This is a genomic window from Rahnella sp. 1L-D-7-B-C2 (genome assembly GCF_057290995.1).
Map to the genome: position 1 here is coordinate 288,229 of NZ_JBXAVQ010000005.1, position 55,943 is coordinate 344,171.

Genomic DNA, 55,943 nt, shown 5'->3' on the forward strand with positions numbered 1-55,943 from the left:
TCCGGTTTTTCACTCTCCATCTGGCGAAGGAGTTGAATGTTATCGTTGTTCAGGATCTGGCCAAGAGCAATCAGTGATGAGAACCATACTTTAGGTTCGTCTGCAGTGGGCGCATATTGACCTTTTGCAATTGCCAGTACCCGCTCGCGAAACATGTTTTCCGGCATAATACCGATAAGAGCTTTCATGCTTACCTCAATGGTTTGTCGTCTTTAATTTTGTCACTTCAGCGATAATTTTCTCAATCGACCGAAAAAAATCTTCTATGAGTTGTGCAGCATCAACAAATTCATAGGGAGTCCCTTTATCACTCATTGTTTGATGGAAATGATCCCATTCTCTGATCCTTCCACGATACATACCTTGCTTAGCGGCTGGCACCGCATGGGCATTGTCCATTCCAAAGATTCGCTGATTGTGATGGTCATGAAAAGTGAGTGAATAGCGGATCCCATGGGGGCGATATATGCTGCTTTCTACCTGATAAGCCACGATTTCATACCAGTAGCCACTTTCATAAACATACTTTGTTCCGTGTAAACTCAGCAGAGTTTCTAAATCATGATCCATATGCCACCTCTTCCTTATGAGCAGAGCATAAGCCTCACCTGCTCGTATTTCAAGCATTCAGGTATAACAATGGTGAGTCCATGCCCAACGTTTTAAACTTCTGCTCAGGCGTAGTCGGATTCATTTGATTGACAGTCAAAAGGTATAAAAAAAGGGCCACAACATTTTCCGTTGTAGCCCTGATTGATATCGATGGTTGGGCAACTAGCCGACCAATTTGGGGATAATACCTGACTCAGGCAGTACGGTTGCGGCAACGCAGCCAGTAGCCAACTCCCAGAATCACGAACCACAGCGGTGTGACCATCAGCGCCTGACGGGTGTCATCCTGCAGGGTCAGCAGCACCAGCACGCAGGCGAAGAACGCCATGCAGACCCAGCACATCAGCTTGCCCAGCGGCATTTTGTAGATTGACGCTTCGTGCAGCTGAGGGCGTTTACGACGATAGACCAGATACGAGCAGAGGATGATGGTCCAGACGAACATAAACAAGATTGCGGATACGGTGGTGACCAGCGTGAAGACCGTCATCACGTTCGGGATCAGGTAAATCAGCACCACACCGCCCAGCAGGCAGATGCAGGAGAAGGTCAGACCGTTCGACGGCACCGCGCGTGATGAGAGTTTGCCGAACGCTTTCGGCGCATTGCCTTCCTGCGCCAGGCCAAACAACATGCGGCTGGTGGAGAAGACGCCGCTGTTGGCAGAAGACGCGGCGGAGGTCAGCACTACAAAGTTAATGATACTCGCCGCAGCCGGCAGACCCGCCAGAACGAACAGTTCAACAAACGGGCTTTTATCCGCCACGACGTGGCTCCAAGGCGTCACTGACATGATCATGATTAACGAGAAAACGTAAAACATGATGATGCGCAGCGGAATGGCATTGATGGCGCGCGGCAGGGATTTCTGCGGATCTTTGGTTTCGGCGGCGGTAGTCCCAACCAGTTCGATACCCACGAACGCAAACACCGCGATCTGGAAGCCGGCGAAGAAGCCACTAATGCCTTTGGGGAAGAATCCGCCGTCATTCCACAGATTGCTGAAGGAAGCAACGGTGCCGGTTGGCGTCTGGAAGTGGGTCAGTACCATCACCAGCCCGGCGATGATCAGCCCGACGATGGCGACGATTTTGATCATCGCGAACCAGAATTCCATCTCACCAAACATTTTTACCGTGGCGAGATTCAGGCTAAGTAACAGTAAAACGCACAGCAAAGAGGCGATCCACTGCGAGAGTCCGGGGAACCAGAACTGCGCATAAGCGGTAATGGCCACAACGTCGGCAATGCCGGTGACGACCCAGCAGAACCAGTAGGTCCAGCCGGTAAAATAGCCCGCCCACGGGCCGAGCAGGTCGGCGGCGAAGTCGCTGAAGGATTTGTATTCGAGGTTGGACAGCAGTAATTCGCCCATCGCACGCATCACGAAAAACAGCATAAAGCCGATGATCATGTACACGAAGATGATAGAAGGACCCGCCAGGCTGATGGTTTTGCCGGATCCCATGAACAGACCCGTGCCGATGGCACCACCAATAGCAATCAACTGGATGTGCCGGTTGGAGAGATTGCGCCGCAGACCTTCGGCGTTCTCTTCCTCCGGCTGTGTGAGGATTTTTGACTCGTCTTGCATGTTGTATAGATTCCTGTTTTTTGCTTTTGCGTATGAACTCCGCCATATCGCATTCATTTCAACAAATTAAGATTTGAAACGCGTTTTTTGACCGCCACGGGGAACGACAGCGACGGTCTGTCGATGTAATAGTAATGTTAAGTGCGTATTTATTATAACTGGCATGAAAAATGCCAACCGGGAAAATGTATCGTAATTTTTACATCGGGGATAATTGCGTGTTAATTAATCAGGTGAGCATTATTGCACAAAGAATAATACCGCTTTTGCTTGTGATGAGCTTCACAATTCTCATTTCGAATAACGACAAAAAAAGTAGGGATAAGCGTTTGACATCACCGGCCAACAGGCGAATAATCCGTTCCGTTGGGTCGTTAGCTCAGTTGGTAGAGCCGTTGACTCTTAATCAATTGGTCGCTGGTTCGAACCCAGCACGACCCACCAACATTCAATAAATCAAAGCAATAATCTCTTTCCTCCGTGATTTTGTTCTGCCTCTCCCGGCCTTTTCTTGACAGCAATATTTGATTTCAACCTCAGTCAAAATAATGACGATTTTCTGACGAAAATAACGTCGGAGAACCTGTATATATTCCAGCCACAGAGTAGGATTATTTTAGATATCGCAATTACTTGCAGAAAGGAAATAGATGAAAGCGGAGAGTTGGGCCTCACAGACTGAGGCCGTAACAGGGGGAACGGGTTCGAAAATCAATACATAATGGTCGTATTCGGTTTATTGCCGTTTTTTAATTGTTTTTGTACCCGCATACACAGGCTAAAAATCAACAGATGGACGTGGGTAATAAAAGCGCGCTCTTCGGTAAACTGACTGCTGCGAAAGACCACCATTTCCGAACGATTCTGTTTGGCAACCAGCAGCTCAATGCCTTTCTCGCGAAACTCGTCTTCATAGGTCTTTACGATCCCGGCGGGGGCGATAAGTGTGTAGCTGTACATAGATGCTTCCTGAATCTGGTTGAACGTCTCATCGGATAAATCTTAATAAGAGTATCAAATACCAGCGGACGGTGATTAGCAATTCGGGTGGCTGATTTTCATACTAACGTCACAGATTTGTCCCGCTTTTACCTTCTCCCTTTCGGTCGCGCGCAACTCTCGCCGGTTTTTTGTTGCCCGCGCCGCGCACGCTGCTATCATTCGTGCATAAACTCAGGGAGATAACGATGAAAAAAACACTGGTGGCCTTGGCTGCTCTGCTTTTAGCCGGGTGCGCAAGCAATCCTTATGAACCGACCCTTCAGGTCAAATCCTCTTTCGCTAACGCCAGCACTAAAGCGCCGGAAGGGCAGACACACATCAGGTTGCATCGTATCGATCAATGGTCAACGGTGCCGTTTGAGAAAACTTGTCCGCTGATTGTGATTCTGGACGGTCAGACCGTGGCTTCCCTGCATTTTAATCAGTACGTTGATTTAAATGTGCCTAACGGCCAGCGCAAGATTGATGTCCGCATTGCCTGTGCGCTGACCAAAACTACAGGTTCCATCACCATAGATGCTAAAGGGCAGAGTATCAGTCTCGAAACCGACCGCAACATGTTTGGCACCTATCATATTCGTCCCAAAACCGGCGAATAACCGGCATAAAAAAATCCGCTTCGGCGGATTTTTTGTTTTTGCTTCTGAAATAGGGAATTAAATATAAGGCTTTGACCATTCCAGAATCTGATCGTGTTGCAACGGACGCGAGAAGTAGAAGCCCTGAACTGAATCACACTGCAACTCCTCCAGACACCGCAGCGTGTCATTATCCTCTACGCCTTCCGCGACGACGTGATAGCTGAGCGCATGCGCCATATCAATCATCGATTTCACAATCACTTTGCTCTTATTGTCCCTGCTGATGCCCTGAATCAGCGACTGGTCAAGTTTGAGGATATCGGCGGGGATCTTTTGCAGGTAATTCAGATTACTGTAACCGGAACCAAAATCATCCAGCGCGATACTGATCCCCATATGACGCAGGGCATCCAGAGACGCCACCGCGTGAGGGTTATTCATCAGCGTCTGAGTTTCCAGGCATTCAATCTCCAGCATCGACGGTGATACCTGATGCAGAATAAGTGCCGTATGAATACGCTGCACCAGATCCTGCTCAACCAGATTATTGGCAGTCAAATTGATAGACACCTGAATCTGTGCGCCGCGCTTTTGCCATTCTGCTATCTGCATCACCGCCTGTGTGATAACCCAGTTGGTCAGCGGAGTTATCAGCGGCGTTTTTTCCGCCAGAGGAATAAATTCAGACGGTGAAATGATGCCCAGCGTCGGATGCTGCCAGCGGATCAGCGCTTCGACGCCGTGGAATTTTTTATCGGCCAGACGAATTTTTGGCTGATAAAGAAGATGGAAATCCTCACAGGACGCCACCGTAGCCATTAAATCGTTAAGCAGATTAAAGGCGCGCAGCTGGATGACATCTGACTCCTGCTGATACGGCATCACTAGCCGGTTGTGGCTGATGGCTTCGTGCAGGGAAGACATGCCCTGGCGCATAATGGTTTCGGCGCACTCCGACGAAGAGGAAAATACGGTGTAACCGGCGTGCAGACGGACGTTAATCGGGATATCACTCGTAATGCTTTGCGAAATTTTGGTGGCGGCGATTTCTAACTGATTAAAAATCGCTTCCTGATCGTCGAGCGGTTTGATAATGGCGAAACGCCCGAGCATCAGGCTATAGACCTTGTCGTTGCCATTGAGCTCAGTGCGTAAAAAAGATCCCACATCTTTCAGAATATTTTCGACTTTGGGAATGCCGATCGCGCGGCCAATATCGTAGGCATAAAGTGTATCGAGCGTGTCGATCAGAATCAGCAAATACGGCGTGTGGTCTGGCGCTTTGATAAGCATGCCGATGTCTTCCATCAGGCGCTGGCGGTTCGGCAGTCGCGTGACGATATCGACAAACCCGACCGAGCTGCGTGACTCAATGATGTCGATGACGATAGCGGCGAGATCTGACAGCATCTCTATTTCCTGCACGGAAAAGTCACGTGGCTGGTGGTCGATCAGACACAAACTGCCTATAGCAAAGCCTTCACGGGTAATCAGCGGCGCACCGGCATAAAAACGCATCCCTTCATCAGCGGTCACCAGCGGATTTTTGCAAAAACGTGGATCCTGTCCTGCATCGGGGACGATCATTACAGAGGAAGAACGAATGGTGTGGTCGCAAAAGGCGATATCGCGCGCCGTCTGGCTTATCGCCGTATTGGTCTTTGATTTGAACCATTGGCGATGTTCATCGACCAGTGTAATTAAACACACCGGAATATCAAAAATCTGCTGGGTAAGGCGGGTAATTAAATCAAGCACTTCGTCCGGATTGCTGTCAGCAATTTTTAATTTTTGCAGCGCCGAAAGCCGTTTTTTTTCGTTTAGATTCAGAACCCTTTTCATTCTGTACGACCTCTGATCGCCAACCTGGACGCGTTTAGTTATGCACTATAACGTGACTATGATTCATTTATCATTTTCTTTTTGTCCGTTTTGCGAGGGTTAGTGTCAGTTAGCAAGGCGCAGATAGTTATCGTTTGCGTACTATGTTTTTTACAAGACAACGGTATTTACAAGGCAACGGTATTTCGCAACGCAAAGCCTGCAACGACGAATTCTAAGGAGAACCCCATGTTAATCGACCCATCGCAAAAATATCGTCCCTTCCCGCCGGTGAATTTACCCGACCGCCAGTGGCCTGGAAATGTACTGGCAAAGGCACCGCAGTGGTGTTCCAGTGACCTGCGCGATGGTAATCAGGCGCTGGCTGAGCCCATGGACAACACCCGTAAGCGTCAGTTTTTTGATTTACTGATCCGCTGTGGTTTTAAGCAGATTGAGGTTGCGTTTCCCTCGGCGTCGCAAACTGATTTTGATTTTGTTCGCGGTCTGATTGATGACAAGTTAATCCCGGATGACGTGGTGATTCAGGTGCTGACGCCGTCGCGCCCGGACTTAATCGCGCGCACTTTTGAAGCGCTCAAAAATGTACCACGCGCCATCGTGCATTTATATAACGCTACTGCGCCGGTATTTCGTGAAGTCGTGTTTAATCAGGACAAAGATGCCACGCGGGATCTGGCGGTTCGCGGCGCGCAGCAGATCCGTCAGCTTTGCGAACAATATTCGCAGACCCAGTGGACGTTTGAGTATTCCCCGGAAACCTTCTGTTTTACTGAACTGGAATTTGCGCTGGAGGTGTGTGAAGCGGTCGCCGAAGTCTGGCAGCCAGGCAATGCGCGGCCGATGATCATTAATTTGCCAGCCACCGTGGAAGTCAGCACACCGAATATTTATGCCGATCAGATTGAATGGTTCTGTCGTCATTTCAGCCGCCGCAAACAGGTTTCCATCAGCGTACATCCGCATAATGACCGCGGAACAGGCGTGGCCTGCGCCGAATTGGCGATGCTGGCGGGTGCCGATCGGGTGGAGGGCTGTCTGTTTGGTAACGGCGAGCGTACCGGTAACGTGGATATCGTGACGCTGGCGCTGAACCTTTACACTCAGGGTGTTTCCCCGGAACTGGATTTCAGTAATCTGCAGGCCATCGTCGAAGCGGTTGAAGAATGTAACCAGTTACCAGTACATCCGCGTCATCCGTACGCAGGAGAACTGGTGTTTACCGCGTTTTCTGGCTCGCATCAGGATGCCATTAAAAAAGGTTTCGCGGCACAAAAAACCGCAGACAATGACCTCTGGCGCGTGCCGTATCTGCCGCTGGATCCCGCCGATGTGGGGTGCAGCTACGAAGCCGTGATCCGGGTGAACAGCCAGTCGGGAAAAAGCGGTGCCGCATGGTTGCTCGAACAGAATCACGGGCTGAAACTGCCGCGCGGTTTGCAGATCGATTTCAGCAAAGCCGTGCAGCGCGACACCGATTCTCACGGCAAAGAAATGAGCACCAGCGACATCTGGCGACTGTTCCGTCAGCGTTACGGACTGACTGATCAACCCGTGGTGAAATTGCTAAGTTATGATATCCGCAGCGACGAGCAGAATGTCTGCCATTTCAACGCGCGTATCCGCTATCGTAATGAAGAACAGCATATTACCGGCAGCGGTAATGGTTTGTTGTCCGGCGCGGTAGATGCGTTGCGCCGCAGTTACGATGTTCAGCTGGAAATCGGCGATTATCACGAACACACGCTGGGACATCAAAGCCACAGCCGGGCAGTCGCGTACGTGAGTTGTCAGGGGAAACTGGGTGAAACGTGCTACGGCGTGGGTATCGACAGTGATGTTTCAAGCGCCTCGTTGCAGGCGTTGTTTAATGCGGCGAGCGGGATTCTGACTGACTAAAATATTCACTTGGCGAGACGCCCAGCGATCGGCGGAACATCGCACTGAAGGCACTCGGGCTGTCGTAGCCGAGTGCCAGCGCCACATCAATCACTGAATTTCCTGCCGCCAGTTGCTGCAAAGCGTCGAGCAATTTTGCCTGACGCACCCAGTCACTGAAACGCAGTCCGGTCTCACGCTGAAAGCGACGGGAAAGTGTCCGGCTGCTCATATTCAGCCGCGCAGCGACTTCCTCAAGTTCCCACGAAGCGCTCAAATCACGGCAAATCTGATGGCTAAGCATCAGAAGTTCGGGCTCTTTGGGTTCGGGTAAATACAATGGTAACGTCGGTAACAGACGCAGTTCATCGAGCAGTAATTCCATAATGCGTTCGTCACGGCCACCCGGCAAATAACCGGCGGGGATCGTCAGCGAAACCAAAATGAGTTCTCGCAGCAGCGGGGAAATTTGTACCACCTGACATTGTGCAGGTAAATCCGCACGTGCCAGTGGATCGACAAATAAGGTGCGTGCCTTAACGCCGCCGATAAAGCGCAGGCTGTGTTCGACATGGGCAGGTAACCAGATGCCGCGCCCCGGCGGAACCATCCAGGTGCCGAGCGCGGTATGAACTTCAACAACGCCACACAGAGTGTGGATCAGTTGTGAACAGCTGTGGCTGTGAGCAGGTTCGCTGTCACCGTGCTGATAATCAATCGCCAGAGGAGCAATGGCCTGATCAGGTGCGAGAAAGGTAGAGTGCATAAATCAGTGTTGCGGATGATTTTTAGCATCTTCGACGGCTTGTTTAGCGTCTTCAGCCGCCTTTTGAACTTCTTCTTCAGTCAGTTGTTCGGAGACTTCAAGCAGTTCTGCCAGCCCGTCGCTGACGTGCACGTCATCTGCTTTACTTTTATTTTCTTTATTATTTTTGCTCATTACGGTTGTCCTGATGAAATATGAAGAGGGGGGTAATTATAGCAGAAATCGTGCGGTTACGCGGGTAAGGGGGGGGAGTCCGTCGGGCGACAGACTCCCAAAAACATTACTGACGGTAGGCGAATTTAATTTGCTGCAGGGAGTTTCTGAAGATGGCTGCCTGCTGTTCATCTTCCATCTGTGCGGCATATTTTTCCATGTTCAACATAACCTTACCTGCATCCGCCTGACCGATCGCTTTCAGGATCAGAGTCAGGGTGGCTTTCAGGCAGGCAACTTCTGTCGCCAGGGTTTCAACGTTCGCTTCAGTGGTAAAATCGCAGTTACTCATTATTTCTCCTCAGGCAGGCTGCCAGGCAGCGCTCCCGACTTTATACAGTAAAAAGAAGGGGGTATATCAGCGGGCTCACCCGAAACGTCAGGGTGCAAAGTGACAGCATTTTAGCATAGTCGGCAGCTTTTAGTGCAGTGGCGCACGGGATGCTTTCGAAAAGCATTCAATAGAACGGGCAAAATGAGGAGAGAAATCCGATGAGTTAACACATTTGAAAGTAAGTAAAGAATACTAAACATATTAGGGGATCAGAAATTTCACGTGTTCCGCCTGAGTTTATTCTTATAAGTACCGCGACAATTCGTGCTATTGCAAATAATCATTGGGTATATCATAGATATATGAAAGTCGTGATTCGCTGCTTTAATCACCTTTCTTTAAAACGTGTTATTTTGAGGGGAGCAGCCCCGGCATAGTTATTTTTTACAACAGAAAAGATGTAGCTTGATACAGACCTTATTGTTTGATTCAAAATGCTTTTTTTTTGTATTATTAATACAGGTGATGGCAGTTATCATTTACATTCAGCAAACTAGTTTTTTGCAGACATTTCTTGGTCAAGATGGCCGAATAGAGTAAAATGCGCGAGCGATATAAATAACCTGAATTCCTGATTTAAAAACACTGCCCTCGTGCGGTAGTGAGGTAAGTTCGTTGATGTTGGCTTTTTATTGCCACCTTCTCTTCTATAAGCTGTCTGCGCACGATATTAATGTTTAACGTGTATGATTGCGTTAAGACAAGCCCGAAGACCCTGACGGTGCGTCGCCCTTATTTTTTGGAGAATTCTCTTTGATTAGCGTTCTTCTTGTTGATGACCACGAATTAGTGCGCGCAGGGATCCGACGCATTCTCGAAGATATCAAAGGCATCAAAGTCGTTGGTGAGGCTCAGTGCGGCGAAGACGCCGTGAAGTGGTGCCGTACCAATGATGTTGATATTGTCCTGATGGATATGAATATGCCGGGTATTGGCGGGCTGGAAGCGACGAAGAAAATCGTGCGTTTCTCGCCGGATATCAAGATTATCATGTTAACTATCTATACTGAAAACCCGCTGCCGGCAAAAGTGATGCAGGCGGGGGCTTCCGGTTATCTGAGCAAAGGTGCTGCACCACAGGAAGTGGTTAACGCCATCCGTTTGGTTGACTCGGGCCAGCGCTATATTGCGTCTGACATCGCTCAGCAAATGGCACTGAGCCAGATTGAGCCCCAGTCTGAAACGCCTTTTGACTCCTTATCTGAGCGTGAATTACAAATCATGCTGATGATTACCAAAGGGCAAAAAGTGAATGAAATTTCAGAACAACTGAACTTGAGCCCGAAGACCGTTAACAGTTATCGTTACAGAATGTTTAGTAAATTAAATATCAGTGGCGATGTCGAGTTAACTCATCTGGCAATCCGTCACGGTTTGTTCAACGCGGAGACTTTATCAGGCAGTGAATGATGAGCGTTTCGACCCTAAAGCCTTTCTGAAAACGGTCACCAGCCAGCCGGGCGTCTACAGGATGTATGACGCCAGCGGCACCGTAATCTATGTAGGTAAAGCTAAAGACCTTAAAAAGCGTCTTGCCAGCTATTTTCGCGTTCAGGTTTCCAGCCGTAAAACGGAAACGTTGGTCAAAAATATCGCGCAAATCGACGTCACCGTGACCCATACGGAAACCGAAGCGCTCCTCCTCGAACATAACTACATCAAGCTGTATCAGCCGCGTTATAACGTGCTGTTGCGTGATGATAAATCCTATCCGCTGATTTTCCTCAGTGCCGATAATCATCCGCGTATTACCGTGCATCGCGGCGCCAAGCACGCTAAAGGCGAATATTTCGGGCCGTTTCCCAACTCCTATGCCGTGCGTGAAACGCTGGCACTGTTGCAGAAACTTTTCCCGATCCGCCAGTGCGAGAACAGCGTTTACAGCAATCGCTCGCGCCCTTGCCTGCAATATCAGATTGGGCGTTGTCTCGGTCCCTGCGTGAAAGGGTTAGTCAGTGAACAGGATTATAAAGATCAGGTGGATTACGTGCGTCTTTTCCTTGAAGGGAAGGATCAGCAAGTGGTCACGCAGCTGGTAAACCGTATGGAAGAGGCCAGCAAGGATTTACGTTTTGAAGATGCCGGACGCATTCGAGATCAAATCCAGGCTGTTCGCCGTGTCACTGAACGTCAGTTCGTGTCGGGTAACAGCGAAGATCTCGACGTTATCGGTGTCGCATTCGAATCAGGCATGGCGTGCCTGCACGTTCTCTTTATTCGTCAGGGCAAAGTGTTGGGCAGCCGCAGCTACTATCCGAAGGTGCCGGGCGGTACCGATCTTGGCGAAGTGGTACAGACTTTTGTCGGGCAGTTCTATTTACAGGGTAGTCAGATGCGCACCCTGCCTGGCGAAATCCTCCTGGACTTCAGCCTGCCGGAAAAAGATCTGCTGGCTGATTCTCTGAGTGAGATTGCCGGGCGCAAAGTGCTGATTCAGAGTAAGCCGCGTGGTGACCGTGCTCGCTACCTGAAGCTGGCGCGTACCAATGCCTCTACGGCCCTGACCACGAAACTGGCGCAGCAGTCGACTATTCATCAGCGTCTGGCAGAGCTGGCAAAAACCCTTAATCTTGCGGAAATTAACCGCATGGAATGTTTCGACATCAGCCATACTATGGGCGAGCAAACGGTCGCTTCCTGTGTGGTCTTCGACAATAACGGGCCGGTACGTTCTGAATATCGCCGCTATAACATTACCGGTATCACGCCGGGGGATGATTATGCGGCCATGAAACAGGTATTGACGCGTCGATACAGTAAATCACTGGATGAGAAAAAAATTCCTGACGTGATTTTTATCGATGGCGGGAAAGGGCAGCTCGGCATGGCGCTGGATGTGTTTCATTCACTGGATGTGACATGGGATAAATCTAAACCTTTGCTGATCGGTATTGCGAAAGGTGCCGATCGTAAAGCAGGGCTTGAAACGTTATTCTTTGTGCCAGAAGGTGAGGGGATTGCCTTGCCGTCAGATTCACCGGCATTGCACGTTATCCAGCATATTCGTGATGATTCGCATAATCATGCGATCACCGGGCACCGTCAGCGGCGCGCCAAGGTGCGCACAACCAGCGCACTCGAAGAGATTGAAGGCGTCGGGCCGAAACGACGTCAGGTATTACTGAAATATATGGGAGGCATCCAGCCATTACTGAATGCCAGCGTCGAGGAAATTGCACAGGTACCGGGTATTTCGACCGCATTAGCAGAAAAGATTCATAATGCGTTGAAACACTAAAGCCGTTGTAGCAACATACTCATAATATCCAAACTGGACAAACAGTTACCTTCGCTATGCAATTTAATATACCGACGTGCCTTACCCTGTTCCGCGTTGCACTGATCCCTTTCTTCGTGCTCGCCTTTTATCTGCCTTATCCATGGGCATCGATGGCTTGTGCGCTCATTTTCGTTTTTGCGGCAATGACTGACTGGCTGGATGGCTACTTAGCCCGTCGCCTGAAGCAAACGACGCGGTTCGGTGCGTTCCTTGATCCTGTGGCCGATAAGGTGATGGTGGCGATTGCCCTGGTGCTGGTCGCGGAGTACTTCCACTCCTGGTGGATAACATTACCGGCTGCCACTATGATCGCTCGTGAAATTATTATTTCTGCCCTGCGCGAGTGGATGGCTGAAATTGGTAAGCGAAGCAGCGTTGCCGTTTCCTGGATTGGTAAGGTCAAGACCACCGCGCAGATGTTATCTCTGGTCGCCTTATTGTGGCGTCCTGATAACATTGTTGTGGGTGTCGGTGTGGTAGCTCTTTACATCGCGGCAGTGCTGACTTTCTGGTCAATGTTCCAGTATTTGAACGCTGCACGCCACGATTTGCTGGAACCCTGATCAAACTGACGTAAAAAACGTCAAACGAGCGAAGGATCCAGATAATTTTATTGACTCATTCTCTCAGGTCAGTAGAATGCAACGCATCGGAAGGCAGACAGCAATGCGCCAGAAGATAGTTAAAAAAATCAGTACGTTCTGATTAAAGCGGGAATAGCTCAGTTGGTAGAGCACGACCTTGCCAAGGTCGGGGTCGCGAGTTCGAGTCTCGTTTCCCGCTCCAAATTTTCTTGAATTGATTTCTTAATCGGTTTAAGTGCAAGACAAGTAGTAAGATTTAAGGCGCGTTAACAAAGCGGTTATGTAGCGGATTGCAAATCCGCCTAGTCCGGTTCGACTCCGGAACGCGCCTCCAATTTTCCCGGAGCCCGGGTGGTGGAATCGGTAGACACAAGGGATTTAAAATCCCTCGGCCTTAGGCTGTACGAGTTCAAGTCTCGTCCCGGGTACCATGGGAAAATTAGCAGAATAATCAAAAGCAATAGTGTAGTAATGTCGTTATAGCCACCTTCGGGTGGTTTTTTTATGTCTGGAATTTGCTGCTTCCCCCCTTTCGAATCTTCTTGCCTCTTCAGTTGTGATGAAATTTTCCCAATTATCCATGACTTTTAATTAAATCATTTAGCTGGCTTTGTATAAGACTGTAAATCCATAAAATTTTCGTATATTATCCTCCTAAGAATAGTCTTAAAGAAGCGATATACCGGCAATCCTAAGGAAGCCAAATGCACAATACCATACAGCTTTCTCATTTATGGTAAGTGCTGAAGTCTCACGGGCTGGGCTGGATATTATGTGGGTGAATATAACGCCAGTACGAAATTGAAATGGAACATTCCAATGAGTAGCATGAATACCTTACCAAATGAACCAAGGGCACATCTCCCCGTTCTTGATAGTACCTTTGTAAAGCACGATGAAATTGATTTGTTTGAACTCTTATCTGTCATTTATAAAGCTAAGAAATTCATAATCTTAGTTACTCTCGCTTTTATCATCGCAGGAATTGGTGTCGGGGCTGTTTTACCTCAAAAATGGACTAGCAGCGCTGTAATTATTGCACCTGCGGCTTCTGAATTTATAGGGCTGGATGATCTCTTGGATCAGTTAAAGATTGCCGGTATCGATACGGGGGTTGATTCTACTTATCTGCTGGCGACTTACATGCGGTACTTTGATTCCCGCATTTTACGGGACAATTATTTGCAGCATTCCAGTTACTTTAAGATGCTGATGGCTAAGAATCCCGATGACGAGTCGCGCAAAAGACAACTTCTGGATTCCATCACCTCGAATAACATTACCACGTCCAGTAATGCTGATGATAAAGGACTCAGTTCCAAAGCGTATAATTACTTCCGACTAAATTTTTCAGCAGCAAAGCCTGAAGAAGCAAGAAATCTGCTTCAGGGATACATGGACTATGTTGAAAAATCTGTTCAGGGGTACGTTACATTTAAGATTAAGCGAGCAGTGACGCTGAAACTCCAAAACGAGCAGCAGCTTTACGATGTGGAAATTCAAAAAATCCAAAATGATCGCGATGTTCGTATCAACAAGATCAAATATGCTCTTTCAATTGCTCAAGCCGCAGGCGTGAAAAAGCCTGTCTACTCAAATGGCGCAACCATACTTGACGATCCTGACTATTCAATTTCGCTGGGTGCGGATGCACTCGCCGAAAAACTTAAAGTCGAAGAATCTATTAAAGACCCTCTCGACATAAGTACTGATTTACGCAACCGAAAGATGAATATCGATCTGTTACGCAATGTGAAATTGAATGATGTTGAGTTTAGGCCCTTTAAATATCTGCAAATGCCAGAAGTCCCATCCAAGAAAGATGAACCAAAGAAACTCATTATCCTGGTAATTTCGGGTATGTTGGGCATGATGGGGGCGATAGCTATGGTGCTGTTGCACCACATGTCAATCAATCGTCGCGAAAAACTTTCTCTCTGACATCGCAAAACGTTCACTTTGCATATAATAAAGGCCACCTCGAAGAGTGGCCTTTGTGCTTTAACAGCAACGCCAAATCATATCAGCAATGCAAAACGTACCTTTGCGGTAATTACCGGTCTGGTATGTGCTGATGTTCAGTGAAAGTGGCGGATAGAGTGCAGATTAAAACAGCCCCGAAGGGCGTTTTTAGGGCTAAATCTCGCCCGATGAATCTGTATTACTCAGTGCCCGGATCGATAAAGGCAGGTGGTAGTTCGGTTGGCTGGTGAAAAACGCCTGAAGGGCGACGCGTTTCTTCCGGTCTATCGAAATCTCTTCCATGGTTTTGCGGAAGATACTGTAACGGCCACAAGAAGTGCAGGTCACAGTAACAATTTTCGCCGACATATTTACCGACGTCTTATTCGTGTTTTGACACAACGGACACTCGTCTTGAGCGTTTACAACTGTAGAACTCATAAAACCTCCGGTTTTACTTAGAGCGTCCAGTAGTCTAGCACAAAAAGGCGGCAGTTACTTAATGATAAATAATTTATCAGTGGATTTCAGCCGCGACTACGTGTAGAGAAGCCTAAACTTCCTGAACGCACGGGGAAAACCTCAGTTTGCTCTTTGAACATCCTTCCTAACACTCCTCATCAGATACACTTAAGCTATTCACAGTCGCAATGGATCTCATCCAAATATGATTCCTGCTTTGTATAAACGTATTGATGGCAAAAACTACCGGCACATTTATATCGTGGGCGATCTACACGGGTGTATGGCCTTACTGGATGAGCAACTGAATAAAATCACTTTCGATCCCAGCCTCGATCTGTTGCTGTCAGTTGGCGATCTGGCCGATCGCGGACCCGACAGCGTCGGTTGCCTGAAACTCATCCGTCAGCCGTGGTTTCGCTGCGTGAGAGGCAACCATGAGCAAATGGCGATTGAAGCAGTGAACGAACTGAATATTCCGCGCTGGCTACGTAACGGTGGTGACTGGTTGTATGCGCTGGAAAGCGAAGCTCAGGAACAGGCGAAAGCACTGATTCTTGAGGCAGACAGTTTACCGCATGTTATTGAGCTGACGACCCGCGAAGGGAAACGTATCGTGGTGGCGCACGCTGACTACATTTCAGACGAGTATGCATTTGGAAAGCTATTGGACAGTTATGAAATTATCTGGAATCGTGATCGCGTGAATCAGGCGCTGGCCGGACGTTATCAGCCTGTCGCCGGTGCCGATGCCTTTTATTTCGGCCATACGCCGGTTGAAAAGGCGATGCAATTTGCTAATCAGCACTACATTGATACCGGCGCGGTATTCGGCGGTTATCTGACCTTACTTCAGTTGCAATAACATCAGACGGAGTGCGGGTTTGCGGTGAATTGCTGGCAAAGGTATAGTGACCGGCTGCGAACCGGAAAGCTGAGATAACATCATGGAAACTAAGCGTGAAGACAGGATCCAGCGTCTTTTGCTGGCGCTAAAAAAGACTGACAAAATCCACCTGAAAGAAGCGTCTTTACTGCTCGATGTTTCCGAAATGACTATCCGGCGTGATCTGAATGCAGAGCCTGCGCCAGTGATGCTGCTCGGCGGTTATATTGTGATGGATCCCAAGAATAATCCGGCGACGCACTATTTTGTCAGTGAGCAAAAAATGAGGCAGGTCGCTGAGAAACGCCAACTGGCCAAACATGCAGCCAGTCTGATCCTCGATAATGACACCGTCTTTTTCGATTGCGGTACTACCATGCCGTATGTGATTGAAAGTATACCAGAATCCAGAATTTTCACCGCAATCTGCTATTCGCTTAACACCTTTCTGGCACTTCAGGAAAAACCGCAGTGCGATGTCATCTTATGCGGCGGCGCATTTAAATCCAGCAACAGCATCTTCACGCCGATTGGTCGAAGCAGTGAACTCGATTTCATCCGCCCGGCAAAAGCGTTTATTTCTGCCGCAGGTGTCAGCATTGAACATGGGGTAACGTGCTTTAATTTCGATGAATTGCTGATGAAGCATCAGGCGATGGAGCGTTCAGCGCAATGTATTCTGGTGGCTGACAGCAGCAAGTTTGATCAGGTGCGACCGGCGGCAATCGCACCTTTAGCCCGTTTTAACACCCTGGTCAGCGATGCCAAACCGCCACAGGCTTATCTGGATTTTTGCCAGCAGGCTGACATTTCACTCAGCGTCTGACTCCCTTCAGCGGATTGCCGGGATCTTCTCCACCGACTGATAAAACACCACTTCCCAGATGCCGGTTTTTGAGCCATCACTCAGATAGTGCTCAAAGCAGGCTTTACCATCTGGCCGGTATTGATGACTGGCCAGCAGCTGGCTGTAAAACTCCCGCCAGGCTTGTTCAAAGTTTCCATCTGTTATGGTGGTGTGATACGCCGCATAGGTGCCCCCTGGCAGAGTTTGCAGCGCCAGCCCGTCAGCATCATCGAGAATGAAATTATCCGCGACACAAACCGAAGGATCGGCGCGCAGCGCTTCAGCGGGTGTGGTATCCGGGTTATCGTGAAACCACGTCAGCCATTCATTATGTGGCTGATGGTGTCGTGCGACCCATTTCGTCAGCTGCTGAAATCCGTTGTGGATTGACTCCTTATATGGCCCGACAACCCGGTAGCTCACCAGTTTTTTTGCCGGTCTTTCGACGATTAATAGTGCCACGATGATCTCCTTTTATCTGACATGAATTGAGAGAACTCTATGATGATAATACCAACGATATAGATGCTAGCTATAACAGTTACCCGTTTTGCAGCGTTTAACTGCTCTACGCGCTATAACAGTTGTCATGATAAAATAATATAATCAGATTGAATTATAGTCGTCACTGCAGCGAGGTTATGGGATGGACGTGATCAAAAATGTATTAAATAGTGAAATTGATCGTATCAACCGTCAGGAAGGCCGTGATGGCAGGGCACGCATTAACGTTGAGTTCTTTGTGAATCATCCGTGGCTATGCCTGGCGATGCTGATCGGCTATATTGCCGTCGGCGTCGTGATGTATGTATCGCCTTACATGGGCATTGGCTGGTTTATCGGTTTTACCGCTTTTCTGATCTTTATGTCAGCGATGCTTTTGTTAGAAATCAAGCCGGTATATCGCTATGAAGACATCGGTGTTCTGGATTTACGTGTCTGCTATAACGGCGAATGGTATTTCAGCCGTGAATTATCCCCTGAGGCCGTACAACAGATTCTGAGTGCCGATAGCGTAAGCAGTTGGGTGAAAAACCGCATAGAGTCGATTGTACGTCACAAAGGTTTTGTGGATTTTTACGATGTTTACGATCTGGCCCGCCTTGAGCACCAGCAACCGGCCGCGATGGACGCTGTACCGTTAGCGCACTAATTCCCCCTTCAATATGGCTTTCGGCCATGACGCCACCCCGCATGCTCTGATAAAATAGTGGCTGGACATACATTTCGTGAATGGGTCGTTCATCTACCGAACAAATCACAAGGTATGTAAGCCGCTGCAGGGGCCACTGTGGAACGAATCAAACTGACTATTCATCATCTGCACAAAATCGTTTCTGATGAAAAACAGGATGCGCAGGCTGTCGCCCGCATTTATGCTGGCGAAAAGTTGCTGCTGACTGAGACGATGACCGGGCAGGCTATCCATTTTGATCGCTACATTCACGTCGATAATGACACCGGTAAACCTTTACGGGTGGAATGGGACTGTGACGGAAGTGCAAAGATGTCAGTTTCCCGCGCAGAAGTTTGTCCTTGTTGCGGTGGCGACGCACTTCACGGGTAAGAAAACGCAGAGAGTAAAAGCAAAGCAGAGGTGAATGATGAAGTTTATCAACAACGAAGTTGAATACCGTAAATGGATAATGGATGAAATTTTCCAGGCGAGCGCGGTAGGCGAAACCTCTGAGTTTGCCGATCAGGAAGTGGATGATTTTATTTTCGATGCCAGGCCTGTGGCGTACCCGTGCGTGGCGGTGATGATCCAGACGCCGGGAGAGCCGGGTGTTTGCGAACCGCGTTTCGTCTACAAAGAACAGATATTTGATTGGGCGCACAAGATGGGCTTTGGCTTTGACAGCTAATTGTTGCAGCAACAATGAACGCCAGCCCTGAGTCTCGCTCAGGGCTTTCACAGGAAGCTTTTACACATTTTTCCTGTCGATTTTCTCTTCACCCCAGAACAGATGGTCTTCCTTGGTTTTTGCGAAGGCGATAGGCAGCACTTCATCATTGCCTTCTTCCCAAATTTTCTGAGCCAGAGTTTCATCATTTTTGGCCAGCTCGAAAATGGCTTCAGCGATTTCGTGAGAGGTTTCACGCGTGTTGGCCCAGGCTTTGATATTTGACGTCGTCATCCGGTTCTCCTCGTAACATTTCGCACAATAAGTTCGTAAAAGTGTCATCATGACACCCTCATAATCACTTTAACTATGGTTTCCATAAGTGGTTTATGCAAATCCTGCGGCTTTTCGTTCCAATATCAGAAGCAAGAAAAGCTTCTTCAGGGCACAAAAAAGGCGCCAGATGTTCGCCTGTGTCGTTTATACTAAAGTCGATTTTGAACAATTAAGGTGATGAGAATGAGCGACGATATTTTTGATTTTGACATTGATGCTGCACTGGTGTCCGCAGAAGAAAAAGCGGCTGAGAAAGTAGCAGCAGTGCCTGAAGCCGTTCAGGACGAAAGTGACTGTGAAGGCTGCAAAATCTGATTTTGCCCCAAAGTACAGTAAATAAAGAAACCGCTTCGGCGGTTTTTTTGTGTCTGACGTTTGAGGGATGTTAGCTTTATTTGTCTGAATCTCCTTTGCTGCCATAGCGTTGCAACGTATTACGTATAGCTGGTTTCTGACGCAAATGTAAGGATAGCGAAAGGACATTTTTTTTGGGATAAATTCCTATAGAACAGGAAGATAGCTGGCGGTAATTTGGCATCACCTGATAAGCAGGTCGTGAGGTTTCCAATGAAAAAACTGATTCTGATTCTCGCCGTTATGCTTTCCACTGTGCCCGCGCTGGCTCAGGCAAACGTCGAGCTGGGCGTAAATATGCCGGGCCTGTCACTGCACATCGGTGACCGCGATCCCCGCGGATATTATTGGGATGGGGGCGACTGGCGTCCGCCGGGTTGGTGGGATGAACATTACCGTGATGAAGGTCGGGGTCACTGGGTGTATTACGAGCCCGCTCCGCCGCCACCGCCGCGTTACTGGCATCATGAACACTGGCACGAAGGTCCGCCTCCCGGTTACTGGAGAGATGGCCCTCCGCGGCACTGGCGTGAAGGCCCGCCTCCGGGACGCTGGTAATCAAAGTGCAATAAGTTAGCTTACACATCGTCATAAAAATTTTGGGAACAGGGCTGGCAGTGGTGATGCGAAAGTATCCCCAATGTCAGTTCTGTTCCTTTTACTTTTATACTTTCTCGCCTGACCATTTCAGTCGTTATTAATTACAATAAAAAATGCAATAAAATAATGTATTCATTGAAATTATGAATTGAGTGGTTATTTCTAAATAATAATTAAATAAAGCCTGTAATCAGGTTTTTAAGACTGATTGCTGCTTGCTAACTGCGATATATATGTTAATTTTCTGTTATGTGAAATCAGCAATGGATGGCTCGAACGCAACGCGTGCCTGATCTCATATTCAGTCTTCATGGAAGTTTTTTATCAGGTGCGTTAGACATTATTTACTGTGAGCTAATCTTATGCACTTGATTAAAAACGATTTTGAATACCGTTCCTGGATGCTTGATGCCTATTTTCGACAGGACAATATCTTTGGTGACACGCTCCTGACCGATGAAGAAATGGATGATTTTCTTTTCGAATCGCGTCCACAAGAATACCCTTGCCTGGGAATGGTAACCCCCTCCAAAACCAATCCTTTAGACAGCGATATTGCTTTTTTCTACCGCAATAATATCAATGACTGGGCGACGTCTATGGGCCTTATTAAGAGTAAATAACCTTATTCTTCATATATTAATAAAGCGCCAGCAGGCGCTTTATTTGTTTTTAGCCCGGCGGAATTAATTTCCACGAACTTCAACTAACACCGGGCAGGGTGCGTGGGCGATGACTTCCGCGCTGACCGATCCTTTCATCATGCGACCAAAGACCGAGAGCTGACGATGGCCGATAACGATCACCGAGGCCTTAATTTTTTCGGCTTCTGCCACCAGTGCTTCGCCAGCAGCCCCGACGATGAGATTTCCTTTCGCGCGGATCCCCGCTTCATTCAGCGTTTTCAGTGCATTGCCGACCACGGCGCGGGCGGTATTTTGCTCTTCCTCCGCCGGTGGGTACTCCACGATTTCTCCTGGCACATCGCCGTTCTCTTCCAGTGCATAAGATTCATCAATACAACAGCTAACATACACCGTTGATGAATGGCCGTTCGCCAGTTGCCGGGCAAGATCGACGACGAATGGGGACTGCTTTGAGCCGTCTACGGCCAGCAAAATAACATCAAACACTTGCACTCCTGGGTTCGTTGTTCTGGCCGAGTTTACCGATTTCGCCAATCAGCGCGTTTTTACACTCGAGCAGCGCGTCACGGATTAAGGATTCTTTGCTTTCCCGGCGCGAGGTGGGGAAAAGCACTGAAACGGAGTAGCGACCCAAAATGGTGTCAATAGCAACGGCCAGCGTCGAGACGCCATCTACGGTCTCACCGTTCTCCATGGAGATGCCGCTTTCGCGGACCTCGGCGATTTTATTCAGCAGGGAATCCACCGTACGCACTGTCTGTTCGGTGGCGGGTTCAAGCACCTCGCCGACAATAATGCGGATCTCGTCATCTGTTTTAAGCGAGAGCAACGCGCGGCCGCCGGAGGTGCTGTAAATCGGCAAATTCAGGCCGACCCTCGGTACCACGCGCAATTCTCGTTCCGCCACGATGCTGTGAATATTGGCGATCTGGCGGCCACTGGCCCGCCCGAGAGAGACGGTTTCGTCCGTGGATTCACACAGCTGGCGAAGGAAAGGGGAGGCGATGGCGATCACATCGGTGTGTACCGTGGACACCAGCTTCAGCAGCGTCGGGCCTAGCCGGACGCCGCCGCTTCCCTCTGAACGCACCAAACCCTCTTCAGCCAGTGCCGCAACAATCCGTTGCACGGTCGATCGCGGCAGATCAACATCATTGGCGATTGCCCCAAGGCTCATTCCCTGAGGATGTTTCCCAAGCGCATTAAGAATGGATGCCGCACGCGAAATCACCTGGATACCACCGCTGCGTTCTTCGTCTCCTGCAATGTCGTGCGCCATCACTTCTCCTTGGTCACCGACGGGTGATCCTTAACGAAATCTATGCTGCCAATGTAATAGCTGGGCGGTCTAAAAACAATTTTTAATCACATTGCAATACAGTGCACCGTATTATAGTATTTGCTTGTGTATCACAATGTGGTGCAATGCATCGAAATAAAAGTGATACCGATCGTCATATTACGTTTTCCATCCGCATACCTGCCTTTTCACTCTCGCCGCACTGATAAGCGACGAAGTTAACGAGCGACAAGATGAATCATTCAGTCACAACGGCACCTGCCGCGAGCGGTGCTGCAATGCCCGTTCCGCCCCCTTTTAATCTGCGGCTGATTATTGGGCTGATCGGCGTATTGATTGCCTCACTGTGCTCCGGCCTGAACGATCGGGTAACGGATATTGCATTGGCCGATGTTCGCGGTGCGCTCAGTATCAGCAGTGACGAAGGATCATGGTTGATCGGTGTCTATCAGGCGGCGGAAGTGGCAGCGATGATGATCGCGCCGTGGTTTGCGATGACATTTTCACTGCGCCGTTTCACTTTGTTCGTCACTCTCGGATTTTTACTTCTGGCTGCGATCCTGCCTTTTGCACCCAATTTGCCGGTGTTTATCGCCTTGCGCACTGTTCAGGGGATCTTCGGCGGTGCTTTGCCACCTTTGCTGATGACCGCCGCGCTGCGCTTTATGCCGCCGCATTTCAAATTATATGGCCTGAGTGCATACGCGCTGACGGCCACCTTCGGCCCGAATATGGCGACGTCATTGGCAGCCATCTGGACCGATTACGTAGGCTGGCAGTGGGTGTTCTGGCAGGTTATCCCGCCTTGTTTGCTGGCTGTCATGATGGTCGGCTACGGTATTCCGCAGGATCCGTTGCGCTTTGAGCGTTTTAAGCAGATGGATAAGATCGGGATGCTGACCGGGTGCAGCGGTATTTCTCTGCTGGTGCTGTCCCTGCAACAAGGGGAGCGTCTGGACTGGTTTAACTCCCCGCTGATCACGATGATGTTTTTTGCTGCACTGGCGTTGCTGACAATTTTTCTGGCTAACGAATGGCATCATCCTTTGCCGTTATTCAAATTACAGATGCTCCGGCGGCACAATCTGGCTCACGGTTTAATCACGCTGTTTGCGCTGATGTTCCTTTTCTTATCCGGCTCTGCCTTACCGTCGAGCTATATGGAGCAGGTCGGCGGGTTCCGTGCGGTTCAGGTGGGGCCGCTGGCGCTGACGATTGGCCTGCCGCAACTATTGCTGGCACCGCTGGTGGCGTTTGTACTAACGATGCGCTGGATTGACAGCCGCTGGGTGCTGGCCTGCGGGCTGGGGCTGATTGGTTTTTCCTGCTACTGGGGCACGCACCTGACCAGTGCATGGGCACGTGACAACTTTTATCTGATTCAGATTATGCAGGCGTTCGGTCAGCCGATGGCAGTATTACCCATCCTGATGAGTGCGACCAGCGTGGTGCAGCCGCTGGAAGGGCCTTTTGCCTCGGCGATGTTTAATACCACGCGCGGTCTGGGCAGCGTGATGGGCAGCGCCATGCTGGGCGTTTTCGTCAGTCACCGCGAGCAGTTCCATTCCAATGTATTACTCAATCACGCAGGCAGTGTGAGCTATCTGCTGTCGCAGCCGAACGGGGGCGGCAGTAGTTTTCTCGTGCCGCTTAACAGCGATGGCTCACCGATTTCGACAGAAGTGATCACCCAGTTTTCCAGGCTGGTAAAAAAACAGGCACTGGTCCTTGGGCTGGCCGATACCTATCTGGTGATTGTCGGTCTGGCGCTGGGACTGATCGTGTTGGCCGCAGGTTTGCCTAAACGCACGTATCCGCCGCAGTCACTGGTTAACCGCAACTGAAGCACGCTTCACCTAAACAAATGCAAGCCACAACAAAAAAGAATGAGAGAAAAGAATCATGATAAAAACATCGCCTGTCCGCCTGAGCTGGCTGATTGCCGCCGTAGTGGTGATATCGCTGATTGTCATCGCCTTCTGGATTTTGACCGGGAGCACTAAGCCAGAAACCGATGATGCCTTTGTGTCCGCCGACTCTACTCTGGTGGCACCGCGCATTTCCGGCACTATTGCCGAGGTGTATGTGCGCGACAATCAGTCAGTTAAAGCCGGGGAGGTAATGGCTCGCATCGATGACCGGGATTATCGCAACGCCGTTCTGACGGCCGAAGCGAATCTGGAAACGGCCAATGCGCAAATGCTGAGCCTCACCGCGCAACTGGCGAAACAACAGCAAACCATTTTGCAGGCTCAGGCGCAGGTGAATGCCGACAGCGCGGGTATTTTGTACGCGCGTCAGAGCGCTGACCGCTACAAGCGTTTACTGCAAAACGGATCAGGCACCGCCGATGCGCGCGATGAATCGGATGCGAATCTGCGGGCCAAACTGGCTACGCAGCAAAGCGATATGGCAGCAGCACAGGCGGCTGAAAAACAGGTCGACGTGCTAAAAGCGGGGCAGGCCGAAGCAAAAGCTGCCATCGACTCAGCCACGACTGCGCTGGCGCAGGCAAAATTAAATCTTTCCTACACGGAAATTACGGCGCCCGTCGACGGTATTGTCGGGCAACGGTCGCTGCGCATCGGTGGTTATGTTAGCGCCGGCACGCGAGTTTTGGCTGTCGTTCCGCTACGGGATGCCTATATTTTGGCGAATTATCTTGAAACACAGTTAGGCCAGGTGAAACCCGATCAGGCTGTGGAGATCAAGGTCGATGCGCTGCCGGGGGTTGTGCTCAAAGGAAAAGTGGACAGCATTTCTCCCGCAACCGGCGCGACGTTTTCCCCGATCTCTGCGGATAACGCAACGGGCAATTACACTAAAGTGGTGCAACGTCTGGCAGTAAAAATCGTGCTTGATCCTGATCAGACCGATACGAATCGTCTTAAAGTGGGCATGTCCGTGATCCCCACTATCAATACCGCATCGCGATAAATCCAGTTTTCAGTCACTTAAATCGACACAAAAAGGCGACCATGCTTCATTGCATGGTCGCCTTTTTAACGTGCTGTGGAGTTTCTTTAACGTGATGTAAAGTTTCGGGCGATTAAGACGCCTGATTTTGCGGCGGGGTAGGGCCGGACTCGTTCTTTTTATTCAGTTGCTGCGGTTTGCCTGAAAACAGGAAGCGCAGCAGCGGTATACGTTTATGCACTTCATAAAGGAAGAAGGCGATACCGAATACGAACACCAGACCCAACCAGAAGCCCATCCAGTCGCTGTGAATTTTTGGCGTGATGAAGGCACCATAAATCAGCGTTAACGGGTGGTGAATCAGATAGATGAACAAGGATGAGTTCACCAGATAGGTGATCCACGGTGCCTGGAAGTTCAGCATGTAATGGCTAAATGAGAACACCACGTTCACCATCAGAATACCCAACAGCGTCGTGATGATGGCATCAATCTCCATCGAGTAAAGCTGCGGAGTATTTACGTGCTGATTGAACATGTATGCAGCGAACAAGAAGATGCTGACTACACCCGCAGTAGCAGACGGTTTGATAAACAGCTCTTTCAACCAGGCGAATTTATACGCAAAGGCGCCGATAATGAAAAATGGCAGATAAAACAGCGTCTGCATGACGATAAAATTAAACGCTCCGTTAGAAAGTAAGTCCGGCGCAAAAAGGTACAACGCTCTGTTAAATACGGCATAAATTAAACCGATAAACAAAAAGAGTATTGAGAGTTTTCCTAAGCTATTTGTTCGGTTTTTAATTAATTGAATGCGATTAGTCTTAATTTCTTTTATAAATTTAAACAGATAAAAACAAATGCTGGTGAGAATAACCAACGTCAGCAAGAACCATAAGTGAGACACTAATTCCCAGACTGTGATGTTAATTTTCTGATAGAGGCCCATTGTGCTCCAGTCAGAAAACTTGCTGGTGTATTTCATCAGGAAATAAAGCTGAGGGAGCGTGATAAGCGGAAATGCCGCGGCCAGCGGGATGGCGACCCGCTCCAAACGCACCTTCAGCCACTGGTGCGATTCATAGCGCTCGTACAGCATATAGGAGAAATACCCTGATATGACGAAGAACACCTGCATACGGAAGGCGTGGATGACATCATTGAAGATAGTCAGGCCGTGCGAGGGTATGGCACTGTTTACTGCCCAGATATGACTGGAGTAAATCAATGATATATGGAATGGAATACCCAGCAGCATCAAATATGCGCGTATGGAGTCCAAAAAGAACTCACGTTGTGGTTTTTGTGGTTTCATTACGTTCCCGTTGTATGCAGCTCATCCTAATTTTAGATCGTAATTTGTCTTTAGGGCGATTCATTCAGGTAACCAGAAATGGACATTGCTGACAATAGTATAAGTCCGAACATAAAACGGGCTTTGTTATAGGACAAGTTTCCATAGCCTGTGTTTCAACGAATTGATATCCTTGTACCCTGTTGCGCTTAAACGGTTCATCAATGGATGAACCATCGACTGCTCAGGTTGTCGGAAACCTGACACTTCCCTTAAAATTGTTACAGCGAATGAGTTAAGCGCGCTTAAAGGAGACAAGGTGTCGGATAAAAATTTTTCCATAGGGTCACGTATGATCAAAGTCCGTTTGCTAAGTGCCGCAGTGTTGATGGCCATGTTCACCTCATCTGCCTGGGCTTTTTCTATTGACGATGTTGCAAAACAAGCGAAAGCATTAGCCGATAAAGGCTACGAAGCGCCGAAGAGCAATTTACCGTCCCAGTTCCGCGACCTCAAATTCGCAGACTACCAACAAATTCAGTTCAATCATGACAAAGCGTACTGGAAAGATCAGAACACGCCTTTCAAGCTTGAGTTCTACCACCAGGGGATGTACTTCGACACTCCGGTGAAAATCAATGAAGTGACGGCTAACTCCGTTAAAGAAATCAAATACAGCCCGGATTACTTCAACTTTGGCAACGTCAAACATGACGCTGACTCTGTGAAGAACCTCGGCTTTGCCGGTTTCAAAGTGCTTTATCCCATCAATAAAGCAGACAAAAATGATGAAATTATGAGTGTGCTGGGTGCCAGCTACTTCCGTGTCATCGGTAAAGGCCAGGTTTATGGTCTGTCTGCACGTGGTTTGGCTATCGATACCGCGCTGGCTTCCGGCGAAGAATTCCCGCGTTTTCGCGAATTTTGGATTGAACGTCCTAATCCGGATGAAAAACACTTAGTCATTTACGCATTGCTGGATTCTCCGCGTGCGACCGGCGCTTACCGTCTGGATGTTTATCCGGGCAAAGAAGCCACCGTTGACGTGCAGTCTCAGGTTTATCTGCGTGACAAAGTGGGCAAACTTGGCGTCGCACCTTTGACCAGTATGTTCCTGTTCGGCGCGAACCAGCCGTCTCCGGTGATGAACTATCGTCCGGCGCTGCATGATTCTAACGGTCTGTCTATCCACGCCGGTAACGGTGAATGGATCTGGCGTCCGCTGAACAATCCAAAACATTTGGCCGTCAGTCAGTTCTCCATGGAAAACCCGAAAGGGTTCGGTCTGCTGCAACGCGGCCGCAGTTTCTCCAACTTTGAAGATTTGGACGATCGTTACGATCTGCGTCCAAGCGGTTGGGTAGAGACCAAAGGCGACTGGGGTAAAGGGAAAGTTGAGCTGGTAGAAATTCCGACCGCCGATGAAACCAATGACAACATCGTGGCCTTCTGGACGCCGGATCAGTTACCTGATGCAGGTAAGCCGTTGTCTATGAACTATCGTCTGCACTTCTCTATTGAAGAAGATAAATTACATTCACCGGATCTGGCGTGGGTTGAACGTACCATGCGCTCAACCGGTGATGTGAAGCAGTCAAATCTGATCCGTGAGCCAGACGGCAGCGTTGCCTTCCTAGTTGATTTTGTCGGTCCAAACCTGAAAGCCCTGAAAAGCGACACACCGGTGGCGTCTCAGGTCAGCGTGGGCGACAACGGCGATCTGGTTGAAAACACTGTCCGCTATAATCCGGTAACTAAGGGCTGGCGTCTGACGCTGCGCCTGAAAGTGAAAGATCCGAAGAAAGCGATCGAAATGCGCGCTTCTCTGGCCAATGGCGATAAAACACTGAGTGAAACCTGGAGCTACCAGCTGCCTGCAAATGAATAAGTCAACGCACTCTACTCATGAATATGTAGAAGCTTTGCCGCTTCCTGAAGATCAGAAAGCGGCACTCCTTCAACAGCTTCCGGCTGCTGAGGGCGAAGCTTTTGCCACCGTGCATCGGCGCCTGGGCACTGATGACATGTCTTCTGCTGCTGCTGCTGCCGCTGCTGCGGACACCGATGCGCCTCTGGCCTCGGTCAAAGCACGCGTCGGTGCTGGCTGGCCTTACGCACTGGAGAAGGGCTCGCTGGATGAGGTGGATAACGAAGGCCGCACCATCGCGAGCGCTATGCCTGCAGTTAAACGTTCCAGCATGTTCCCTGATGTCTGGCGTACCAACCCGGTAGGACGTTTTTGGGACAACCTGATGGGGCGCAGTGCAGCTTCCCGTCATCGTGCCTCTGAAATGCCGGAGTCGGAAAAACGCTGGCGTCATGCAGGTTCCGTCCGTCGTTATATTTTGCTGGCTCTCATGCTGGTGCAAACGGCGATCGCGACCTGGTACATGAAAACCATCCTGCCTTATCAGGGCTGGGCGCTGATCGACCCCGCAGATATGCTAAACCAGGACTGGTTACAGTCGGTTCTGCAACTTCTGCCTTATGTGTTGCAGACGGGGATCCTAGTGCTGTTCGCCATCCTTTTCTGTTGGGTGTCGGCCGGTTTCTGGACTGCGCTGATGGGCTTTTTACAACTGCTCATCGGCCGCGATAAATACAGCATCACGGCATCGACCAAAGGCGATGAGCCGCTGAACCCGAATAACCGTACTGCGCTGATCATGCCGATTTGTAATGAAGACGTGGAGCGCGTTTTCGCGGGTCTTCGTGCAACGTATGAATCAGTAAAAGCGACGGGTGATTTGGATCAGTTTGATATCTATGTCCTGAGCGACAGTTATGACCCGGACATCTGCGTAGCCGAACAAAAAGCCTGGATGGAAGTGTGCCGCGACGTTGATGGTCATGGTCGTATCTTCTACCGCCGCCGCCGCCGCCGTGTGAAACGTAAAAGCGGCAACATCGATGACTGGTGTCGTCGCTGGGGCGGGGAATATGCCTACATGGTTATTCTTGATGCCGACAGCGTCATGAGCGGCGAATGTCTGACCGGTCTGGCGCGTCTGATGGATGCCAACCCGAACGCCGGTATTATCCAGTCTTCGCCGAAAGCGTCCGGTATGGATACGCTGTATGCGCGTTGCCAGCAGTTCGCGACCCGCGTCTACGGCCCGTTGTTTACCGCCGGTCTGCACTTCTGGCAACTGGGCGAATCCCACTATTGGGGTCATAACGCCATCATCCGCGTCAAACCGTTCATCGAGCACTGTGCGCTTGCGCCGCTGCCGGGTGAAGGTTCGTTTGCCGGTTCCATCATGTCGCATGACTTCGTGGAAGCAGCACTGATGCGTCGTGCTGGCTGGGGCGTATGGATCGCCTATGATCTGCCGGGCAGTTATGAAGAATTACCGCCGAACCTGCTGGACGAGCTAAAACGTGACCGCCGGTGGTGTCATGGTAACCTGATGAACTTCCGCCTGTTCCTGGTGAAAGGGATGCACCCGGTACACCGTGCGGTGTTCCTGACCGGCGTGATGTCTTATCTGTCCGCTCCGCTGTGGTTTACATTCCTGGCCCTGTCTACTGCCTTGCAGGTAGTGCATACGCTGATGGAACCGCAGTACTTCCTGCAACCGCGCCAGCTGTTTCCGGTGTGGCCGCAGTGGCGTCCCGAGCTGGCCATTGCGCTGTTTTCGACCACCATGGTGCTGCTGTTCCTGCCAAAACTGCTGAGCATCGTCCTGATTTGGGCGAAAGGTGCGAAGCAATTTGGCGGCGGTCTGCGTCTGCTGCTTTCCATGTTGCTGGAAATGCTGTTCTCAGTCCTGCTGGCACCAGTGCGCATGTTGTTCCACACCGTATTCGTGGTCAGCGCATTCCTGGGCTGGGAAGTGGTCTGGAATTCACCGCAGCGTGATGATGATGACACGCCGTGGGGCGAAGCCTTTAAGCGTCACGGTTCTCAGCTGTTGCTCGGTGCTGTCTGGGCCGCCGGTATGGCATGGCTGGACTTACGCTTCCTGTGGTGGCTGGCGCCTATCGTCTTCTCTCTGATCCTCTCGCCAATCGTATCGGTGTTGTCAAGCCGCGCAACGCTGGGGATTAAGAGTAAGAGAGCCAAGTTGTTCCTGATCCCGGAAGAGTACGATCCTCCGCGTGAACTGGTGGCAACGGATGAATATCTCAAGCTGAACCGTGAACGCAAACTGCAAAACGGCTTCATGCATGCGGTATTTGATCCGACTTTCAATGCACTGGCGACAGCTATGGCGACTTCGCGCCACCTGATGCGTGATGCGGTTGAAAATGGCCGTCGCGCTCACCTTGAGCAGGCGTTGAAAACCGGGCCGAAAGATTTAGGCAAGGCCGATCGCCTGATCCTTCTGAGCGATCCGGTACTGATGGCACGCTTACACTCTGCGGTCTGGACGCAACCGGATCAGCGGGCGTGGAGTGAGCATTACAGTAAATTGCCGCGTAACGTTGAGGCTTTCCCTGAAACCCAGACGCTGGAAGTTAAACCCGCCTGAGTTGATGTGAAGAGTCATTAAAGCTAACGGGCAGTATGTGAAAACGTGCTGCCCGTTTTTTATGGCCGGAAGTTCAGTGACTCTTTAGGCGTCAGCGTATAAAATTTTACTTTGCCTTAACATAGTGGGGCATGCGCGCGTGCTAAGCTGACAGCGCTTTCAGCGCTCCACGGAGTGCTTCCATTGAGTCGAATCGACAGGTTGTATGAGTGATTAATCGGGTAATTTTACGTGGATGTGTACTGGCATTAGTGGCTGGGACTCTGACGGGCTGTGGCAGTATCATCAGCCGGACAGTACCGGGGCAGGGACATGGCAATCAGTATTATCCCGGGGTGCAATGGGATCTGCGGGATAGTCCGTGGCGTTATGTCACCGTCATCGATGTACCGCTTTCGATGATCGTCGACACCTTCATGTTGCCGATTGACGCCCGCCACGGCCCCTATAACTAATCGTTAGTCGATGTCACGTCCCGGATAATCGTCCTCATCATCCCATTCTTCAGCAGCAGCAGCGCCTTCTTCAGTGTCGGTCTGCGGCTCGTGCTGGAATTCTCCTTCATCCCACTCGTACAGCGTCGCTTCTTCCAGCCACTCTTCTTCGAGCTCGATGACGTCATAGTCCTCATCGAAAATGGCCTGAGCGGCGGCACCGCTGCGGAAGGTTAATGCATCAATCGATTCCCCTTCGCCGTTAAGAAACTCCGCCTGCCACATGATGTCGCCATCCTGCATGATGTATTTCTGCAAATTGAACTGATCGGGAAGCGGCTCTTCATCGCCCTGGATCCTGTCCTGTGCGGCTTCGAGAAATTCTTCGCGGGCGGCATCAATAGCTTCTTCAAGCGTTACGTACATGCTCATTGTTGTCTCCTGAGTTGAAATGGGGTAATGGGTAAACAGGTGTGGTGTAAATAGCGTTATGAATGAACAGGTAACAACCATCCGCCAGTGAAAACGCTGATTCAATGATTGTTGTCGATAAATCCCAGAGTGCAAGTTTTCAGATGAAAAACAGTGGGTATTCTTCTGCTATCCTTATTTTTCTAAATAAAAACGGTAAGTTGAGGGAGAGTTTTTCACCATGATTTCACGAAACGCAGTGCTGCGCGTAGCGCGACCGACTGACAATCTTGATGAAATAGCCACCATGTATTGTGACGGGCTGGGATTCGAAGTGATTGGATGTTTCAGCGATCATCAGGGATTTGATGGCGTGCTGGTGGGGCATCCTCAGCATCATTACCATCTTGAATTTACGCATCATCATGGTTCAGTCGCAGGCTACGCACCGACGCAGGATAATTTGCTGGTATTTTATATTGCCGAAGAAAAACAGTGGGTTGAACAATGTGAAGCGATGCTGCAAGCCGGATTTACAGGCGTGCCGTCGTTTAATCCTTACTGGGATGAAAATGGCAGAACCTTTGAGGATGTGGACGGTTACCGCGTGGTTTTGGCTTCGCTTGAATGGTTACTATAGACACAAATGTCAGTACTTTCCCTGCTTTGCAAAGGCAGTGGAGGGGGAGGGTAAAGTTTTAGCAAACCGTCTGCGCGGCGTGAATTTGGGGACTAAAGTGACCATGAAACTTTCAGCAATAAGGTTACTGTTATGAAGATTCACTCCCGCGCGTTACTTCTGCCGCTGTGCGGTCTTGGCGTATTATTCAGCGTCGCCAGCACGGCAGCTGAAAATCTACCTCCTCAGCCTCCTATGGGCTTACCCTCGTTCCACGGCGAAGGTATGCCACCGCCGCCACCGATGATGATGGCGGGGTTCTGTCATCCGGGGCAATTATTCTGCGCCAGCGTCGCCAGTGATAATCCGACCGAGACCATTGAGAAACTGACCTCAGTACTTCCGGCGATAACGGCCGGTAAACACTATGAGGTCCGTCTGGCGGTGGTTGAAGTGCCTGACGCTATGCGTCCGCTGCCAGAAAGGGCCAAGTAAGAGGTTTCCTGCAACGACGGTCGTGTTTAATCGACCATCGCCTGACGTGGCCGGCGTTGCAGACACCACCAGGAGTAGACGGCGTTAAACAGCACAACCAGCGCAGTGACGAAAAACACCGTACGGAATCCATAGCTTGCCGAAACCGCCGCACCCAACAATGGGCCTGTGACATTCCCCACATCACGGAACGACTGGTTATAGCTAAACACGCGGCCAGCCACCTGATTGGTACAGTTGTAAATCAGCAGCGTCTGTACCGCCGGAAGCAGCGCACCGTCGGTAGCGCCGAGCAGGAAGCGCAGAATCCCCAGTTGCAGCGGTGTTTGCACAAACGCCATCGGGATCAGCAACAGCACTGATATCCCCATCATTGCCACCAGAATGCGCTCAGGTCCGATCCTGTCCCCCAGTTTACCCAGCCGTGGCGCACTCATTAATGCCGCCACACCCGGTACCGAAGCAATCATGCCGCTGATAAACGCCAGATTCTGCGTGTTACCCGCCAGCTCCCGCACGTAAAGTGTGAGGATGGGCGCAATCGAGCCGGTCGCCACCTGAATAATCATCGTGGTGACGAACAGGCACAGCACCAGTTTCGGATTTTTAAGCGAAGCAAACACCTGCTTGCGGTTAAGCATGTCTTTTTTATTCACCGGCACGAACTGTTCGCGGATGCAGTACAGCGTCATCACGAAGCACAGGAAAAGCACCGCAGCAGTGATGAAGAAGACCGGACGCAGCCCGTAGCTGTCGGCCAGTAAACCGCCGACCAGCGGCCCGAGCAATGCGCCACTGACGCCACCGGTGGAAAGCGTACCTAGCGCCCAGCCACTTTTGTTGCGGGGGATTTGAGTGGCAATCAGCGCGTTAGCGTTGGGGACGAAGCCGCCGAGTAAGCCAAGCAGGGCGCGGAGAACGAGGAATTGCCAGATGTTTTGCGCGAACCCCATCAGCACCATGACGATCGACATACCGAGTGCGGATCGCAGCAACATGATTTTGCGTCCCTTGCGATCGGCAAGGCCACCCCAGAAGGGCGATGCGATGGCGGAAAACAGGAAAGTGATGCTGAATACCAGCCCTGACCACATGTTCAGGGACTCATGACCGGTGACGCCGAGGGTTTCTACGTACAGCGGCAGGAAAGGCATAATCAGGCTGAATGCAGCACCGGTAAGAAAGCAGCCGATCCAGGCAACAAACAAATTACGTTTCCAGTTAATGGGTTCTGGTGCGATTTCAGGTTCAGGAGCCGGGGTCATAAATTACCGAAAGATAAAGGTCGATTCGCTCTGTCATAGCAGACAGAAACAAGGCAGAGCACAAGTAACAATCAGTCAGATGGATAATTATGCGCCTAATTATCATCCACTTCAATGATGTTAATGAACTGTAACAAGTGAAATAAAATACAGGTTTAAAAAAAATCGGGGATGAAGGAGATCAATATCAGTGTGGATAGATCAAAAGAAAACGGCCAGCAAGGGGCTGGCCGCGACAAACGCAGAAAGATAAAAACCACAGTAGAAATTAACGCAGCGCCGGGTTTTTCATCACAGAATAACGGCCGCTGCCGAGGAACATGATTACCAATCCGCCGAAGAAATACAGCGCTTCGCCTTCCAGACCCCAGGCCCCGACGTCAGTGACAGTGAAGAATTTTCCGGCGACCACCAGGAAAACGGCAACAAGAATATTGAATGCCATCACCAGCGCCGCAGGGCGGGTGAAGATCCCCAGAATGATCAGCACGGGCGCAATCACTTCGCCGATATAGGCACCGTAGGCAATGAAACCCGGCAAGCCATCAGCCTGTAACATTTTGGCTATCCAGCCCACACCGTTCTCAATTTTTGCCACGCCGTGGAACAGGATTAGAATACCGAAAGTGAGACGTAACAGAAGCTTACCGAAATCAGGATGGTCGGTGGCGCGGGTAAAAGCAGTATTCAGTTTAGCCAGCATAAAACGTTCCTTTCGAGTGAGACTCAGAGGTCACGCGGCCCCAAAAAAAGGCGGGGTAATCACGTGGGGAAATTATGCTGAGAGTATTGGCCTAAAAGAGATGAGATAAAATCTGATAACTTTGAAGAAGTCTGTCAAAAAAACTGTTTAAGCAAATCAGGAGGGAGGAACAAGTGCCGGTTCAGGCTCAATTAACCTGAACCGGCAAGCGGCATCACTCCTTCAGCGTTTTATAGAGTGAGGACTCACCCTGCGGACGCGTTTTGAAGCGGCGATGCAGCCACATGTATTGTTCCGGCGCCTGGCGGATTTCGTTTTCTACCACTTTGTTCATATAGGTGGCGGCAACCACCTCATCATCGAGCGGGAAGTCGGCGACCTGAGGATGAATGATCATCTCATAGCCTTTGCCACCTTCCAGACGTCGCGGGGTGAACGGAATAATTGCCGGTTTGCCCATACGTGCCAGCAGATACGTCCCGGTGGTAGTGGCAGCTTTGTCGACGGCGAAGAACGGCACAAAGACGCTGGCGCGCGGGCCGTAGTCATGGTCAGGTGCGTACCAGATGATATCGCCTTGCTTGAGGCTGCGGATCATCCCTTTGAGGTCTTTGCGATCCAGCATACCTTTGTTAGAGCGCATACGGCCTTTGGTCTGGATCCAGTCCATCAATTTATTGTCGTGCGGGCGATACACGCCAACGCCCGGATTATGGATGCCGAAAATGCGCGCACCCAGCTCCAGCGTCAGGAAGTGAACGCCAATCAGCAACACGCCCTGTTGGTTGTCGCGGGCACGCTGAATATGCTCAAGCCCGCTGACGCGAAACCAGCGCTCGATTCGCCAGTCAGGCCAGAACCACGCCATACCGGTTTCAAACAAGCCCATACCAACGGATTCGAAGTTTTTCACCACCATATCTTCCCGTTGTTCCGGGGGCATATCGGGGAAGCAAAGTTCGATGTTGCGCATCGCGATTTTGTAGCGACGTTTCAGAAAGCGCATGGAGAATCGGCCCAGTCCGGTGCCCAGACGATAGATAACCGGATAAGGTAATAAGACCAGCGTGTACAGCAGACCCAGACCCAGCCAGGTGAGCCAGTATCGTGGGTGCAGTAATGAACGGTTAAATGTTGGTACCTGAGTCATAGAATCTCTGCGTCATTATATCGAAGTAGAAAATATATAAGCTCTGTCTAGTGCAGCAGCCCGCTACATAAAAACGGTCACTCCCCATATGGAGTGCGTGTTATGCGTTAATTTCTTATAACAAAGTGACATATTGTGGCACTTTTTTTGAATGAGGTGAAAGTCGTCGGCACTAATACCTCATTTTCTGGTATTCACTGCCTGAATGGAAAGCATTGTGCTTTTTTTCTGAACGGCGGCCTGTTAAAGGCAAGATATCGGACTTTTCTCTTTCCGACTGAATATCAGCAGAGAATCGGTTTTTGTCAAATTAACGGGCAGCCAAATGGGCTGCCCGAAGGTAAATTTACAAACAGAGTTTACTTTGGCAGGAATAAACCTTTTACGCTGTGCGGCTCACTGCGCCAGTATTGTTTCGGCGCGGTCACTTTGGCGCCAAGTTTGGCGGCGGCGTGCCACGGCCAGCGCGGGTTGTACAGAATCCCGCGTGCCAGGGCTATCATATCCGCCTGACCGGTACCGATAATCGCTTCAGCCTGCTCTGGTTCGGTAATCAGGCCAACGGCGATCACGGGCATTTTCACGTAACGCTTGATGCCATCAGCAAAAGGCACTTGATAGTTCGGACCGACGGCGATCTTTTGCTCCGTACTCAGGCCACCGCTGGAGACGTGAATGTAGCTGCAGCCCAGCGCATCCAGTGCTTTCGAAAGTTCGATGGATTGCTCCAGATCCCAGCCGCCTTCCACCCAGTCAGTCGCGGAAATGCGTACACCCACCGGTTTTTCTGCCGGGAAGGCCGCGCGGATCTCCTCGAAAATTTCCAGCAGCAGGCGCATACGGTTTTCCAGCGAACCGCCGTACTGATCGGTACGCTGGTTGGAGAGCGGTGAGAGGAACTGATGCAGCAGATAACCGTGCGCACCGTGTAATTCCAGCAGATCAAACCCCAGACGATCGGCGCGGAATACGCTGTCAACGTAAGCCTTTTTCAGTTCGGCGATGCGTTCAAGTGACATCGCTTCGGGGGTTTCGGTACCTTCTGCAAACGCCAGCGCAGAGGGTGCTACGGTTTGCCAGCCACCGGCGGATTGAGGGATTTGCGCGCCACCTTTCCATGGTGCTGCGCACGATGCTTTACGACCTGCGTGGCCGAGTTGCAGGCCGAGTGCCATGTCGCTGTTTTCACGCAGGCCATCGACAAGACCTTTCAGCGCGGTCTCAGTCTCATCATCCCATAACCCTAAATCCTCGGCAGAAATGCGCCCGACGGATTCCACCGCGGTGGCTTCCAGAATCAGCAAACCTGCACCCGAGAAGGATAACTGGCCGAGATGGGCATGATGCCAGGACGTGGCTTTGCCGTTATCTGAGGAGTACTGGCACATTGGGGCGATCACAATGCGGTTTGGGAGTGTCAGCTGACCCAGCGAAATCGGTTCAAAAAGCTTGCTCATGTTTCCTGCTCCTGCGAAGGGTTGAATCGTGAATAAATCCCGAAAATTGGATAACACCTAAGCATAGATTATCGTAATTATCCTGAGGGCAAGGTGCAGCAGGTGTTTTTCTGTTGACGAATTTGCAACGGGAGATGTCCTCATTGTTGCTTTAATGTATAATCTTGCCGCTTAAAAGTTACCGATAGTTAAATTCCCCGAAAGACAGGAACGTACACCATGCCAGTGTTACATAACCGTATTTCTAATGAGGAACTGAGGGAGCGCATGCTGGCCGAAACCGAGCCGCGCACTACAGTTTCTTTTTATAAGTATTTCCAGATTGAAGATCCAAAAGCTTTCCGCGATGCCCTGTATATCAGCCTGACCCGCCTGAACGTGTTTGGCCGTATTTACGTCGCCAAAGAAGGGATTAATGCGCAGATAAGCGTCCCGCAAAGCCGGTTTGACGCGTTCAAAACCGAGCTGTTTTCCAGCCATCCCGCGCTGGATCAAATTCGTCTGAACGTTGCCCTTGAAGACGATGGCAAATCGTTCTGGGTGCTGCGCCTGAAAGTGCGTGACCGCATCGTGGCGGACGGTATCGAAGACGAAAGCTTTGACCCGTCAAATATTGGCGAGTACCTGAAAGCCGAACAGGTCAACGCGATGATTGACGATCCGGACACGCTGTTTGTTGATATGCGTAATCACTACGAATACGAAGTGGGGCATTTCGACAAAGCGATTGAAGTGCCGTCTGACACTTTCCGCGATCAGCTGCCCATGGCCGTTGATATGCTGAAAGAAGACAAAGACAAGAAAATCGTCATGTACTGCACCGGCGGGATCCGCTGTGAAAAAGCCAGTGCTTACATGCTGCACAACGGTTTTAAAAATGTGTATCACGTCGAAGGCGGCATTATTGAATATGCGCGCCGGGCGAAAGAGCAGGGTTTGCCGGTTAAATTTAAAGGCAAGAACTTCGTTTTTGATGAGCGCATGGGCGAACGTATTTCTGATGACGTGATCGCACATTGCCACCAGTGCGGCACCGCGTGCGATAACCATACCAACTGCAAAAACGACGGCTGCCACTTGTTGTTTATTCAGTGTCCAGATTGTACGGCAAAGTTTGATGGCTGTTGCAGTGAAATCTGTATGACAGAGCTGAAACTGCCGGTCGAAGAACAGCGCGCGCTGCGTGCCGGGCGCGAAAATGGCATCAAGATTTTCAACAAGTCCAAAGGCCTGTTGCAAACCACCATGCATATTCCAGCACCAGAAAAAGACTGATCCGTTTTCATAACGTAAAAAAGCCCTGACTGGCGTTGCCATTCAGGGCTTTTTCTTTGCTGGCAGAAATTACTTCTCCCGGACACCTTCAACAGAAATGATCAGCTCAACCTCCTGAGAGGCCGGGCCCAGATCGGTGGTGATGCCATAATCTTTTAGCGCGATGGTGCCAGCGGCTTCAAAGCCCGCACGGTAACCACCCCATGGATCTTTACCCTGACCCAGCAGTTTCGCCTGTAATGTCAGCGGTTTTGTGACGCCGTTAAGCGTGAAATCACCGGTCACTGCCAGATTCCCGCCTTCGCTCTTCACGGATGTTGAGGTGAATGTGGCCTGCGGATGTTTACCTACGTTGAGGAATTCTGCGCTGCGCAGGTGTTTATCGCGTTCAGCGTGATTGGTAAAGACGCTGGTAGTGTTGATGGTGACGTTGACTTTATCGGCAGAGGGATCTTTTTCATCAAAGGTGAAACCACCGTCGAAATCATTAAAGCTGCCGTACAGCCAGCTGTAACCTAAGTGCTTGATACGAAATTCGATAAAGGCGTGCTGGCCCTCTTTGTCGATTTTGTAATTTGCCGCGCTGGCGGAACCGGCCGCCAGTAACAGCGATGCCAGCGTCAGGCCCAGGGTAGTTTTTTTCAACATGATGATTCTCCATTGTTCATAAAGGGAAGAGCAATAAGCGTTGGGGTCAGCGCCCGAGCATGCGTGTCAGGGTGCTGTCACGGTCAACGAAATGGTGTTTAAGCGCCGCCAGTGCATGAAAGGCGGAAACGATCACAATGCCCCACGCCATCCATAAATGAATGGTTCCGGCAATGTCCGCCTGCTGGTTCAGTCCGAACAGCGTCGCGGGAATATCAAACCAGCCAAACACACTTATCGGCTGGCCTTCTGCCGTGGAAATCAGATAGCCGCTGATCAAAATGCCGAACAGGCCGGCAAACAGCAGAACGTGTGCCAGCCATGCGCCGAGGCGGGTTTTCGCGCTGTAGCTACTGAGCGGTTTCGGCGGCGGGGAAATAAACCGCCATGCCAGCCGGAATACCATGGCTGCGAAAACCAATACGCCGATACTTTTATGTAATTCCGGCGCACGGTGATACCAGGTTTCGTAATAACCCAATCCCACCATCCACAGACCCAGCGCGAATAATCCGTAAACGGCCAGCGCGACGGCCCAATGAATCACAACGGAAATATGGCCAAAGTGAACAGGCGTGTTTTTCCACAGCATAAAAGACATCTCACTCAATGAAATATTTTTGGAAAGTAAACATTTTGAAACATATTGGCAATATTTAATTTTCAAAAGTATCGATTAATTTAACTTGTTCATTAATTTTGATGATAATGGCCTGAATTTGTTCAATGGTTTAGTCTCACTCCGGGGAACATAAAATAAATAGCGCAAAATGCAGTGCTGGAAGGGGTTTGTAAGTTTTTGTCATGCCGGGTAAAGATGATTCCAGTTCTAAAAATTTGAGTAAATAAATCTAGTTTTATTCGCAGTCGTTGATTTTTTGATATGTTTTTTGCGGTCTTATTTATCGGTGCGAAATTTCTTATATATATGTCTACTCAGTTCCCTAGAGTTTAAATATTTCCTAAATAAAACGTAAAGAAAATTAAGGGTGAGGATTCAGGTGATCGAGATCAGGTTACTAAATATTTCCGCAATTATACTTGCCGGAAATTTTGTTAGGAATTTCTTTATATTCTTATATCTGATGTCTGCCGTTGCTTGCGCGCTCTTCTCAATTAGGGCAGGCATCCGACATCACACGGAGAGTGACGCTATGATGATCCCTGCATTTCGCCGCCCGGCAACGGGCACCCGATTTAACGCTCTCGCCGCAATATTGGCTTTTGTTCTGCTTTATTCTGACGATGTGATAGCTCAGCCTGTACCTGCGGTCGGCACTGTCACCATTACTACCCAAACTGACGGCGTCAGCCGCACTTATCTTGGGCGACTTGAAGCCGTTCAGTCGGTCAATGTGGCCAGCCGCACCGAAGGTTTTATTGCAAGACGCGCCTTTGAAGAAGGACAGTTTGTCAATGCAGGTGACCTGCTGTATGAAATCGAGCCCGCTTTACATAAATCAGCTGTTGCTCAGGCGAAAGCGCAGCTCGACAGCGCAAGCGCAACGGCACGCCACGCACAAACACATCTGAACCGTATTCAGCGTCTGGGCGATGCCCGCACTGTCAGCCAGTCTGACGTTGACGCCGCCGTGGCTGCACGGGACACCGCCCGTGCAGCCGTCGCACAGGCGCAGGCCGCCCTAAAAACTCAGGAGCTGCAGCTTAGCTATACCCGCATCACCGCGCCGATTTCCGGGCGCATCGGGGTCAGCCATTTTCATACCGGCAGTCTGGTGAATCCGGCGAGCGGCACGCTGACTGAAATTGTTCAGCTTGACCCGGTTCGCGTAGTTATTTCCGTCAATGAACGCGATTTCCTCAGCGCCAGCCAGAACACAGGTTCATTAGAAGAGGCGATGTCTGAGAAAAACATGGCGCTGTCTTTACGCTTATCAGACGGTTCGCCGTATATGACCGTGCCTGCGTTTGAATCGCTGGGCAACCGTATTGATGCGCAGACCGGTACCGTGGCGGTCAGGCTGACGGTGGCGAATCCACAACATCGACTACTGCCAGGCGGCACCGTCAATGTGCTGGCGGAACCGCGCTCTGATGCCCATCTTCCTGTCGTGCCAGCCAATGCGTTACAGCAAAATGAGGCCGGTCACTTTGTTCTGCTGGTCAATGCAGAGCAGCGAGTTGAAGCGCGGGCAGTCCGCCTCGGGGGCCAAACGCCTCAGGGATATTTCGTGCTGGAAGGCTTAAAGGGCGGAGATCACGTGGTGACGGAAGGCCTGCAGTGGATCCAGCCGGGAATGAAAGTATCGACGCGGGACGCTCAGGGCGTTTCACCAGCTCAGACAACAAAACGTTAAGGAACGACGATGCTCCAGCAATTTATCAAGCGACCCCGTTTTGCGATGGTTATCGCGCTGGTCACCGCCCTGATTGGTGCGGTGGCGCTCAACGTCATCCCGGTCGAACAGTATCCGGATATCACGCCGCCGGTGGTGTCCGTCAGCGCAATTTATCCGGGCGCGAGCGCGAGGGACGTTGCGGAATCCGTTGCTGCCCCAATTGAGGCGCAGGTGAACGGTGTCAGCAATATGCTGTATATGTCATCAAACAGCGGCAATAACGGCAGCTATTCCCTCAATATTACCTTTGCCAGCGGTACCGATCCGGACACCGCTGCGGTGGAAGTGCAAAACCGTATTTCTCAGGTCAGCGCAAAATTGCCTGCCGAAGTGCTAAACACCGGCGTATCGGTGCGTAAACAGGCTTCTAACATTCTGATGGGCATCAGCCTGCTTTCGCCAAACAACACGCACGACATGTTGTTTATCAGTAACTTTGCCAGCATCCAGCTACGTGACGCGCTGGCGCGTATTGACGGCGTGGGTGATGTGCAGGTCTTTGGATCGCGTGACTACAGCATGCGCATCTGGCTGGATCCGCGCAAAATGGAAGCACTCAATGTCAGCAGCACGGAAATCAGCGCCGCGATCCAGAGCCAGAACGTACAGGCCGCAGCCGGTCAAATCGGTGCATCACCCAGTCCGTCGATGCAGCAGCAAACCCTGACCATCAGCGGTGCCGGACGCCTGAGTTCACCCGAAGAGTTCTCGAATATTATCGTCCGTAAAAATGAAAATGGTGGCACGGTGCGTTTGCGTGACGTGGCACGTATTGAGCTGGGGGCGCAGGATTATCAGGTTAACGCGACGCTGAATCAGACGCCTTCTGCCTTTCTGTCGGTCTATCCTGCGCCGGGTGCCAATGCGCTGAACGTGGCGAATGCCGTGCGCGAAGAAATGACGCGTCAGGCGCGCTATTTCCCGGACGATCTCAACTATGAAATTAAGTTCGACTCGACTCAGTTCGTCAGCGCTACGCTCGATGAAATCGTGGTATCTCTTGCACTTACGTTCCTTGTTGTCCTGACTATCGTCTTCCTCTTTCTGCAAAGCGCGCGCGCCACGTTTATTGTCGCCCTGACCATTCCCGTTTCTTTGCTTGGCACTTTTGCGGTGCTCTACGCGTTTGGTTATTCGGCCAATACGCTGAGTTTATTTGCGATCATTCTGGCACTGACGGTCGTGGTCGATGACGCCATCGTAGTCGTCGAAAACGTCGAGCGCCTGATGACCGAAGACCCGTCACTTGGTCGCGTGGCCGCCACCCGCAAGGCGCTCAAGCAAATCGCCGGGCCGATCATCGCTACAACCGTGGTGTTAATGGCGGTTTTCGTTCCCATCGCGGTATTGCCGGGCATCACCGGGGCACTTTACCGCCAGTTTGCCGTGACGCTTTCGGCGGCGGTGATCCTTTCCAGTATCAACGCATTAACGCTGACTCCTGCGTTGTGCGCCACGTTGCTCAAACCTCGCCCAGAAAAACCGGCGAGGCTGTTCAGTGCGTTCAACCGTGGGCTGGATACCGTGCGAGATAGGTATGTGACCGCTACCCGCGGCCTCAGCAAACATGCGCTGACCAGCGTGCTCACCGTTATAGCGCTCGTGGGAGCATGTGTATGGGGCTACTCGAGCTTGCCGAAATCCTTCCTGCCGGATGAAGATCAGGGCTATTTTTTTGTGAATGTGCAATTGCCTGATGGCGCATCACTGGGGCGGACTGACGCGGTCCTTGGACAAATGCAGACGCTGCTGGAGAGCGATCCAGCGGTTGACGACGTGATTGCCATCAGTGGCTTTAGTCTGCTGAGCGGCGGCAGTGCGCCAAACTCAGCGTTTGGGATTGTGCTGCTGAAACCCTGGGGGGCTCGCAGTAGCGTGGATCAAGTGATAGGTCGCCTGCAACCGGTTATGGCAGGGATCCCTTCAGCGATGATGATGGCGATCAATCCGCCCGCTATTTCCGGATTGGGTACTGCCTCCGGGCTGGATCTGCGCCTGCAGGCATTACAGGGGCAATCACCGCAGGAGCTGGCGGCAACCGGTCAGGCGCTGATTATGGCCGCCAATCAGGATCCGCTACTGAGCCGTGTATTCACCACTTTCAGCGCATCCGTACCGGAGATAGCCCTGAGCGTCGACCGCGACCGTGCCGCACAGTTGCAGGTACCGGTCAGTCGTATCTTCGGCACGTTGCAAACGTCGCTGGGCGGCGTGAACGTCAGTGATTTCATCATCAACAACCGTCTCTTCAACGTGCAGATGCAAAATGAAATGGAAGACCGTCAGCGCGCGGATCAGATTTCGACCCTCAGCGTGCGCAGTGATAATGGCTCGCTGATCAGCATGGGCAAACTCGTCGATCTCACTCCGTCGCTCGGCGCGCCGTTTATCACTCAGTACAACCAGTTCCCATCACTGGCCATCAGCGGTTCTGCGGCGCCGGGCGTAAGCTCCGGGGAAGCGATGGCGCAGATGGAAAATATTCTGAGCGAAAAACTACCAGCCGGTTATGGTTATGAATGGACAGGAATGTCATTACAGGAAATTCAGGCTGGCGGTCAGGCAATCTTGATTTACGCCGCCGCGCTGTTGTTTGCCTATCTGTTCCTGGTGGCGCAGTACGAAAGCTGGAGTATCCCAATGGTGGTGATGATTTCAGTTATCTTCGCCGTATTTGGTGCAATCGGCGGATTACATCTGGCCGGGCTGAGCAACGACGTGTACGCACAAATCGGCATGGTGTTGCTGATAGGGCTGGCGGCGAAGAATGCCATATTGATTGTCGAATTCTCGAAAGCGCGACGTGAAGAAGGGGCGTCGATCAGTGAAGCGGCGCAGGACGGCGCGAAGCAGCGTTTTCGTGCGGTGATGATGACGGCGATTTCCTTTATTCTGGGGGTTCTGCCGTTGGTGCTGGCCTCAGGTGCCGGAGCAATGAGCCGCCACATCATCGGCGTCACGGTCTTCAGCGGGATGCTGCTGTCCACGACTGCGGGGATCTTGTTTATCCCGGCGCTGTATATGCACATTCAGCGTTTACGTGAGTGGGTGAAATCACGTTAATTTGCTGCCAGCGATCATCATCAGGAGAGAATTATGCGAAAGACCATAGTGACTAATCAGGGACTGAAAATCGCGGTGATGATGGCAATGCTGGTCGTTATTTTCGCAGGTATAAAGTCAGCCGCAGACATTATTGTCCCGTTCATTCTGGCGCTTTTTCTGGCTTTCGTCCTCAATCCGTTAATTGTGTTACTGGAGAAAGTGCGGGTGCCGCGTGCGCTCGCGGTGATGCTGGTGGCGACGGTAGTGATTTGCGCGATGGTATTTCTCACGTCAACGTTGCTGGTGACGCTCAATGAATTTGCCCGTACATTACCGCAGTATCGCGGCATCCTCATTGAGAAATTACGGCAGTACGACGCCTATTTTCCACAAGGTGAACTGACCTTTACGCCGGAACAGTTGGCCGGGTACATCGACCCGGCCGCGACCCTGAATCTGGTGAGCAAGCTGATAAGTTATCTTTCCAATGCCATGGCCGGGCTGTTCTTGTTGCTGATGACTGTCGCTTTCATGCTGCTGGAGGTCCCGCAACTGCCTTACAAAATCGAGCAACTCTCCGACGATCCGGGAAAAGGCTTGGCGAACGTTCAGCGCGCGCTGGATAGCGTCACGCGATATCTGGTGATCAAAACGCTGATAAGCGTCGTCACCGGGCTGGCGGTATGGGCGTTGCTGGCAGGTATCGGCGTCCGTTTTGCTTTCCTTTGGGGCATGCTGGCTTTCGCGCTGAACTATATTCCTAACATAGGTTCATTCATTGCCGCCATTCCACCGATTATTCAGACCTTCCTGTTTAACAGCGTAAGTGACGGGTTGATGGTGACCGGCGGTTATATTCTGATCAACGTGATTTTCGGCAGCATTATTGACCCAAAAATTCTCGGGAAAGGGCTGGGGTTATCGACGCTGGTGGTGTTCATTTCGCTGATATTCTGGGGCTGGCTAATGGGGCCGGTGGGTATGTTACTGTCGGTTCCGCTGACGATTGTGCTCAAAATCGCCCTCGAACCGACCGCAGCAGGGCACAAAATTGCTGTCCTGCTCGGCGATGGAACGCCTGAACGTTAGGCTTTGTTCTGCTCTTCGATATCATGCGCCAGTGCTTCGATGCTGCGAAGCGAGGCCATTAACTGCTGGCGGGCGAGAGAGTCTAAGCCGTCAAATAACCGGTCGATTGCGACCTGTTTGGGTATTTTTACTTGCTCAAGCGCCTGTTTACCGGCTTCGGTAAGCTCCAGTAGCTGCGAGCGGCGATCAGTGGGATGGCGTTTACGGATAAGCAGACCGTCCCGATCCATTGCATCAATGGCATCAGTAATGGTTCTTGGTGATTGCTGGAGTACATGTGCAAGTTCACCCGGTCGGCAGGTTCCCTCGTGTGCGATGGCGGTCAATAACTTACCACGGGCAAGGGAAAGTCCCTGAGCGGACATCGCTGCATCGACCTGCTTACGCATCAGGCGAATCACAGACAACAATGTTTCCGTGATTTCTGTGGGGGACACTTCGCTTCTATCGATAGTATTCATTTTTATGAGGCTCCTCAAAATGAGGCCGGTAATCCTGAAAACATTGTAGGCTTCTGGATTGAGAGTGCAACCGCAGGAGGCGGAAGAGCCTTTGCTAAGTAGTACTGAAGGGTTTGCGAGCCAAAAAATTCCTGATCAATCAGGGCATTTTTCAGATGTGGGCCTTATAAATCATCAAAAGGTCATCTTTTATTTGGCGACTCATTGGTGTGGCAGAAATGTCATCAATGGGCCAGAAAAGATACTTGATCAGATTATAAATGAAACAAAACTCCAGGCGGTTACGTACTTTTATTTTCTGCGCCAGATGTCGTTTATGAACATACACCGTACGGCTGCTGATATTTAATTTTCTGGCGATACGATAGTTGGGCATCTCAGACATCCAGTAGTTCATCACCAGAATTTCCTGATCGCTGAACAACATTCGCGGCAGCCCGGCATTATTTCCTGGCATGTATGAGTCAGGTGTCAAAGCAATTTTCTGTAACAATGACGTCAGTGATTGTTTATTGAGGATAAAGACATCGCGGGTAATCGAAATCGGTTCTTCGCAATCGGGATAGTTTGCATCGATGTAACAGTAAATGCGGGCGGTGTGGCGGTATTCAAAGAAAGCTTTCAATTCCTCTGATAATTCTGCGCTATGGCAATATTGCGTCATGTTAACCAGAATCACATCAGGTTGGAATTCATCAAGAGGGTTTAGTGCGTTGGATATATTCACGGAATCTATAATATCGAGATTATTATTCTCAACAAGATAAGAGTAGATGCCTAAGCGTGTGAATCCACAGGGTTCTATAATTGACAGTTTCATATTACATCCTTGTTGTGCGTATCGTTACGCGACAGAAAGCACTCCTGTGATTTCTTAGACCAGCTTATGTTTTTTTCTATAATGTTGTCAATTCGGAAATACCAGTCTATTGATCAGGTTCAAAGCTAAATTAACCCATTACCACTAAAAAAAGAAACACCGCCGGCAGAATATAGACGACGGTGGACTTATTTACATTATTTGAAGCGGGAAAGCGAAAAGGGCTGCAGATTAAAGGAGATCGGAAGATTGTTAGCGAATTGAGTAACAATTTCGCCTAAAACACTGGCAAACTTGAAACCATGTCCGCTAAGTCCGGAAATCACCAGCGTGTTATCCCGACCAGGTAACGTATCAATGATGAAATCTTCATCTTCGGTCATGTCGTAAGTGCATGACGCGCCGCGAAGATTGACGCCCACACCCGGCAGGAAGTGGCGGAAAAAGTTAAACGATTCCGTTCCGTCCTGACTGAAGCCACCGTAGGGTTTCCGCTCTTGCGGTTCAGTGATCCATTGGCCACCGTTGTGCTTACCGAGTTTAAGTGCGTCTTTCACCGACGGAAAACCGTAATATTGGTCGCCTTGCAGGGTCTCCAGCGTGAACGCCGGGAAATGATTCTCTTCGCTGTAGCGGCCATCGGCATGAAACCAGGCAAATACTTTTCGCAGGGGTTTCACCGGCAGTTCGGGAAGGATTTTAGTTACCCAGGTTCCAGCGGTAACGGCCAGTTTGGCGCCACGGTACACGCCATCGGCGGTAGAGACTGCAACGCCATCTTCCAGCCATTCTATACTGTCTACCGGACAGTTAAATAATTGCGCGCAGCCCGCTTCCCGTGCCAGACGGATATAAGCGGAGATGGCGATTTCACTTTGCAGGTAACCGGAATTGGGTTCAAAAACGCCGCAGTAACCGTCTGGCAGGGTGAACAACGGCCACTTTGTGCGGATCTCTTCGGCATCCATGTTCTGAGTCGTCAGGTTGTAAGTTTCAGCGCTGTTTTTCACATTAGCGATAAAATCCGAGTTTTCCGGCCCCATATTCAGCACACCGCTGCGATGAAAAACTTTCTCTTCGCTGACCTCGGCAAGTTCATCCCAAAGTGTTTGCGCCCTTAACAGCATCGGTACGTAACGTGCGCCTTCGCCATAGGCGTGACGGATTAGACGGGTTTCTCCGTGATGGCTGCCCGCATTGTGCGGTGGCATTGCACTGTCGATCATCAGGACTTTCAACCCGGCGCGGGTGGCGTAATAACCTGCCGCAGAGCCAACTGAGCCACTGCCGACGACGATGAGATCATAATCCATATTACTCAGACTCCTCTGACGAAAATTTTTAACAATCTGGTAATCGTCATGATAGAGAGTTTACGACAGCGAAGGCAAGCAGGGCGGGAACAAAGAAAAAGGCACCAGGATGTAAATCGCTGGTGCCTCAGACTGGCAGGTAAAGATTAGTGTTTTCGGTGATCACTGTATTCGTACTCATTCGATTCGATCTTTTCTATGCCGGCTTCGAGAATGTTAATCAATTGCCGTGCAACGTCGGTAGTCAACCAAAGGGTTCTGTCTACCTGAGCATTTTCTGGAGTCTGGTCTTTTGAAGACAGGTAATGGAGACGTATCATCATGGCGTCATACGAGTCGACCGTACTGATATCCCAACCAACAAGCGGGTGTGTCTGAATAACTTCATCATTTCTGTCCATATAGACCCCTTATCTTGTAGTGACTAACGTGAGTGACTATCTGAGGATCAATGCGGCTCATTATCAGGTGAGCTATTTCAGTATAAACAGTTAAATCGTTTTGAGGAGAGTTTGAATGAATTTAATTGTAAAAAAACTGTGTTGATATATGAGGAGTCAGAATTATCTGGGTATTAACGGAAATTTTATTTTCACGGTGAGTGTTTTTTATACAGGTGTCGGGAATAAAAAACCGGACTGCGACGCCCGGTAAAATACTGAAATAGCCTTTCGGCGTGGTTTTAATAAACCTGATTATTATAAATAAGGTAGGGCAGCCAGGTTGATTTTCAGGCGTTTCAACGCGTTACTCATCGTTCTGATTTGAAAACCAGTCATCGGCACTTTCCCAGGTTTCCTGCAGAATTTCTTCGATCAGATCACGGTCAGTTTTTGCTCCACCCAATACCGATAGGCTATTTGCTCCGGCATAGCGGACCTGAATATTATTTTCGCGGTCTGAAAACTGTTTGTTAATTCTTTTACTCAATTCACCTGATAACGCGTCGAGCGCACCGACAGGCAGAGGTTTCGTTTTATCGATAGTGATTTCAACACGCATAGGACCTCCTGAATAGATTGACTGTATATTTATACAGTCAATCTGCTGTTTACGCAACAAGGAGATGAAGAGAAAATCGCGCAGCGGATTACTGCCGTTCATCCCTGACCTGAGTTTAGCAGGCCGTCACTTTCCAGTTCAGTGTCTGCCCTGCGAGGAATGGAACAACGCATTCCTCGCCCAGCGCGATTTCTTCCGGCTGAGTAACCGTCGTACGTGTCAGCTCGATAAAATCTTCATTGACCGGTAAACCGTAAAAACGCGGGCCGTTCAGTGAACAGAATGCTTCCAGGTGATGCAGCGCATTCATCTCTTCGAATACTGTGGCATACGCAGGCATTGCCAGAGGTGCATTGAAACAACCTGCACAGCCGCAGCTCGACTCCTTGCGGCCTTTGGTGTGAGGGGCGGAATCGGTACCGAGGAAGAAGCGATCAGCGCCGCTGGCGATCACGTTACGCAAAGCTTCCTGATGAATATTACGTTTCAGGATAGGCAGGCAGAAGAGGTGTGGTCGCACGCCGCCCACCAGCATGTGATTGCGGTTAAACATCAGGTGCTGAGGCGTAATGGTAGCTCCGAGATACTGATTGCCCTCAAGAACATACTGAGCAGCATCTTTAGTCGTGATGTGTTCGAATACAATTTTCAGTTCAGGGAACTGGCGACGAACCGGCTCCATCACTTCATCAATGAAATACGCTTCACGATCGAAAATATCTACATGGCTGTGCGTTACTTCGCCGTGGATCAGCAGTGGCATGCCGATTTTTTGCATACGTTCCAATACCGGATAAATGGTTTTGACGTCAGAAACGCCATGCTGGGAGTTGGTCGTGGCATTGGCCGGGTAAAGTTTTGCGGCGGTGAATACGCCTTGCTCATAACCACGTGCGATTTCATCCGGATCCAGAGAATCGGTCAGATAGCAGGTCAGCAGCGGCGTGAAGTGATGGCCAGCAGGCACAGCCGCCATGATGCGCGAGCGATATGCCAGGGCCGCTTCCACAGTAGTCACCGGCGGCGTCAGGTTTGGCATAACAATCGCACGGCCAAAAACTTCGCTGGTGAACGGTAGCACCGTACTGAGCATATCATCGTCACGAAGGTGAATATGCCAGTCATCTGGGCGGTGGATTTTCAAAACTTGCGGTGTTGCGGTCATCAGGCAAAACTCCGGCATTGAGAGACAAGATATTGGGATCAGGTGCGGTAATGGGAGCATTAACGGCGGGGAACAAGAATAAGCGCAAAACCGTCGGGTTGCATCTGTTAAATAAACTTCGTATTGAAATCAATGCAGGGAAGGGGTCATAGTAGGTACAGATGTGAGTCGCCGGGCTTGCCGGGGTACCCGCAAGCAAGACAAAAATAACAGGAGAACTACTATGGAAATCAGAGTTGTTGCCACTATTGCTGCTAAACCGGAGTTTAAGGCACAGGTAACGGAAGCTTTACTTGAGGTGATTGAACCCAGCCGGCAGGAAGTGGGGTGCTTGCAGTATGAGCTTCATCGGGACCTCGACAAAGAAGGAACCTTTGTCTTTTACGAACGCTGGAAATCGGAAGACGCGCTGAACCAACATAATAAAACTGAACACTTCCAGCGTTTCGCCGCAAGTCTGGAAGGTAAGCTTGATGAGCTGACTATCCGCCGCCTTAAAACACTGGCTTGATTATCCGCAGCCCTTAATGGTCTTATGCGCCAGAGGTTTCAGGCAATAAAAAAACCCGCCGAAGCGGGTTTTTTATACCTGTTACCAGTCTGTCAGAATATTACTCTGATGGCATTTCAGGTTTTGTTGCCGGTGCGGTAGCCGTGCTGACTGCGGCATGACCACCTGCAGAACCTTTACCATCAAAGGCAAACTCAGGTCGAACCCAGTCGCTATGACGAGTCGGCTCTTGCACGTAAGCGGGCGCCGGTGCTTTGGTCATCGGTGCTGTAGCGTGAAGTTTGAAGCGCGGTGCTGCCACTTCAGTGCTTGTTGTCATTTCCGCAACCGAGGCAGTTTCCACAACCGGTTTTACTGGTGCAACAGGTTCAGCCTTCACTTCAGTCTCTGGAGCCGCTACCGGTGCCTGAATCTGAATTTCTGTTTCAGCCATAACAGCGAGAGGCTCCACAACAATCGGCTCTTGCGCTTCAGGTGCAACAGCAACCACTGGGGTTTCCTCTACCGGTTCAGCTGTTTCTGGTTCAACCAGAACAGGCTCATCGGCAACAGGCTGTTCGGCAACTTCAGCTACCGCTTCTTCTGGCGCAACTGCTGCCACCACCACTTCTGGCTCAACTTTCGCTGGTTCAGTAACCGGAGTTTCCACAACGGGCTGAGGTGCAGCTTCAGTCGTTTCATTCAGCACAGGAGTATTTTCCTGGGCGATTTCAACCTGCTGAGCAAGTACTTCTGGCGCTTCGGTTTCATTCACATGCTGTTCATAAGCCTGAGCAACCGGGTAGGTGATCCAGACTTTACCTGATGCCATTTCAGGAGAAACGAAAGCACCAGCCATTGGCATTGGCGATTGGGTTGGATAACGCTCATCGCGGTAGCGACGACGACGTTGGCCGCTGACGCGCAGATGACGCGGCGAACGACGTGAACGACGTGGCATACCGTTTTCACGGGCGTTGTCATTCTGGTTGTCATCGTTATCTGCTGAGTAATTGGTTTCAGCACCTGCTTCTTCATGTGAAGTAAATGCAGGTTCAGCAGGGCGACTACCGGTAATCAGCAATTGCGCAGCAGCTTCCGCTTCGTGATCCACTTCTTCTGATTCGAAGCGAACTTTTTGCGTTAACTGGCGACGCTGACGGCGTTGAGCTGGCTGGCGATCTTCCTGCTCTGCATCGTCTTGAACAACCGGGGCGGAGACAACCGGCTCGGCAATTTCCTGAACCACAACATCCTGAACCTTCTCTTCCGGCTGTGTTCTGCGTTTATCATCAGAACGGCGACGGGAGCGCTCACGGCGAGGTTGTTGTTGCTGCTCATCACGGGCAACAGTTTCAACTTCTTCGGCGCGCGTTTCAGCGACAACCGGTTCCGGATTACGACGGTTACGACGCTGGTCTTCACGCGGTTCGCGGTTGTTTTCGCGAGTGTCGCGGCTTTCGCCACGGCTATCACGATTGTTATCACGGCCTTCGCCACGATTACCACGGTCAGTGCGCTCACCGCGTTCGCCATTGCGTTCACGACGTCCGCCCTGACGACGCTGATTGCGGCGATCGTTGTTGCGACGGGTTTCAGCGGCTTCAGTAGTTTCTGGTTCAGCTTTAGGCGCTTCAACAGGTTTGACTTCCTGCTGAGGTTCCGGTGCGAACAAGCTTTTCAGACCACTCAACAGACGGCTGACAAACCCTGATTTCTCAGCAACAGGCGCAGCAGGTGCATTGACTGTTGTGGTGCGTGTCGGCTCTTCAGGCGCTGAAGGTTGCTCAAAGCTTGACGGCGGCGCTTCGCCTTGCAGGGCAAACGCGGCGAGGGCCGGTTGCTCAGGACGACGGCGCTCAGACGGCACTTCCTCAGAAGGTTGCAGCATTTCGGCTTCGTGAATCTGCGGAAGCAGGTAGCTCAGTGCAGAAATTTCTTCACCTTTACGTACACGCAGAACGTGATAGTGCGGAGTTTGCATCTGATCGTTTGGCACGATCACCGCGCGGACGCCACCCTGACGTTTTTCGATGGCATTCACCGATTCACGCTTTTCGTTCAGCAGGTAAGAAGCAATGGGTACAGGCACGATTGCATGCACTTCTTTGGTATTTTCTTTCAGCGCTTCTTCTTCAATCAGACGCAGAATCGACAGGGAAAGCGATTCGTTATCGCGCACAGTACCGGTACCGGCACAGCGTGGGCAGATGTGATGCGTTGACTCACCCAATGACGGGCTGAGGCGTTGACGGGACATTTCAAGCAGACCAAAGCGGGAGATGCGACCGATTTGAATACGTGCACGGTCCTGACGGACAGCATCACGCAGACGATTTTCCACTTCGCGCTGGTGACGCACTGGCGTCATGTCGATGAAGTCGATGACAATCAGGCCACCCAGGTCACGCAGGCGTAACTGACGGGCAATTTCGTCTGCGGCTTCAAGGTTGGTGTTAAAAGCAGTTTCTTCGATATCGCCACCGCGTGTTGCACGCGCGGAGTTGATGTCGATAGCGGTCAGGGCTTCGGTACTGTCGATAACAATCGAGCCGCCGGAAGGCAGACGCACTTCACGCTGGAATGCAGATTCAATCTGGGATTCAATCTGGTAATGGCTAAACAGCGGAATTTCGCCAACGTACGGCTTAATTTTGCTGCTGAAGTCAGGGCGGCCCAGCGCGGCAATGTGCTCTTTCGCCAGTTCGAGAACTTTTGGGTTATCGATGAGGATTTCGCCGATGTCCGGGCGCAGGTAATCACGAAACGCACGAACGATAACGTTACTTTCCTGATGAATCAGGAAGGGGGCCGGGCGGCCTTCAGCGGCTTTCTTGATGGCATCCCAATGCTTAAGGCGGAAGGTCAGGTCCCACTGCAGGGCTTCTGCGGATTTACCGACGCCGGCAGTACGCACAATAAGGCCCATGCCATCAGGCAGTTGCAGAGAAGACAATGCTTCTTTTAATTCAGTGCGGTCATCACCTTCAATCCGGCGGGAAATACCCCCAGCGCGTGGATTGTTTGGCATCAGTACCAGATAGCTACCGGCCAGGCTGATAAACGTCGTCAGCGCTGCGCCTTTATTTCCGCGTTCTTCTTTATCAACCTGAACGATCACTTCCTGACCTTCGCGTAAAACATCTTTGATGTTCGGGCGGCCATGTGAGGAATAATTGCTAGGGAAATATTCGCGGGAAATTTCTTTCAGAGGAAGGAAACCGTGTCGTTCTGCGCCGTAATCTACGAATGCCGCTTCCAGACTAGGTTCAATGCGGGTGATTTTACCTTTGTAAATATTCGCTTTTTTCTGCTCATGGCCCGGACTTTCAATATCCAAATCATACAGACGCTGTCCATCTACAAGGGCAACGCGCAACTCTTCTTGCTGAGTTGCGTTAATCAACATTCTTTTCATCTTAACTTACTCGTTATTTTTCCATTATTGACAGAGCTGCGGGCAAAATGACGTCATGGCCGGATAAACCGTTGGCCCCGAGTCTTCTCGCAAATCGTCAACCTCACGGCTGTCGCTTGCATAGGGGCGCATTATTTCGGTAAGTCTGCTTTTGCTGTATTAAAGACACCAGCGTTGTGAAAGCAGCACTTTTATTAGGGGAATAGCTTCTGAATTTTAGTTTACAGATCTCATTCCGTTTGCCGGCCAAGCTGCAACCCGCAGCCCGCTAATTGCTTGATTTCACATTACGTCTTACGCCATTGCTGCGTTTTTGTGCGATCAGGCAAATCTATAATTCCTGCGTTTTCCCTAACTTAAGAGAAACAACGCGGAAAGTGACTTCATTATTCCATTGCAGGCACTGTGATAGCAAGGTGACTTTTCCCGTTATGACCAAGAATCTTATTCATCTGCGAGGTAATGCACATTGCTCGTGCTTTTTATCTGGTTTTCTTGCAGGTTTTCCACGGTAGTTGCTGGTAAGCTATGAGTTAAGCACATAAAAATCTGTGGCGCGAATCGTGCCTGATATTTAGAATCCCGAGCCATGAAAACTGAGAATCCAGCTGTACAATTAATCCCCATTTCTGAAGATGAAGCCGGTCAGCGTATTGACAACTTCTTACTTAAAATCCTGAAAGGCGTGCCGAAAAGCATGATTTATCGCATCGTGCGTAAGGGTGAAGTCAGGGTTAATAAAAAACGTATTAAACCAGAATACAAATTACTAGACGGTGATGTCGTTCGTGTTCCGCCGGTAAGAATCGCGGAAAAAGATGAAGCACCTGTTTCGGCCAAACTTGATAAAGTTGCGGCACTCACGGATTGCATCCTTTATGAAGACGATCATCTGCTGATCCTCAACAAACCTTCCGGTACTGCGGTTCACGGTGGCAGCGGGCTGAGCTTTGGGGTTATCGAAGGATTACGGGCATTGCGCCCGGAAGCCCGTTTCCTTGAGCTGGTTCACCGCCTGGATAGGGATACTTCCGGTGTTCTGCTGGTCGCCAAGAAGCGCTCTGCGCTGCGTTCATTACACGAACAGCTACGTATAAAGAGTATGCAGAAGGACTATCTGGCACTGGTTCAGGGCGAATGGCCTTCCCATTGCAAAGTCGTGCAGGCACCTTTGCTGAAAAATATTTTGCAAAGCGGCGAGCGGATTGTCCGTGTGAATGCCGAAGGTAAGCCTTCTGAAACGCGATTCAAAATAGAAGAGCGCTACGAGTTTGCAACGCTGGTGAAAGCCAGTCCGGTGACCGGCAGAACGCACCAGATCCGCGTTCATGCGCTACACGCGGGTCATCCTATAGCATTCGACGATCGCTACGGTGAGCGCGAATTCGATGCCAAATTATCTGGAACCGGCCTGAACCGTCTGTTCCTGCACGCGGCAGCGCTGCGTTTTGAGCATCCAAATACCGGCGAGACGATGCGCATTGAGGCCCCGATGGACGCCAAACTGCGTAACTGCCTCAAGGTATTGCGTGGGAAAAACTCGTCTCGATAAGTGAATGCTTAGAGCAATATTTAGAGTAAAAAGGGCGCGCGCATTGCGCCCTTTTTTGTGCCTCTGACCCGTCCTAAATAACGTTGACACATTTAACTCGCATACTGAGGAAAATGTGATGAACCAATATGTTAAACGCACACAACGCGATTACCCTCT

55 protein-coding genes and 4 tRNA genes (1 of these 59 running past the window's edge) are annotated in these 55,943 nt (G+C 50.5%); 31 read left to right on the forward strand and 28 right to left on the reverse strand.

The window, feature by feature from the left end:
* The 3 genes from AC0Z7K_RS11490 to cycA all read right to left on the reverse strand — a co-directional run.
* Positions 1-188, reverse strand: the start of a protein-coding gene (locus AC0Z7K_RS11490; RefSeq protein WP_485614492.1) for an HVO_A0114 family putative DNA-binding protein. It extends 193 nt beyond the left edge of the window; 188 of the gene's 381 nt are visible here — the first part of the coding sequence; the start codon lies at positions 186-188; its stop codon lies beyond the left edge, outside the window.
* Positions 189-195: 7 nt separating this feature from the next.
* Positions 196-570, reverse strand: a complete 375-nt coding sequence (locus AC0Z7K_RS11495; protein WP_485614494.1) for a toxin-antitoxin system TumE family protein — start codon at positions 568-570, stop codon at positions 196-198.
* 235 nt (positions 571-805) lie between these two features.
* Positions 806-2,206 (reverse strand): D-serine/D-alanine/glycine transporter, encoded by a 1,401-nt coding sequence (cycA, locus tag AC0Z7K_RS11500; RefSeq protein WP_485614495.1) that lies wholly within the window; start codon positions 2,204-2,206, stop codon positions 806-808.
* Positions 2,207-2,574: 368 nt separating this feature from the next.
* Here cycA and AC0Z7K_RS11505 point away from each other — a divergent pair.
* A tRNA-Lys gene (locus tag AC0Z7K_RS11505) sits at positions 2,575-2,650 on the forward strand.
* 267 nt (positions 2,651-2,917) lie between these two features.
* On the opposite strand, the gene AC0Z7K_RS11510 is transcribed toward AC0Z7K_RS11505, so the two are convergent.
* Positions 2,918-3,166 (reverse strand): hypothetical protein, encoded by a 249-nt coding sequence (locus tag AC0Z7K_RS11510; RefSeq protein ID WP_413529432.1) that lies wholly within the window; start codon positions 3,164-3,166, stop codon positions 2,918-2,920.
* A 227-nt stretch (positions 3,167-3,393) separates the two neighbouring features.
* Here AC0Z7K_RS11510 and AC0Z7K_RS11515 point away from each other — a divergent pair, with 227 nt between their 5' ends.
* Entirely contained in the window at positions 3,394-3,807 is a 414-nt protein-coding gene (locus tag AC0Z7K_RS11515; RefSeq protein WP_485614498.1) for a hypothetical protein, read from the forward strand.
* 57 nt (positions 3,808-3,864) lie between these two features.
* Here AC0Z7K_RS11515 and AC0Z7K_RS11520 read toward each other — a convergent pair whose 3' ends face one another.
* The gene (locus AC0Z7K_RS11520; RefSeq protein WP_485614499.1) at positions 3,865-5,631 is read right to left on the reverse strand and encodes a sensor domain-containing phosphodiesterase; all 1,767 of its coding nucleotides are present in this window, start codon (positions 5,629-5,631) and stop codon (positions 3,865-3,867) included.
* A 228-nt stretch (positions 5,632-5,859) separates the two neighbouring features.
* Between AC0Z7K_RS11520 and leuA the strand changes: the two genes are divergently transcribed.
* Positions 5,860-7,530, forward strand: a complete 1,671-nt coding sequence (gene leuA, locus AC0Z7K_RS11525) for a 2-isopropylmalate synthase (RefSeq protein ID WP_485614500.1) — start codon at positions 5,860-5,862, stop codon at positions 7,528-7,530.
* Here leuA and AC0Z7K_RS11530 read toward each other — a convergent pair.
* From AC0Z7K_RS11530 to AC0Z7K_RS11540, 3 genes are all read right to left on the reverse strand, one after another.
* Entirely contained in the window at positions 7,499-8,275 is a 777-nt protein-coding gene (locus tag AC0Z7K_RS11530) for an AraC family transcriptional regulator (protein ID WP_485614501.1), read from the reverse strand. The genes leuA and AC0Z7K_RS11530 overlap by 32 nt on opposite strands.
* Before the next feature lie 3 nt (positions 8,276-8,278).
* A complete protein-coding gene (locus AC0Z7K_RS11535) occupies positions 8,279-8,449 on the reverse strand; it encodes a hypothetical protein (RefSeq protein ID WP_485614502.1) in 171 nt (56 codons plus the stop codon).
* Between the two features lie 106 nt (positions 8,450-8,555).
* Complete coding sequence (locus AC0Z7K_RS11540) at positions 8,556-8,780, reverse strand: DUF2594 family protein (protein ID WP_413529438.1); 225 nt, start codon at positions 8,778-8,780, stop codon at positions 8,556-8,558.
* A gap of 795 nt (positions 8,781-9,575) precedes the next feature.
* On the opposite strand from AC0Z7K_RS11540, the gene uvrY reads away from it, so the two are divergent.
* From uvrY to wzz(fepE), 7 genes are all read left to right on the forward strand, one after another.
* Positions 9,576-10,232 (forward strand): UvrY/SirA/GacA family response regulator transcription factor, encoded by a 657-nt coding sequence (gene uvrY, locus AC0Z7K_RS11545; RefSeq protein ID WP_112167220.1) that lies wholly within the window; start codon positions 9,576-9,578, stop codon positions 10,230-10,232.
* On the forward strand, positions 10,225-12,060 hold the full coding sequence (uvrC, locus tag AC0Z7K_RS11550) for an excinuclease ABC subunit UvrC (protein WP_413529439.1): 1,836 nt from the start codon (positions 10,225-10,227) through the stop codon (positions 12,058-12,060). Before uvrY ends, uvrC begins: the two co-directional genes overlap by 8 nt.
* A 56-nt stretch (positions 12,061-12,116) precedes the next feature.
* Positions 12,117-12,665 (forward strand): CDP-diacylglycerol--glycerol-3-phosphate 3-phosphatidyltransferase, encoded by a 549-nt coding sequence (gene pgsA, locus AC0Z7K_RS11555; RefSeq protein WP_112167227.1) that lies wholly within the window; start codon positions 12,117-12,119, stop codon positions 12,663-12,665.
* Between the two features lie 147 nt (positions 12,666-12,812).
* Positions 12,813-12,888 (forward strand) — tRNA-Gly (locus AC0Z7K_RS11560).
* Between the two features lie 58 nt (positions 12,889-12,946).
* Positions 12,947-13,020 (forward strand) — tRNA-Cys (locus AC0Z7K_RS11565).
* 11 nt (positions 13,021-13,031) lie between these two features.
* Positions 13,032-13,117 (forward strand) — tRNA-Leu (locus tag AC0Z7K_RS11570).
* Between the two features lie 388 nt (positions 13,118-13,505).
* Positions 13,506-14,627, forward strand: a complete 1,122-nt coding sequence (wzz(fepE), locus tag AC0Z7K_RS11575) for an LPS O-antigen length regulator Wzz(fepE) (RefSeq protein WP_485614505.1) — start codon at positions 13,506-13,508, stop codon at positions 14,625-14,627.
* Positions 14,628-14,822: 195 nt separating this feature from the next.
* On the opposite strand, the gene AC0Z7K_RS11580 is transcribed toward wzz(fepE), so the two are convergent.
* Complete coding sequence (locus AC0Z7K_RS11580) at positions 14,823-15,089, reverse strand: hypothetical protein (protein WP_112167230.1); 267 nt, start codon at positions 15,087-15,089, stop codon at positions 14,823-14,825.
* A 226-nt stretch (positions 15,090-15,315) separates the two neighbouring features.
* Between AC0Z7K_RS11580 and AC0Z7K_RS11585 the strand changes: the two genes are divergently transcribed.
* Both AC0Z7K_RS11585 and deoR read left to right on the forward strand, forming a co-directional pair.
* A complete protein-coding gene (locus AC0Z7K_RS11585) occupies positions 15,316-15,975 on the forward strand; it encodes a metallophosphoesterase (RefSeq protein ID WP_485614508.1) in 660 nt (219 codons plus the stop codon).
* An 82-nt stretch (positions 15,976-16,057) separates the two neighbouring features.
* Positions 16,058-16,822, forward strand: a complete 765-nt coding sequence (gene deoR / locus AC0Z7K_RS11590; protein ID WP_485614510.1) for a DNA-binding transcriptional repressor DeoR — start codon at positions 16,058-16,060, stop codon at positions 16,820-16,822.
* A 6-nt stretch (positions 16,823-16,828) separates the two neighbouring features.
* On the opposite strand, the gene AC0Z7K_RS11595 is transcribed toward deoR, so the two are convergent.
* Positions 16,829-17,305 carry a GyrI-like domain-containing protein gene (locus AC0Z7K_RS11595; protein ID WP_413529444.1) on the reverse strand — a complete coding sequence of 159 codons (477 nt, stop codon included), beginning with the start codon at positions 17,303-17,305 and terminating at the stop codon, positions 16,829-16,831.
* A 184-nt stretch (positions 17,306-17,489) separates the two neighbouring features.
* On the opposite strand from AC0Z7K_RS11595, the gene AC0Z7K_RS11600 reads away from it, so the two are divergent.
* From AC0Z7K_RS11600 to AC0Z7K_RS11610, 3 genes are all read left to right on the forward strand, one after another.
* A complete protein-coding gene (locus AC0Z7K_RS11600) occupies positions 17,490-17,996 on the forward strand; it encodes a YlaC family protein (protein ID WP_485614512.1) in 507 nt (168 codons plus the stop codon).
* Between the two features lie 138 nt (positions 17,997-18,134).
* A complete protein-coding gene (locus tag AC0Z7K_RS11605) occupies positions 18,135-18,410 on the forward strand; it encodes a hypothetical protein (protein ID WP_485614514.1) in 276 nt (91 codons plus the stop codon).
* A gap of 34 nt (positions 18,411-18,444) precedes the next feature.
* Entirely contained in the window at positions 18,445-18,708 is a 264-nt protein-coding gene (locus AC0Z7K_RS11610; protein WP_244207707.1) for a hypothetical protein, read from the forward strand.
* Positions 18,709-18,768: 60 nt separating this feature from the next.
* Here AC0Z7K_RS11610 and AC0Z7K_RS11615 read toward each other — a convergent pair whose 3' ends face one another.
* Entirely contained in the window at positions 18,769-18,981 is a 213-nt protein-coding gene (locus AC0Z7K_RS11615; protein ID WP_056778653.1) for a YccJ family protein, read from the reverse strand.
* A gap of 225 nt (positions 18,982-19,206) precedes the next feature.
* On the opposite strand from AC0Z7K_RS11615, the gene AC0Z7K_RS11620 reads away from it, so the two are divergent.
* The 3 genes from AC0Z7K_RS11620 (at position 19,207) to AC0Z7K_RS11630 (ending at position 20,600) form a co-directional block, all read left to right on the forward strand.
* Complete coding sequence (locus AC0Z7K_RS11620; protein WP_485614515.1) at positions 19,207-19,338, forward strand: hypothetical protein; 132 nt, start codon at positions 19,207-19,209, stop codon at positions 19,336-19,338.
* Between the two features lie 252 nt (positions 19,339-19,590).
* The gene (locus AC0Z7K_RS11625; RefSeq protein ID WP_413529447.1) at positions 19,591-19,935 is read left to right on the forward strand and encodes a DUF2502 domain-containing protein; all 345 of its coding nucleotides are present in this window, start codon (positions 19,591-19,593) and stop codon (positions 19,933-19,935) included.
* Between the two features lie 404 nt (positions 19,936-20,339).
* Complete coding sequence (locus AC0Z7K_RS11630) at positions 20,340-20,600, forward strand: hypothetical protein (protein ID WP_413529448.1); 261 nt, start codon at positions 20,340-20,342, stop codon at positions 20,598-20,600.
* Between the two features lie 63 nt (positions 20,601-20,663).
* On the opposite strand, the gene AC0Z7K_RS11635 is transcribed toward AC0Z7K_RS11630, so the two are convergent.
* Positions 20,664-21,110, reverse strand: a complete 447-nt coding sequence (locus AC0Z7K_RS11635) for a universal stress protein (RefSeq protein ID WP_485614517.1) — start codon at positions 21,108-21,110, stop codon at positions 20,664-20,666.
* Positions 21,103-21,903: an IclR family transcriptional regulator gene (locus tag AC0Z7K_RS11640; protein ID WP_485614519.1), complete on the reverse strand. Its 801-nt coding sequence runs from the start codon at positions 21,901-21,903 to the stop codon at positions 21,103-21,105. The genes AC0Z7K_RS11635 and AC0Z7K_RS11640 overlap by 8 nt, the downstream gene beginning before the upstream one ends.
* A gap of 254 nt (positions 21,904-22,157) precedes the next feature.
* Here AC0Z7K_RS11640 and AC0Z7K_RS11645 point away from each other — a divergent pair, with 254 nt between their 5' ends.
* Complete coding sequence (locus AC0Z7K_RS11645; protein ID WP_485614521.1) at positions 22,158-23,768, forward strand: MFS transporter; 1,611 nt, start codon at positions 22,158-22,160, stop codon at positions 23,766-23,768.
* 58 nt (positions 23,769-23,826) lie between these two features.
* Entirely contained in the window at positions 23,827-24,861 is a 1,035-nt protein-coding gene (locus AC0Z7K_RS11650; protein ID WP_485614522.1) for an HlyD family secretion protein, read from the forward strand.
* 112 nt (positions 24,862-24,973) lie between these two features.
* Here the strand turns inward: AC0Z7K_RS11650 and mdoC are convergent, their stop codons facing one another.
* Positions 24,974-26,158: a glucans biosynthesis protein MdoC gene (mdoC, locus tag AC0Z7K_RS11655; RefSeq protein ID WP_485614523.1), complete on the reverse strand. Its 1,185-nt coding sequence runs from the start codon at positions 26,156-26,158 to the stop codon at positions 24,974-24,976.
* A 331-nt stretch (positions 26,159-26,489) separates the two neighbouring features.
* Between mdoC and AC0Z7K_RS11660 the strand changes: the two genes are divergently transcribed.
* The 3 genes from AC0Z7K_RS11660 to AC0Z7K_RS11670 all read left to right on the forward strand — a co-directional run bounded on the left by AC0Z7K_RS11660 (position 26,490) and on the right by AC0Z7K_RS11670 (position 31,067).
* Complete coding sequence (locus tag AC0Z7K_RS11660) at positions 26,490-28,025, forward strand: glucan biosynthesis protein G (protein WP_413529539.1); 1,536 nt, start codon at positions 26,490-26,492, stop codon at positions 28,023-28,025.
* Positions 28,018-30,612, forward strand: coding sequence for a glucans biosynthesis glucosyltransferase MdoH (mdoH, locus tag AC0Z7K_RS11665; protein ID WP_485614524.1), 2,595 nt, complete (start codon positions 28,018-28,020; stop codon positions 30,610-30,612). Before AC0Z7K_RS11660 ends, mdoH begins: the two co-directional genes overlap by 8 nt.
* 209 nt (positions 30,613-30,821) lie before the next feature.
* Complete coding sequence (locus AC0Z7K_RS11670) at positions 30,822-31,067, forward strand: YceK/YidQ family lipoprotein (RefSeq protein ID WP_413529455.1); 246 nt, start codon at positions 30,822-30,824, stop codon at positions 31,065-31,067.
* A 3-nt stretch (positions 31,068-31,070) separates the two neighbouring features.
* Here the strand turns inward: AC0Z7K_RS11670 and AC0Z7K_RS11675 are convergent, their stop codons facing one another.
* Positions 31,071-31,478 (reverse strand): MysB family protein, encoded by a 408-nt coding sequence (locus AC0Z7K_RS11675; protein ID WP_213052276.1) that lies wholly within the window; start codon positions 31,476-31,478, stop codon positions 31,071-31,073.
* Positions 31,479-31,698: 220 nt separating this feature from the next.
* Here AC0Z7K_RS11675 and AC0Z7K_RS11680 point away from each other — a divergent pair, with 220 nt between their 5' ends.
* Positions 31,699-32,097, forward strand: a complete 399-nt coding sequence (locus AC0Z7K_RS11680; RefSeq protein ID WP_485614526.1) for a VOC family protein — start codon at positions 31,699-31,701, stop codon at positions 32,095-32,097.
* Positions 32,098-32,229: 132 nt separating this feature from the next.
* Entirely contained in the window at positions 32,230-32,571 is a 342-nt protein-coding gene (locus tag AC0Z7K_RS11685; RefSeq protein WP_485614527.1) for a hypothetical protein, read from the forward strand.
* Positions 32,572-32,597: 26 nt separating this feature from the next.
* Here the strand turns inward: AC0Z7K_RS11685 and mdtG are convergent, their stop codons facing one another.
* The 4 genes from mdtG to AC0Z7K_RS11705 form a co-directional block, all read right to left on the reverse strand.
* Positions 32,598-33,836, reverse strand: a complete 1,239-nt coding sequence (gene mdtG, locus AC0Z7K_RS11690; protein ID WP_413529458.1) for a multidrug efflux MFS transporter MdtG — start codon at positions 33,834-33,836, stop codon at positions 32,598-32,600.
* Between the two features lie 268 nt (positions 33,837-34,104).
* Positions 34,105-34,539, reverse strand: coding sequence for a DoxX family protein (locus tag AC0Z7K_RS11695; RefSeq protein WP_112167272.1), 435 nt, complete (start codon positions 34,537-34,539; stop codon positions 34,105-34,107).
* Positions 34,540-34,753: 214 nt separating this feature from the next.
* Complete coding sequence (locus tag AC0Z7K_RS11700) at positions 34,754-35,689, reverse strand: Kdo(2)-lipid IV(A) acyltransferase (RefSeq protein WP_485614529.1); 936 nt, start codon at positions 35,687-35,689, stop codon at positions 34,754-34,756.
* Positions 35,690-36,048: 359 nt separating this feature from the next.
* On the reverse strand, positions 36,049-37,146 hold the full coding sequence (locus AC0Z7K_RS11705) for an NADH:flavin oxidoreductase/NADH oxidase (protein ID WP_485614530.1): 1,098 nt from the start codon (positions 37,144-37,146) through the stop codon (positions 36,049-36,051).
* A gap of 219 nt (positions 37,147-37,365) precedes the next feature.
* Here AC0Z7K_RS11705 and trhO point away from each other — a divergent pair, with 219 nt between their 5' ends.
* Positions 37,366-38,421, forward strand: coding sequence for an oxygen-dependent tRNA uridine(34) hydroxylase TrhO (trhO, locus tag AC0Z7K_RS11710; RefSeq protein ID WP_413529461.1), 1,056 nt, complete (start codon positions 37,366-37,368; stop codon positions 38,419-38,421).
* Between the two features lie 69 nt (positions 38,422-38,490).
* Here the strand turns inward: trhO and AC0Z7K_RS11715 are convergent, their stop codons facing one another.
* A complete protein-coding gene (locus tag AC0Z7K_RS11715; RefSeq protein WP_485614559.1) occupies positions 38,491-39,066 on the reverse strand; it encodes a YceI family protein in 576 nt (191 codons plus the stop codon).
* 49 nt (positions 39,067-39,115) lie between these two features.
* On the reverse strand, positions 39,116-39,661 hold the full coding sequence (locus tag AC0Z7K_RS11720) for a cytochrome b (RefSeq protein ID WP_485614532.1): 546 nt from the start codon (positions 39,659-39,661) through the stop codon (positions 39,116-39,118).
* A gap of 562 nt (positions 39,662-40,223) precedes the next feature.
* Between AC0Z7K_RS11720 and AC0Z7K_RS11725 the strand changes: the two genes are divergently transcribed.
* Genes AC0Z7K_RS11725 through AC0Z7K_RS11735 form a run of 3 tightly spaced genes read left to right on the forward strand, consistent with a single transcriptional unit; the run spans position 40,224 to position 45,563 of the window.
* The gene (locus AC0Z7K_RS11725) at positions 40,224-41,387 is read left to right on the forward strand and encodes an efflux RND transporter periplasmic adaptor subunit (protein WP_485614534.1); all 1,164 of its coding nucleotides are present in this window, start codon (positions 40,224-40,226) and stop codon (positions 41,385-41,387) included.
* Positions 41,388-41,396: 9 nt separating this feature from the next.
* The gene (locus tag AC0Z7K_RS11730; protein WP_485614536.1) at positions 41,397-44,492 is read left to right on the forward strand and encodes an efflux RND transporter permease subunit; all 3,096 of its coding nucleotides are present in this window, start codon (positions 41,397-41,399) and stop codon (positions 44,490-44,492) included.
* A gap of 33 nt (positions 44,493-44,525) precedes the next feature.
* The gene (locus AC0Z7K_RS11735; RefSeq protein ID WP_485614537.1) at positions 44,526-45,563 is read left to right on the forward strand and encodes an AI-2E family transporter; all 1,038 of its coding nucleotides are present in this window, start codon (positions 44,526-44,528) and stop codon (positions 45,561-45,563) included.
* Here the strand turns inward: AC0Z7K_RS11735 and AC0Z7K_RS11740 are convergent.
* The 6 genes from AC0Z7K_RS11740 to pyrC all read right to left on the reverse strand — a co-directional run bounded on the left by AC0Z7K_RS11740 (position 45,560) and on the right by pyrC (position 50,324).
* A complete protein-coding gene (locus AC0Z7K_RS11740; RefSeq protein WP_485614560.1) occupies positions 45,560-45,964 on the reverse strand; it encodes a MarR family winged helix-turn-helix transcriptional regulator in 405 nt (134 codons plus the stop codon). The genes AC0Z7K_RS11735 and AC0Z7K_RS11740 overlap by 4 nt on opposite strands.
* A 211-nt stretch (positions 45,965-46,175) precedes the next feature.
* Entirely contained in the window at positions 46,176-46,844 is a 669-nt protein-coding gene (locus tag AC0Z7K_RS11745; protein WP_413529465.1) for a LuxR C-terminal-related transcriptional regulator, read from the reverse strand.
* A gap of 197 nt (positions 46,845-47,041) precedes the next feature.
* Entirely contained in the window at positions 47,042-48,157 is a 1,116-nt protein-coding gene (solA, locus tag AC0Z7K_RS11750) for an N-methyl-L-tryptophan oxidase (protein ID WP_485614538.1), read from the reverse strand.
* 146 nt (positions 48,158-48,303) lie between these two features.
* Positions 48,304-48,558 carry a biofilm formation regulator BssS gene (gene bssS / locus AC0Z7K_RS11755; RefSeq protein ID WP_413529467.1) on the reverse strand — a complete coding sequence of 85 codons (255 nt, stop codon included), beginning with the start codon at positions 48,556-48,558 and terminating at the stop codon, positions 48,304-48,306.
* 346 nt (positions 48,559-48,904) lie between these two features.
* Complete coding sequence (dinI, locus tag AC0Z7K_RS11760) at positions 48,905-49,159, reverse strand: DNA damage-inducible protein I (protein ID WP_056778732.1); 255 nt, start codon at positions 49,157-49,159, stop codon at positions 48,905-48,907.
* Positions 49,160-49,274: 115 nt separating this feature from the next.
* Entirely contained in the window at positions 49,275-50,324 is a 1,050-nt protein-coding gene (pyrC, locus tag AC0Z7K_RS11765; protein ID WP_485614541.1) for a dihydroorotase, read from the reverse strand.
* A gap of 223 nt (positions 50,325-50,547) precedes the next feature.
* Between pyrC and AC0Z7K_RS11770 the strand changes: the two genes are divergently transcribed.
* On the forward strand, positions 50,548-50,835 hold the full coding sequence (locus AC0Z7K_RS11770) for a putative quinol monooxygenase (protein ID WP_213052285.1): 288 nt from the start codon (positions 50,548-50,550) through the stop codon (positions 50,833-50,835).
* 100 nt (positions 50,836-50,935) lie between these two features.
* On the opposite strand, the gene rne is transcribed toward AC0Z7K_RS11770, so the two are convergent.
* Positions 50,936-54,232 (reverse strand): ribonuclease E, encoded by a 3,297-nt coding sequence (gene rne, locus AC0Z7K_RS11775; RefSeq protein WP_485614543.1) that lies wholly within the window; start codon positions 54,230-54,232, stop codon positions 50,936-50,938.
* Between the two features lie 589 nt (positions 54,233-54,821).
* Between rne and rluC the strand changes: the two genes are divergently transcribed.
* On the forward strand, positions 54,822-55,784 hold the full coding sequence (rluC, locus tag AC0Z7K_RS11780) for a 23S rRNA pseudouridine(955/2504/2580) synthase RluC (protein WP_413529470.1): 963 nt from the start codon (positions 54,822-54,824) through the stop codon (positions 55,782-55,784).
* Positions 55,785-55,943: the final 159 nt, after the last annotated feature.

Bases quoted from the DNA above. Each gene is read 5' to 3' on its own strand.
- AC0Z7K_RS11495 (WP_485614494.1), bottom strand. From the start codon at position 570: ATGGATCATGATTTAGAAACTCTGCTGAGTTTACACGGAACAAAGTAT.
- cycA (WP_485614495.1), bottom strand. From the start codon at position 2,206: ATGCAAGACGAGTCAAAAATCCTCACACAGCCGGAGGAAGAGAACGCC.
- AC0Z7K_RS11510 (WP_413529432.1), bottom strand. From the start codon at position 3,166: ATGTACAGCTACACACTTATCGCCCCCGCCGGGATCGTAAAGACCTAT.
- AC0Z7K_RS11515 (WP_485614498.1), top strand. From the start codon at position 3,394: ATGAAAAAAACACTGGTGGCCTTGGCTGCTCTGCTTTTAGCCGGGTGC.
- AC0Z7K_RS11520 (WP_485614499.1), bottom strand. From the start codon at position 5,631: ATGAAAAGGGTTCTGAATCTAAACGAAAAAAAACGGCTTTCGGCGCTG.
- leuA (WP_485614500.1), top strand. From the start codon at position 5,860: ATGTTAATCGACCCATCGCAAAAATATCGTCCCTTCCCGCCGGTGAAT.
- AC0Z7K_RS11530 (WP_485614501.1), bottom strand. From the start codon at position 8,275: ATGCACTCTACCTTTCTCGCACCTGATCAGGCCATTGCTCCTCTGGCG.
- AC0Z7K_RS11535 (WP_485614502.1), bottom strand. From the start codon at position 8,449: ATGAGCAAAAATAATAAAGAAAATAAAAGTAAAGCAGATGACGTGCAC.
- AC0Z7K_RS11540 (WP_413529438.1), bottom strand. From the start codon at position 8,780: ATGAGTAACTGCGATTTTACCACTGAAGCGAACGTTGAAACCCTGGCG.
- pgsA (WP_112167227.1), top strand. From the start codon at position 12,117: ATGCAATTTAATATACCGACGTGCCTTACCCTGTTCCGCGTTGCACTG.
- AC0Z7K_RS11580 (WP_112167230.1), bottom strand. From the start codon at position 15,089: ATGAGTTCTACAGTTGTAAACGCTCAAGACGAGTGTCCGTTGTGTCAA.
- AC0Z7K_RS11585 (WP_485614508.1), top strand. From the start codon at position 15,316: ATGATTCCTGCTTTGTATAAACGTATTGATGGCAAAAACTACCGGCAC.
- deoR (WP_485614510.1), top strand. From the start codon at position 16,058: ATGGAAACTAAGCGTGAAGACAGGATCCAGCGTCTTTTGCTGGCGCTA.
- AC0Z7K_RS11600 (WP_485614512.1), top strand. From the start codon at position 17,490: ATGGACGTGATCAAAAATGTATTAAATAGTGAAATTGATCGTATCAAC.
- AC0Z7K_RS11610 (WP_244207707.1), top strand. From the start codon at position 18,445: ATGATGAAGTTTATCAACAACGAAGTTGAATACCGTAAATGGATAATG.
- AC0Z7K_RS11615 (WP_056778653.1), bottom strand. From the start codon at position 18,981: ATGACGACGTCAAATATCAAAGCCTGGGCCAACACGCGTGAAACCTCT.
- AC0Z7K_RS11620 (WP_485614515.1), top strand. From the start codon at position 19,207: ATGAGCGACGATATTTTTGATTTTGACATTGATGCTGCACTGGTGTCC.
- AC0Z7K_RS11625 (WP_413529447.1), top strand. From the start codon at position 19,591: ATGAAAAAACTGATTCTGATTCTCGCCGTTATGCTTTCCACTGTGCCC.
- AC0Z7K_RS11630 (WP_413529448.1), top strand. From the start codon at position 20,340: ATGCACTTGATTAAAAACGATTTTGAATACCGTTCCTGGATGCTTGAT.
- AC0Z7K_RS11640 (WP_485614519.1), bottom strand. From the start codon at position 21,903: ATGGCGCACGACATTGCAGGAGACGAAGAACGCAGCGGTGGTATCCAG.
- AC0Z7K_RS11645 (WP_485614521.1), top strand. From the start codon at position 22,158: ATGAATCATTCAGTCACAACGGCACCTGCCGCGAGCGGTGCTGCAATG.
- AC0Z7K_RS11650 (WP_485614522.1), top strand. From the start codon at position 23,827: ATGATAAAAACATCGCCTGTCCGCCTGAGCTGGCTGATTGCCGCCGTA.
- mdoC (WP_485614523.1), bottom strand. From the start codon at position 26,158: ATGAAACCACAAAAACCACAACGTGAGTTCTTTTTGGACTCCATACGC.
- AC0Z7K_RS11660 (WP_413529539.1), top strand. From the start codon at position 26,490: ATGATCAAAGTCCGTTTGCTAAGTGCCGCAGTGTTGATGGCCATGTTC.
- mdoH (WP_485614524.1), top strand. From the start codon at position 28,018: ATGAATAAGTCAACGCACTCTACTCATGAATATGTAGAAGCTTTGCCG.
- AC0Z7K_RS11675 (WP_213052276.1), bottom strand. From the start codon at position 31,478: ATGAGCATGTACGTAACGCTTGAAGAAGCTATTGATGCCGCCCGCGAA.
- AC0Z7K_RS11680 (WP_485614526.1), top strand. From the start codon at position 31,699: ATGATTTCACGAAACGCAGTGCTGCGCGTAGCGCGACCGACTGACAAT.
- AC0Z7K_RS11685 (WP_485614527.1), top strand. From the start codon at position 32,230: ATGAAGATTCACTCCCGCGCGTTACTTCTGCCGCTGTGCGGTCTTGGC.
- mdtG (WP_413529458.1), bottom strand. From the start codon at position 33,836: ATGACCCCGGCTCCTGAACCTGAAATCGCACCAGAACCCATTAACTGG.
- AC0Z7K_RS11695 (WP_112167272.1), bottom strand. From the start codon at position 34,539: ATGCTGGCTAAACTGAATACTGCTTTTACCCGCGCCACCGACCATCCT.
- AC0Z7K_RS11700 (WP_485614529.1), bottom strand. From the start codon at position 35,689: ATGACTCAGGTACCAACATTTAACCGTTCATTACTGCACCCACGATAC.
- AC0Z7K_RS11705 (WP_485614530.1), bottom strand. From the start codon at position 37,146: ATGAGCAAGCTTTTTGAACCGATTTCGCTGGGTCAGCTGACACTCCCA.
- trhO (WP_413529461.1), top strand. From the start codon at position 37,366: ATGCCAGTGTTACATAACCGTATTTCTAATGAGGAACTGAGGGAGCGC.
- AC0Z7K_RS11720 (WP_485614532.1), bottom strand. From the start codon at position 39,661: ATGCTGTGGAAAAACACGCCTGTTCACTTTGGCCATATTTCCGTTGTG.
- AC0Z7K_RS11725 (WP_485614534.1), top strand. From the start codon at position 40,224: ATGATGATCCCTGCATTTCGCCGCCCGGCAACGGGCACCCGATTTAAC.
- AC0Z7K_RS11730 (WP_485614536.1), top strand. From the start codon at position 41,397: ATGCTCCAGCAATTTATCAAGCGACCCCGTTTTGCGATGGTTATCGCG.
- AC0Z7K_RS11735 (WP_485614537.1), top strand. From the start codon at position 44,526: ATGCGAAAGACCATAGTGACTAATCAGGGACTGAAAATCGCGGTGATG.
- AC0Z7K_RS11745 (WP_413529465.1), bottom strand. From the start codon at position 46,844: ATGAAACTGTCAATTATAGAACCCTGTGGATTCACACGCTTAGGCATC.
- solA (WP_485614538.1), bottom strand. From the start codon at position 48,157: ATGGATTATGATCTCATCGTCGTCGGCAGTGGCTCAGTTGGCTCTGCG.
- bssS (WP_413529467.1), bottom strand. From the start codon at position 48,558: ATGGACAGAAATGATGAAGTTATTCAGACACACCCGCTTGTTGGTTGG.
- dinI (WP_056778732.1), bottom strand. From the start codon at position 49,159: ATGCGTGTTGAAATCACTATCGATAAAACGAAACCTCTGCCTGTCGGT.
- pyrC (WP_485614541.1), bottom strand. From the start codon at position 50,324: ATGACCGCAACACCGCAAGTTTTGAAAATCCACCGCCCAGATGACTGG.
- AC0Z7K_RS11770 (WP_213052285.1), top strand. From the start codon at position 50,548: ATGGAAATCAGAGTTGTTGCCACTATTGCTGCTAAACCGGAGTTTAAG.
- rne (WP_485614543.1), bottom strand. From the start codon at position 54,232: ATGAAAAGAATGTTGATTAACGCAACTCAGCAAGAAGAGTTGCGCGTT.
- rluC (WP_413529470.1), top strand. From the start codon at position 54,822: ATGAAAACTGAGAATCCAGCTGTACAATTAATCCCCATTTCTGAAGAT.